Here is a 57,181-nt window from a genome sequence, read left to right as displayed (position 1 = left end):
TATGGAACCATAAACAAACCAACTACAAAATCTAAAATCTCCAAAATCCAGAAAAAGAAAGACCGTCCCAAATTTTGTTTTGAGACGGCCTCTTTGTGTTGTGAAGGGATTAGGCTTAATCGGCGCTTCTGAACATCCAGAACCAGGCAGTTCCCCACGAACCGGAACCCGGTTCGGGCCATGCCAGCGACATCTTGTCTTCGGTGAGTTTCAGAATGTCGTATTCATAAACCGGGGCATTGCCATGGTTGGGCTGCTTACCGGCCAGGACGGTCACATTTTTGGTGAAAAGCTTACCTTTAGCCCAAACAGCATCTCCAGCCATGGTTTTTTGTGTCATATCGAAGGTAAAGCTACCACTCATGGTGTTGCTGCCAGTTTCATTTGATTTGGTCAGCTTGGCACCTTTTACCGAGAACAACATGAAACCATTGGCACCATAATCCGGATCGTTTTCATCCATCGAGGCTTTGTCATTGGTCCACCAGCAGGGGGAATCACATCCCATATAACCGCCATTGCCCCAAACGGCATTGGCTGTTTCGTCCCATACCCATTTTTTCTCTCCGCTACCACACAGCAGTCCCCATTCTTCGGGAACATTAATCAGTGTGTCAACCTGCACGGTCAGCGTTTTGGTGATTGTTGTACCATCGCCGTTCAAGCCGGTGAAAATGATTTCATTGGCGCCTTTCAGTACCAGTTGAACGGTGGATTTGGTCTTGGTTGTAATCCCGTTTCCATAATCCCAAGAGGTAAGACAGCCTACGCCATCACTATTCAGTTCAACGTAGTTCGAATTTTTTCCTTCTACTAATTGTGGTGTTGCAGAGATATCCAGGTCGGCAGCTGTGATCGCGCCCGACATGACATCCCGATCCTCAGCCGGATCACAAGCAACCAAAATTGTTGCTGCAACCAACATTGAGTATATTAACTTTTTATTCATAATTTTTAAGTTAAAATTTAGATTAAAATTCTTCCTATTCATTCCAGCTTACAAATACGGCTGAAGCATCCCATCCCGGGTTTTGTGATAAAACGCCATTCGATAAATCGATTTCGGATTGGGGGATAGGCATGAAACCTTTTGTGGCTTGGTAGCGAGCGGCATAGCCGGCTCCCTGGTCTTTCATGGTGGTTGCTACACCTCGGTTATAAATATCAGAGCCAAGTTGTTGCGATAAGGCATCGCCAGCAATTCCCCAACGACGGATATCGCTCCATCGGGTGCCTTCGAAAGCTAATTCCCAACGCCGTTCGTTGCGAAGGGCTGTTTCGGAGTAGCTTACATCAGGTAGCCCCACACGTGCCCGTACTTCATTCATCCGGGTTGCTGTGCCTGTAAGTTCGGAGTGCATCAGCAACACATCTGAATAACGTATGACGTTCAGGTCGATTTCGTGGGACAACTGGAAGTCGTCACTTTCACCGTCGCCATAGTAATCTTGAGATGAAGTAAAACTGTTGTACAGCGATTTGATGGAGCCATCCGAATTGTATTCTTTCGCAGCAGTTGTGGCAATAATTTTCTTTTGCCAGAAACCGGATTCTTCCATTTGTTTGTCGGCGCCATACACATAGTCTTGGGTTGCCGATCCATCCAAAATTGAGGCTTCACGTCGCGGGTCGGTTGGTTCGGCCGTTTCCCATTCGTTCCAAAGTTTTGGGCTTACCGGTCCGGCACCCCAGCCCTGACCAAACGGGAAAAGGTTTTTATACTGATCAGAACCACCATGGCTTCGGATAGCAAAGTGAAGCATGTATTGGTTTGAGTAACCGATCGTAGTCCCCCAGCTAGCCATATGCGAGCATTTAACCACGAAAACCTGTTCCGGATTTTCGCCGTCTTTAACCCAATCGGGAGCGTCCTGGACGTAGGGATAATCCTTTTTTGAAAGTTTGTTGGAGTATGGCCATAAACTGCGGAAGTCGTCAACCAATTCGTGTCCGCTATTGGCGATACAGTCTTCCAGGGCAGTAATTACTTCATCTTTTGTTACGGAACCGGAAATAGCGCCTTCTTCATCCATCAGGGGAAGAGCTTCTTTGTTGTAGAATCCGGTGTAAAACAGGAATACACGGGCAAGAAGCGCTTCGGCTGCCCACTTGGTTGCATGCCCTTCACCGGAAACGGTTTGGTTCCAGGCTCTGGCAGGCATGATTTCGATTGCTTTTTTCAGGTCAGCAGCAATAAAGGCATAAACCTCTTCGGGAGAAGCCTGTGCCGGATAGAGCTGTGCTTCTGCTACATTTTGGGGAACGCCTGTGATCAGTGGAATATTGCCGAACAACTCAACCAGTTCGTTGTAGAAGAAGGCGCGAAGAAATAATGCTTCTCCCATTAATTGATTTCGCAGGTCCTCATCTTCCACCTTATCCAGGTTGGCAACGGCCATGTTGGCCCGGCTGATGCCAGAATAACGGTCCGACCAGAAGGATTTAAAACGGTCCATGTTGGTGTATAGCAAGTGGTCGAGTACCTGCATGTCTTTATCGTTTTCCCCTCCTCCGCCGAAGCGGTCGTCTGAGGCTAATTCGGCAGCATAAAAGTAAGTGTTCTGAACATTGGCGATCGGTTTGTTCAATGTTGCGTAAACACCGGTAACCAGTTGGATGGCATCGTCAGCTGTAGCCGGATAGTTTCCTTCGTTTTTCTTAACGTAGCTCTCTGAATCGAGGTAGCTTTCGCAACCTGTAAAAAGAAGAGCAGCTGTGGCAATATATAATATGTTTTTCATATGCATACTATCGTTTAAAATTTAAGATTTACACCTACCAAATAAGTTCTTGGGCTTGGATAATAACCTAAGTCAATTCCGGAAACCCAACTTTGATCATATCCGTAGCCGACTTCCGGATCCATTCCTGAGTACCCGGTAAACGTGTAAAGATTTTGAGCAGTTACATACAAGCGGGCTTGACCGAGTGGAATATTTCTGAACAATTTTTTGAAATCGTAGCCTAAGGTTACGTTTTGGATTTTCAGATAATCGCCGTCTTCAATGTAGATGTCCGAAATGTTTTGCCAGTTGGTGTGGCTTCCCGATGTCAAGCGAGGTAGCTTGTTGGAAGTTCCTTCGCCAGTCCAACGGCCAAAAATATCGGTTGTATAATTTTGAAGTGGTGAATCGGCAAATGAACGGTAAGATTTGGCAATTTGCTGTCCAAAAGCACCTGTCCCGGTCAGATTGAAGTCAAACCCTTTATACGAGAAATTGAGGTTGATACCTACGATAAAATCCGGATTCGGATTACCGATCATGGTGCGGTCCTCTTCTGTGATTTTTTCATCGCCGTTTGTGTCAACAAAAATCAGGTCACCAGGCTGTGCTCCGGCATATTTGGCGGTAGTGCTGTTTACCTGTTCCCAGTTTTGGAATACACCAGCCGTTTTATACCCATAGAAATAGCCAATCGGATAGCCAACTTGCGCGCGGTACATTTCAGTTGTTCCCTGGCTTAAAACGTTTCCGTCGCCATGGATAATACCTTCGGCATTCGCGATTCGGGTAACTTCATTCGTGTTGTGCGACAAGTTTAAGGTTGCTCCATAATGAAAATCACCGGCTCTGTCGTTCCAGTTCAAGGCCAACTCGATACCTTTGTTTTCCACATCTCCACCATTAATTGCCGGAGCGTTCAACCCCCAAACAGCTGGAATTGGTGCAGTTACCAGCCAGTCCTTGGTTGTTTTCTTATAAACGTCTAAGGTTACACCCAACCTGGAATTCAGGAAACGAGAGTCTAATCCGATGTTTAGCTGTTCTGAGGTTTCCCAGGTAACATCCGGGTTTGCCAGGATGTCGGCATATCCGCCAACAGTCTGTGTTTTTTTGTCGGATGCGAAGTAGTAACCGTTGCTGGTATCAAAAGCAAACGTTGAAAGGTATTGGAAAGCACTGATTGAAGCATTACCGTTTTGGCCCCAGCTGGCGCGTAATTTCAGGAAGTCCATCCAGTTTTTTGTGCCCTCTAAAAAAGACTCGTTAGTCATTACCCAGCCAGCAGATACCGAAGGGAAATATCCCCAGCGTTTTCCGCGGGCAAAGTTTGTCGAACCATCAGCACGCATAATGATCGAAGCCATGTATGTTTCATCCAGGTTGTAGTTGACACGGCCAAAGAAGGAGGCCAGTGCGCCTTCGCCCCAAGGAGAACCACCGGCACCGCGCTGCGATAATTCGGTTGGTTTGGTATTGTCAACCCAGGCATTGCTGAATGAACCGGGAAAAATGGAGTTTTTACCGCTCGCACTGATATTTGAGCCCATTCCCCATTTTTCAACTGATTGACCGATAACAGCGTCAAAGTTGTGTTGGTTGGCTACCGAAAACCGGTAGGACAGCGTATTGTCAAGGGTTTTGCTGTACCCGGAGCTGGCACTTTGGCTGACTTCATCAATCGTTACATTGGCGTTGTTCGAAAGATGGCGGATACCATCGTATGAACGATAGGCACTTGCATTGAACTTGTAACCAAATTGTGATCTGAATATCAGGTTTTTAATCGGTTGAATTTCAAGATAGGCACTCGTTTGGAGGGCATAGTTTTGCGAAAGGTTTAGCCCCATGCTTGACAAGGCCATGCCTGCAATGGGGTTTCCGGTATTTCCGTCAAAATCCCATCCATTTTCAATTTTATCGTCGTAGTCATAGAAATTTCCCTCGGCATCGTAGTTGGGAAGCAGGGGATTTGCAACTAACAAGTTGTGTACCGAGTTCCAATAGATGTTACCGATGGCAATACCTGATTTGGTGTTCGTGCTGTAGTTCAAGGTTTGGCCAATTTTTATAATGTCCATGCCATTTTCTTTCAACACAACATGGTCGGAGTTAATGCGGGCAGTGTAACGTTCGTAATCGGATTGAACGGGTTTCCCTAAAATACCTTCCTGTGACGCATATGAGAACCCTAATGAAAAGCTGGACTGGTTATTACCCCCTATTAGATTGAAAGCATGGTTTTGCGTGGGAGCCGCCTCGTTGTATGATTCATTCAGCCAGTTAGTTCCTTGCCACGAACCATCCATAATGGAATTGTACAATTCTTCAGGGAGCAGGTTTGCCCAATCATACGCAGGGTTCCCTTCATTAAACCGAACTTCATCCTGAATGGCCATATATTCACGGGCATTCAGAAGTGGCGGTACTTTTGCTAAATATTGCGAGCCATAAAAACCATCATAAGTCAGCTGGAGTTTTCCGGCTTTCCCTCGTTTGGTGGTTACCAGCACTACGCCATTGGCAGCACGGGCACCGTAGATGGCAGCCGAAGCTGCATCCTTCAGTACATCCACGGATTCGATGTCGGATGGGTTTAGTGCATTGATATCGCCACCGGCAACTCCATCAATTACATACAGCGGAGATGCGTTACCGGTAGTCCCCAGACCGCGGATGGTAACTTTAAATCCTTCACCAGGCTGGCCAGAACTTTGGGTGATGTTTACCCCCGGGGTCTGGCTTTGCAGGGCACCCAGTGCACTTACGGTGCTTAATTTCTGAAGAGCTTCGCCGCCTACCTGGACGGTAGCACCGGTTGTTAGTTTCTTTTTCTGCACGCCGTATCCGATGGCCACTACTTCTTCCAAGCCAATGGTTTCGTCTTCCAGTTTCGCATTGATGACGCTTTGGTTGGCCACGGGTACTTCAATGGTTTTCATTCCAACAAACGAAATGACCAGCACCGCGTCGCCCGGCACATTGGGCAGGTTGTAGTTTCCGTCGAAATCGGTAATTGTGCCTGTGGTAGTGCCTTTTACCACTACTGTAGCCCCGGGGACAGGTTCACCGTTTGCCCCGGTAATTTTCCCGGTAACGTTGCGCGGTTGTTGCAGGTTGACACTGGCCATTCCTTCGGTCAGGGCAATTTGCCGTTCATCAATTTTATACCGGATTCCCGTTCCGTTGAAAAGTTGATCCAGCACATCGGAGATTAATTTGTCATTCATGTTGATGGTGACGTTTCTTTCCACGTTGACAAACTGCCCATTGTACATGAAATAGAAATCGGTTTTGTCTTCAATATCCTGAAGTACCTTTCGAATCGTGGTATTCGAGTGGTTAACCGATAAGCGAGTGTTCTGAGAGTAGGTGTTGACGGCAAAAACCTGGGACACCCATAACAGACAGATAGCTAGTGTTATCCTCATAGTTCTCATTAGTTTTAACTTCCATATCTTATTCCATATGGAAATCGTCATTAAATAGTTTTTTTTCATAATTTCGTAAAAATTTGAATGTAACGTTCAAGTTAATTGCGGTCCGTTGCACACTGCTAATGTTCGGGCCGGTAACGAAAAGGAGGTGTTGGCGCATCTCCTTTTTTACTGAAATAGGTTTAATTCATGGGCATTTTGTTTTGTTAGTTAGTTTTTTGATTTGATTAAGATGGTGGGTTTATGGGCCTGAGGGCCAGTTGTTGTAATCTGTTCGCAAGATAGTTGAGAGGTGAATTCAAGCAATTGCAGAATTTGCCCGAGGCTCTCGTTTTTTATGGTGGCTGTATAGGTATAGTTGTTTATTTTGGGATCGTCCACAACGATTTTTACATCGTACCATCTTTCCAGTTTTCGGAAAACGTTTGACATTAACTCATCGCGAAAGATGAGTACGCCATCCATCCAGGAAGTATATTGGTTTATATCTACAGAGGTGATGTTAAATCCTTTGCGCCCTTTGTTGTAAGTGCCCATTTGCCCGGGGTTGAGAGGGATAAATTGTGTAGCATTTTCGTGCATCCCTTCAAAAAGTTTCACCTGTCCTTCTTCCAAAACTACTTCAATAATCGTGTCGTCTTTGTAATTGGAGGCGTTGAAACTGGTGCCGGTAACGCGCAAGCCAATGTCGCCCAGTTGTAAGATGAATGGTTTGCCTGGATTTTTGGCCACTTTAAAATAGGCTTGTCCCCAAAGCCTGACGTCGCGTATTTCGTCTTTGGTCATGTTTTCCGAAAAGGTAACAGACGAGCCGGGATTGAGCCATACCAAAGTCCCGTCGGGGAGTTCCAGTCGTTTGATTTTTCCTTGTGGTGCTGTTACTTCCTGGAGATAGGCAAAGTCTGTGTTTTTTAGCCGAATGTCGAAAAAGAAACCGGCAGAAATCAGCAGGGTAATAATAACCGCAGCCGCTGCACCGGCCAACCAGGGGCTCAAGGTTTTGATAATTCCGGAATCTTTCCGGCCTGGTTTGGTCATCCTTGCTATATTGGTTTGTATTTTTTTCGAATCAATTTCTAAGGAGGGGGCGACAGAAGATTTTTCCCATTTTTGATCCAGCAAATCGCTAACCTCAGCCTGCCCGTCCGCGCTATTGTATTGTTTGAACAAGTTTCTTATATCGTCCGGTTCAAGTTCTTTTCCCTGAAGTAAGTTTTGCAATGGGATAAAGGGGTCGTTGTTTTGGTTCATACTCAAGTTTTATAGAAGCAATACACTTCAACTAAAAAAAACTATGAGCCTGATTGTCGAAAAATTTTAATTTTTTTCGTCCAGGCTTAAAACAACTAAATGTTCACAAACAGTATAAACGTAACCAACACCCCGGATTTCTTCAAGCCGGCGATGAACTGCTGGTTTGCCTTCATCAGATGACTGTCAATCGTTACCAGTGAAATGCTTAGTTTTTGACTGATTTCTTTTCTTGACAAGCCTTCCAGTTTTTGCAGCCTGAATATTTCTTTTCGTTTTGGCGGCATAGTATTGATGATAGCTTCGACAATCAGTTGAGTTTCTTTGAACAGGATTTGCCCGTCGGCACTGTTACTGGTCATTTCTGTAAATATTTCGAAGTTTTTCTCAAAGATGCGCCGGTTGATTTGTTTCCGGTTGTGATTGATAAAAGCATTTTTAGCTATCTTAAACAGGTAGGCTTCAAATGGATAAACTTCGTTGTAGTGGTTGCGGTTTTCCCATACTTTGACAAAAGCCTCCTGCACAATTTCTTCACTGTCGGGTTTTGATTTGGTCAGTCCAAAAATGAACCCGTAAAGACGTTTGTGGTAGATTTCAAAAAGTTTCTCGAATGCCCCGGCATTTCCGCTTTTAAAATCTCTGATTAATTCAATATCATGCTTTTTGGGTGTCAAAAGAAATTTGCTGTCATATTAATTGTAATAAGAACATTAAGACAAATATAACCATTCTGTGATGATTCGAAAATGAGTTTCAATTGATTAGAACGATGCAGGTTATTTAACCTGAATGTTCTTTGTCATTCAGTGAGACCAAATCATTCGTGAATATTTTCAATACGATATTGTTCATTTCATCAAACTGATCTTCCATGCTTTGCAGTAACCGGAACTGTGCATGTGTGCGTACCAAATTGTGGTCCGGGTATTTGATCTTGTAATAGCGGTCACCATCCAGATAGTCCATCAAGAAACGCAGAACTTGTTCGAAGGTGATAAAACGGGCCGAGAAAGCCAGGTAATTAGCTTCGGTTTGAGTTAGGAACGGACTGGCTTCCTCGAGATATCCCCTGGTAAATTCACGGTACAATTGTAAGTCAAGAGAAACGAGATCCAGCCTGGGTTCATCTTCCGCAGCAGTATTGGCATACGAGCGAATGGCATCCCCAAAATCGTTTAGTACCGGACTCTGCAAAACGGTGTCCAGGTCGATCATACACAGTACTTCCCCCTGCTGGTCGAACAGGATGTTACTGATTTTAGTGTCGTTGTGGGTTACCCGTTTGGGGATGGTTCCATTCTCTACCAATGTCCAAAACACCATCATTTCCTCCCTGCGACCCTCAATCCAGTCGATTTCTTCTAAAACCAGGTGCTTTCGCCCAGCGGGGTCGTTTTTCAATACCTCATCCCATTGCCCGAATCGGTGCCGCATGTTATGGAAACCCGGTAAGGTATCGGCCAGTTTTTCGTGGAAATCGGACAGCATGGCCTGAAAACGTCCGATCCCTTTCCCTCCGGAATAGGCAATTCGGGGAGAGTCAACCTTATCGTAAACCAGATGGTCCTCAATAAACAAACAGGCGGTCCAGAAATCCTGGTTCTCATCCAGATAATAATATTGTCCATCGCTGGCGGCAATTAGGGTCATGCTTTCGCGTTGCGGGTCTCCACCCTTCGCTCTAATTTTTTGCTTTAAATGATTGGTTATTTTTAAAATATTGTCCATCATAGCCGGGATGTCCGGAAAGATGGCTTTATTTTTTCGTTGCAATAAATATTTAGCGTGAGTTGGGTTTATCGGATGAACGAGAAACGTATCGTTTATAAAACCTTCGCCCAGCGGGACGACCTGCCCGATTTCATTTTGGGGCATGAATTGGCTGGCTACCTTAAAAAGTTGGTCATTTGTCATATTCAAGAACTTTAGTGTGATTGGTTCTCCCAATCTTTCGGGATAAATTCATTGACTTCATAATTACTCATTCCCACAAAAAAATGCAAACAGAACCTACATGCTTAATAACCCAAAATAGTTGGTTTGCCTATAAAATCAGCTATATTGTTGTGAATGTATTTATTATCAGCGAATAAGTATCGGGGATGCTACTTTTATCCTGGCATACTTCCGGCAGGGAGAATATTTTTGGATTGTGGTTATTGCTATGTTGAGATTTTTTATAGTTTTGCAAACGCAAATGAAATTGCCCAGGTGGTGAAATTGGTAGACACGCCAGCTTGAGGGGCTGGTGCCGGTTTCGGCGTGCAGGTTCGAGTCCCGTCCTGGGCACAACAGCTCATATCAAAAACAATAAAAAGCACTTAAATTCAATGATTTAAGTGCTTTTTGTTTTTGGGGAAATACCCAAAATTTCCATCCAAAACGCTACAAAAAGGGGCAAAATCGAGGCCACAACTTTGACGGACTTTTATGGTCGCGGCAATCCTTGTAATTTATTGACTGTAAACATTTTATTTGATTCACTTTGACCTGTTTTGGGCTTTCTGAAAAGCCCCCAAACGAGTAATTTTAAAGCCGTTCGCGCGACCATTAAGGGATTATTGTAAAGTTATGAGCTATGAGAATTATTATTTCTTTTTTATTGCGAAAAAACAGGGAAACAACAGAAGGGACACTTCCTGTTTATATCCGGTTTACCTACAAGGGAAAACGTGTCGAATTATCTACCGGAATATTTATTCCGCAGGATTACTGGGATGAAAACAAGCAAAGGATAAGAGACAAGGTGCCGGGTTCGAAGGTTTCAAATGAGCGTTTGGACAGAATGAAAACCGAAATTCAGGATATTTTCAATCTTTTACGGTCGACAGGAGAGGATTTTGATGTTAATGATATCAAGTGCAAAATGTTGAATAGGGAAGATTCCAAAGGAGTTCTTTCTGTTTTTGACTATTATTTGGATGCCATTCAGAAGAAACTGAACAGGGGGTATTCCATGGAAACTTACAAGCATTATAAGTCTTCCAGAAAGCGATTGGCTGAGTTTATCAACAAGCGTTTAAAGAAATCGGATATACCTGTCGGGACAATCGATTATAAATTTTTGGATGGTTTTGATGTGTTCATCAAAAAAAGTTTCCAAAACCACCAAAATACAGCCTGGAACTACCACAAGCATCTTCGCCGTGTATTGAATCTGGCGGTTTCAATGGATTATTTGGATAAGAATCCATACGCAAGATTTAAAGTTGGTTTAGAAGAAACACATCGTGAGATACTTACGATGGAAGAGCTCCGGCGAATTGAAAACAAGGAAATTCAGATAGAGCGACTGGGGGCAGTTCGGGATATTTTCGTGTTTGCTTGTTATACCGGATTATCATTTTCAGATATTGCCAAGTTAAAGCACACGCACCTTCGTAAGGGAGATGAAGGTAAAGAGTGGATTATCATTGACCGTTCAAAGACCAATAATCGATGCCGCATCCCTGTTTTACCAAAAGCGAAGGAGATTCTGAATAAGTATGAGTCGTACCCGAAAATACAAAGTAAGGAAGTTCTGTTGCCTGTTTTGACCAATCAAAAGATGAACAGTTATTTGAAGGAGCTTGCTGACATTTGTGGTATTAATAAAAGTATCACGATGCATATTTCTCGCCACACTTTTGCCACTACCGTTACTCTTGGGAACGGTGTTCCAATCGAAACAGTGTCAAAGTTACTTGGACATTCATCATTGAAGACCACTCAGATTTATGCCAGAATTTTGGACAAAAAAATCGCAGAAGATATGGATAAGCTGGAGGAAAAGCTGAAAGATGTTTTGTGATTTCAATAATGGGATACCAAGATTTGAATTATGTGAATCAAGGGGTAAGTTGCTAATTAGATTGCAATAGAGACAGAAGTAAACGTGTTCATCGATATTTTGATGGAAGCACTCCAAATTCTTGTTTAAAATTTTTTCTGAAATGCGGGAGGCTTTGAAAACCCACGTCAGAACAAACTTCCTCAATCGTTTTGCTATTTTCCCTTAACAGAGTTGCCGCTTTTTGCATTCGGAATTTTCGAATAAATTCTCCCGGTCCTTCACCGCTAATTTTTTTAATTTTCCGGTAAAAAGTCACACGACTCATACCCATTTCGCTACTTAAATTATCGATGGAAAAATCCTGATCAGAATAGTGAAGTTCCAAAATATCCAAAACTTTTTCCAGAAAAATTTTATCTGTTTTTTGTAGTGGACGCTTATCCTGCGGAATTAGGATTAAGTTGTCTATGTTTTTTCTGATTTCCTGACGTTTGTTTAGCACGCTGCTTATTCTGGTCAGTAGAAGACTTGGATGAAATGGTTTTTCGATGTAATCATCAATGTTGATCTGGTAACCTTCCATTTTTGAAGATACATCGGTTTTGGCACTAAGGATGATGATGGGAACGAATCTCGTTTCCAACCGTTCCCTGACAGCCTTACAAAATTCAATGCCATCCATCCGTGGCATCATCAAATCAGTAATAATTAAATCCGGAGTGTTATTAGCAATTTTCATTAGTGCATCTTTCCCATTTGCTGCGGTTTTAATATTATAGTATTTCCCGAGCAGTGTTGAGAGAAAGTCAAGTAATTCCGGGTTATCTTCAACCAGTAAGATTTCTTCTCCTAAAAGATTAGTGGATATAATTTCATGTATTGGTAAAGTTTCTGTTTCATGAAGAAAAGGGATCTCTTCATTTTCAGCAATATCTTCTTCATTAAAATGCAGGTTCCCCCATTTAAAGAGTATATGAAAGGAAGTTCCTGATCCGATCTTACTTGTACAGCCGATTTCGGCCTTTTGGATATCAACTAGGGCTTTTACCAAAGAAAGTCCGATTCCGTGGCCGTCGGTTAAATATGAAGTCTCTTTCCCGCGAAAAAAGCCATTGAAAATATTCAATTGATCCTCTTCGGAAATTCCGCGACCTGTATCGGTAATGCGTAGCTCAAGACCCTTTTCCTTTTGAAAAAAGCTCACATGGACAGATCCTTCACTGTCGGTGTATTTGATTGCGTTCGATAATAGGTTGTACAGTATTTTATCCGTTTTGTCTTGATCCAGCCATAGGAAGATTTTTTCTTCACTTTTCTCCAAGCTTAAATGGATGTTTTGGCGGTTAGCCAGTTCCTGAAAGGATTCCAAAATATCACGGGTGAATGAGACAATATCAAGCCGACTGATTGCCAGTTTTAATTCTCCTTTGTCGTATTTCCTGAGATCAATGAATTGGTTTACAAGCCGAAATAACCGTTCGGTACTTCGTTTTACATTTCTGAGTAATAATTGACTTACTCCCTGGTCTTTCAGGGTTTCAAGATTGCCCATGATAATGGTCAAGGGTGTGCGAAACTCATGGGAAACATTGGTGTAAAAATTTAGTTTTGCTTGGTCTGCTTCATGTAGCCTGTTGCTTAGCTCAACCATTTTTTCCTTTTGTGCGATAATCTTATTTTTTTTGTTTTTCAATGGATTGTGTTTGTTCAGCTACCTTGCTCTTCAACTGGTTGTTCCAGCGTTTTATGGCATAAACACGCATCTGAAAAAGTGCAATTCCTAATATCAGCAAGGTCACCACAAGCATTATTTCAAACCATGGCTCTTGCCAGAAAGGAGGAATGATCTCTACGCTAAGGGTTGTCGGCTTGCTCCAGTTTTTACCGTTCAGGCTTGCCTCAACTTCGAAGTCGTAATTGCCTGGGTCTAAGTTGGCAAAAACAGCCCTGTTTTCGTTGTTCGCAGCATACATCCATTCTGGCGATAACCCGTTCAGTCGATATCGGAAATATGTCCTGTCCGGATAATTGAAAGGAAAGGCGTCAAAGGCCAGGGCGAAAGAATTTGGTCCGTAATCCATTTGAAGCAAATTCATTTTTTGAAGTGAAACCGGGAGAATTGTCTTGTCGTTAACTTGATCACCCACACTTATCCGTTGATTATTGAGTGATAGTTGGGTGAGTATGGGCTTTGGTGTAATTTGCTCCCGCTGGAATGTTTGTGGATTGAAATCGATGTAACCATCGTAACCTCCAAAGTAAATAACTCCTTTGTTGTCCTTGTAATAAGCGTCATCCATGAATAAATCATCGGGTAAAAAGCTTTCAAAATGTTTATTGGTAAGAATCATTCTACTGAGTCCTCTATTTGTGCTAAGCCACAAATAATTGGCATCAGCAATGATCCCGTAAACAAGATTGTTTGACAAACCGTCACTTTCGTGGTAGGTCGAAACGACTTTTTCTGTATTCAGATCAAAAGCCAATAATCCTGAGCTACTTGCGATCCATAAAATATCAGCTGTAATTTCAAGTGTGTATAGTTTGCTGTTTGTTAGATAGTTTGGCTCACTATTGAAATTTGTGATTTTATAGTCCGGGCTTAGCTTAAACAAGCCTATATTGTCCAGAATTATCCAATAGTTATTGTTCTTATCCCTAACCATGCTTCGAATCGGAGACAATTGGTTATCTGGAAATGGTAATTCACGAAGCGTCTTTTTTTGAAGATCAACAATTCCAATTCCTTGATTATTGGTAATTGTCAATTTACCGGAATCAAATTCTTTCATAAAATAACACACAGATGGCCATTCCCAACCAAAGGCTAAGGAAACAGCTTCCACGACGTTGTGATCCGAATTATAAATGCAAAGTCCCTGGTTTGTTCCAATCCATAAATTTCCTCTGGAGTCTTCATGTAAAGAGCGGACTCGCGCGATGGGGCTTGTTTTTCCGTTGGGAAAATGAATGTCATTGTACAATATCTGTTGGTTATCTGGAGAGGTACGTACCAGTCCAGAACGGTCGAATCCCACCCATACAGAACCATCTCTGGTTTTACATAGGGATCTGACCGGATCTATTTCCTGGTCTGCTTTCGACAAAACAGATATTTGATGGTGCTTAAATAGATTTTTCTCCCTGCCATAGAGACTTATTCCATATTTTGAAGTTCCAATCCATAAGTTTCCAGCCCGGTCAAAGGCAAGGCTTTTGGCATCTTTCCCATGAAACGAATGATTATTGTATGGATCGTAAGTGAATTTGGAGACATCCTGCACGCCATTTTGATAATGTATCAGAACCAAACCGTCAGACAGTCCCAGCCAGATTTCATCCTTATAGCCAGCAGCAGATATAATTCGTGTATTTTTCAGGGCCTCTTTTAGCCGGTTATTCGTTGTCAATACATCGTTCTTTTTTTGCTTGAGATTAAAAATCAAAACGGAATCAGAACAAACGATCAACAACGAATCATTAAATACCCGGGAGATCGTTTGTACCGGATTACTATAAAGCTGTTGCAGATTTCTGCCTTCTGACAGGGCAGGTGCTAATTGAAAAATTCCTCCTTGTCCCCAATATAAGAGATCATCTTTCCCAAATGTTTGAATAAACCCACCAGAAAAAGGTACATTGTATTTGGTTGTTTTAAGATTAGGTAAATTAAACCGGTAAAGTCCCTTATTGTCCGTAAACCAAAGGCTTGAATTGGATGCAGATACCATGCTTGTGATTAAATTGGTTCTGGCTGGGGAAAAGCATGAGTCCGGGAAAAAAATAAACTTTTCGGTAGAGGCGTCATACAATCTCATCTCTCCTTGTCTGGTAAGGATCCAAATATTACCATTGGGACATGCTGATATCTCATCGATATGACTTTCTTGGAGACTATTGGTGTTTACAGGTGAGGAATGTACGATTTTAAATTCTTTCCCATCAAAGCGGGTAAGCCCTTCCAGCGTACCAACCCAAATGTAGCCCGTTGAGTCAACTATGAGGCTATATACATTATTTTGGGAAAGTCCTTTTCTGGTGTCGAAATGATCAAACCTGGAATTTTGAGCAAGCGAATTCGATATACATGCAATTAATGTCCAAACAAGAACAAATGTGATTTGAGACACCTTCATATCCTCACAATTTATGACAGATCTGAATTTAATGATGTGAAGATAATTGATTGAAACGAAAAAGACCAATATTGAAATAAGAACGACCCTGTTTCGGCTAATTCGCTTTTATTTTTGGGTCGATATCAAGTTAATCATACAAAATTGCCAAGTTGAGAACCCAAAATTTGATAGAGCCCTGGATGATGCATTTTTATCGGATAACCGTTAAGATTTGGAGGTATTTTTTTCGGTTTGGTTTAAATGACTGTGAGAACCATTTTATATATTCACACCTAGTTCAGAAACTAATTCCGATCGATAGATTTGTTACAAATGAACAGGCATATAGACAAAAAATAGTTCGTACAATTTGCTTCGAAATTAAAAAATAATCTGATTGAACGAAAAGCATTTAAATATTGAGCTAATAAACAGGTTAAGGCAGGGAAAGGAAAAAGCATTCCGCTCGGTCTTTAATACTTACTTCGAGTCTTTGGAGGTTTTTGCTAAAGCTTACGTGGGTGATGATGAGATTGCAAAAGATATGGTGCAGGATGTATTTACTAACTTATGGGGCAAAAGAACTACCCTTCCAGATAAAATATATCTCAAAGCATATTTATATCAGGCAACAAGAAACACGTGCCTTAATTACTTAAAGAGGTTAAAGGTACAAGCGAAGTTTGAAAAGCGGACAGTCGACAATTATAATGATTTGCTCCTTAACTATGAAGCACTTTCTCAACTTAATCTTGATACATTGTCTTACGACGAATTATTGGAAACACTGAACAAAGCAATAAACCAGTTACCTGAAAAGTGCAGGGAAGTTTTTGAGCTTAGTCGTTATGAAGGAATGAAAAATCGCGAAATCGCAGAAATGTTAAATATTTCAGTTAAAGCAGTTGAAGGGCATATCTCCAAAGCCTTAAGGCAATTAAAAGACCAACTGAAAACACATTACTCTTCAGGGATAATACTTTTTTTATTAGCAAGGGAAAGATATTTATAGTATGCATTTCTAACCACCAGTCTTATCTGTTTTTTCATTTCGTGAACTAGGGTAAAAACAAGTTTTGTTGTTTTAGCAGTAGTAAGATAAAAATGAACAAAGGTAGGATTATGGTATATGTTACAGGTAACTTAACCAATCACGAGGGTTACTCTGGCATGTAAAAAATAATAGCTATTAAATAAGTACGATTAAATCAAACGGCAATGGTTGGCATTTATCCATGGCTGGTTATCAAATCTTAATTATTATGAAGAGTAAAAATTTCATCTATCCTATTGTTTTAATTTTAGCAGCATTAGGAAATTGGCAATGTCATTTTGATAAAAATGATCAAAAAACAGAACCAGATAAATCAGATTGGGTATGGTTATTTCACGGCACCTCAACAGATGCCTGGCAGGACACTCAATCGGGAATGTTTCCGGCTGAGGGATGGAAAGTCAGTGACAATGAACTGACGGTTTTGGCTGAAACGGATTCCACTCCAGCCGGGCATGACATAATTTCCAGAGAGAAATACTCCAATTTCGAATTGGAACTGGAAATTAAATTAACAGAAGGCGCAAACAGTGGCATCAAATATTTTGTATCCGATCAATATCCGGATTCAAAGGGGAAATACCTGGGGCTTGAGTATCAATTGATAGATGATGAGAGGCATGATGATGCCAAATTAGGGCAGGAGGGAAACCGGACCATGGCATCTCTGTACGATTTAATTCCGGCTTCAAAGAGCAAAGAAGTTAATTCTCCCGGAACATGGAATAAAGTCCGGATTGTGGTCGACGGTGCGAAGGTTGAACATTGGTTGAATGGTCAAAAAGTATTGGAGTTCGATAGGTTTAGCGATTCTTACAGGCAATTGGTTGCGTTAAGTAAATATAAAAATTATAAGAATTTCGGTGAATTGAATGAAGGACATATCCTTCTCCAGGGGCATAAAGATGAGGTATCTTTTCGCTCAATTAGAATCAGAACAAGGTAAATTAACCTTTAAACGAAATAATTATGAGTAACAATCGTAGAGACTTTATGAAAAAAATGGCAATAGGGACAACCGGAGTAATCGTAGGATCTCCTCTGATTTCAACAGGCAATATAATCGGTGCGAATGAGCGGGTACGAGTTGCTGTTATGGGGGTGAGGAGTAGGGGGAAGTCCCTGGCGAGAACTTTGTCAGGCTTGAAAAATGCCGAAATTGTTTATATGTGTGATGTTGAGCAAAATGCCTTGAAAGATGGCATCAACACCGTTCAAAAAATTACAGGAAAGGCACCAGTTGGGGTGGAAGATTTTAGGAAAGTGCTTGATGATAAAACGATTGATGCCCTGGTGATCGCAGCACCTGACCATTGGCATGCACCGGCGACCATATTGGCATGTAATGCAGGTAAGCATGTCTATGTTGAGAAACCCTGCAGCCATAACCCAAGGGAAGGTGAACTGATGATCCAGGTTGCAAAAAAGTACAACCGCCTTGTTCAGATGGGTACGCAAAGGCGTTCTTGGCGTGTAATCCGGGAGGCGATGGATATGTTGCACAGTGGACGTATTGGGAAGGTATATTTTGCCAAAGCCTGGTATGCCAACGATCGTGAACCTATTGGAATTGGAAAGGTGATCCCTGTGCCGGACAGCCTGAACTATGAATTATGGCAGGGGCCTGCACCACGAGTCCCATACAAGGACAATCTTATTCCTTACAATTGGCATTGGCACTGGCATTGGGGAACGGGTGAGGCGCTGAATAACGGGACTCATGAGTTGGATTTGGTCCGTTGGGGCTTTAATGCCGACTATGCTACCAAAGTAAGTTCTACTGGGGGACGGTACCATTATAATGACGACTGGGAAACGCCGGATACCCAAATTATCAATTTTGAATTTGGAGATGATAAATCGGCCATGTGGGAAGGCCGCAGTTGTAATGGTCGACCTGTTGAGGGAAGCGGAAGAGGCGTAGTGTTTTATGGAACAGATGGATCCATGTTTACAGATGGAGGCAATAAATTCCAGATTTTCGATAAAAACCATAAGCTGGTTGACGAAATTAAAGAAGGTGAAGACATTAATGTGTTAGATACGACCAGCCCTTCGGGAAATTTGGATGAAGGGCATTTATACAACTTTCTTGATGCTATACGTACAGGTGCCAGGCTAAATGCTGAGATTGAAACCGGACATAAGAGTGTTCTTCTTTGCCAGTTGGGCAATATCGCGCAACGAACAGGGCGGATATTAAATATTGATCAAAACAATGGTCATATACTCAATGATGCTCAGGCAATGGAATACTGGTCAAGAACATACGAACCTGGATGGGAACCAAAAATATAATAGAGAATACAACAAATCCGGGTTCGTCGAAACCGGATTTGTTGTATTATGACACTTTTAGTGATAATTTATGATTTGGAAATTCTTTTTTTTTAAAATTTGAACTAGGGTAAAAACAAGTTTCGTTGTTTTAGTTTTAGGAAGTAAAAAATATGGAAAAGGATAAAATAATATCATACATTACTGGCCAAATCACCGATCAGAAAGAAAAAGCGGAGGTTCGCCGTTGGATAAATGAGAGCAATGCCAATAAGCAGATGTTTATCCAGTTAAAGAATGCGTACGCTTTAACCAGGAAAAGCAGCGGAATAACCGATGTCGAAGAGGAGTATTTGAAGTTACAGAGCAAAGTTCCTTTCCGCACCAGACGGCTGATCACTGAAATCTTCAAATATGCCGCTGTTATAATTTTAACTTTTGGTATTACCTGGAGCATTCAGAAGAATTATTTTAATGGTCAGCATGCTGAATCAATGCAGATGAATGAAGTGATCTGTCCCGCAGGACAGATTACCGAACTCGTTCTGTCCGATGGTTCCAAAGTATGGTTAAATGCTGAATCCCGGATTTCTTACCCATCCCATTTTAACACGAAACAACGCTCGGTTCAATTGACTGGGGAAGCTTTTTTTGAGGTAAAGAAAGATGCAGAAAGGCCGTTTCTTGTAAAAACACGATCGATAAATATCAAGGTATTGGGTACCAGCTTTAATGTTGATGCTTATGAAAAAGATCAAATTGAAAAAATCACATTGGTAGAAGGAAAAGTAGAATTGCAAAATAAATCAGGGACAAGGATTACTGAGATGTTTCCCGGGCAATTAGCAAGGTACGATCGAAATAATAAGAAAATTCATTTCTCTGAAGTGGATACCCGTTTTTTCTCCTCCTGGAAAGAAGGAAAGATGACATTCTTCAATGAGCCTTTGGTGATGATAGCGATGAAATTAGAACGGTGGTACAATGTGAAAATTACATTTGCCAGTGAAGAAATAAAATCGTACCGTTTTTCCGGCACAATCCTTAAATATAAGCCAATAGATCAAATATTACAGGTTGTTAAACTCTCTTCTCTAATTGACTATAAGATTAATGTGAATCCGGAAGATAGAAATGAAATTATATTAACCAAAATTGACTAGCTAAACAAAACCTAATTGCTTATGGAAAGACTGACTCCCAAAAAAGACCGGCATTAGCACCAACTAATACCGGTTGATTTTGTCCCCATGATAAAGCGCTAACCCAACATGGGAAATTTGATAACAACCTGGTAATCCCAGGTCATTATTAACATCTAAATTTCAAATTTATGAAAAAAAACCTAACGAAATGCATCCCTGATTTTGGATGCAGAAAACTAATTCGAATTATGAAACTGACAATTATTTTCTTAATGATTGGAATAGTGGCATTTAGCTCTGAAAGCTATTCGCAGTCTCAGCGCCTTAATTTGGATATGAAAAATGCGCAAATAGTTGATGTCTTAAATGCGATTGAACAGCAAAGCGAATTCTATTTTTTCTTCAAAAACGATGAAATTAGTGGTGTTCAGAAGGTTAATGCTCAATTTCAGAACGAAACGATTGATAAAATTCTGTCCCAAATATTGAATAATACAGGTCTGAGTTATAAAATTGTGGATAGGTATATTGTCATTAGCCCAAGTACTGATTCAACCGGAAGTCAACAGATAGATATCCAAAAGGTCCTGGGAAAAGTCACTGACACTTCCGGAGCTCCTATACCTGGTGTCGCTGTATTAGTTAAAGGTACAACCCAGGGAACCATTACTGACGCTGATGGGAATTATACTCTTTCAAATGTTCGTGGTGACGCTTCATTGGTTTTTTCATTTGTTGGAATGAAAGCCCAGGAAATTCCTGTTGCAGGAAAAAACACGCTCAATGTTATATTGGAGGCAGAAACCATTGGAATTGAGGAGGTGGTTGCTATAGGCTATGGGACGATGAGAAAAAGTGATTTAACAGGTTCGGTTTCACAGATTGGGGAATCATCTGTTATACAGCGTTCAACAACCTCGCTTACAGATGCATTGCAAGGCGCGTCGGCTGGATTGAATGTTGGTCAGGTAAATACAGTTGGAGGGCAACCGTCAATCACCATCCGGGGGAGAACTTCCATTTCAGGTGTGCAAAATCCATTAATTGTATTAGATGGCGTTATCTTCCGGGGCAGATTAATAGACATCAATCCGAATGATATCAGTACAATTGATGTTTTAAAGGATGCAAGCTCGACTGCTATTTACGGTTCGCAGGCTACAAATGGCGTTATTATTGTTACTACGAAGACAGCAAAAGCAAGTAAAAAGCCAATAATAAACTATACTTGTAGTTATTCTTTTCAGGAACCCAGCAAAAATTTTGAAACGGAAAGCCCCGAAGAATTCCTTCAACGGGTTGAAGCTGCATATTTTTTTGATAGTCGGACAGAGGAATCGGGCTATCTTGAACCGAATGGAACCTGGGACATAACTACTATTTTCCCGACACCGGAACAGCTTGATGCTTATTCAAACAATAAGCCGACAGATTGGTACAATCTCCTCACTAATGATAATATGTTCGCATTTACGCATAATTTATCGATGGCAAACCGAAATGAAACAAGCGGATATTTTATTTCAATGGGATATACCGAGCAGCAGGGCTACATGGTAAACGACGATTATAACAGATGGAATGCAAGGATTAATATTGATAATTCATTGACTGATTGGATGAAAATTGGTGTCCAGTCTTTTTTCACTTCGAGCGATTATTCTGGTTTAAACATTGCTCCTTCCCAGATTTATAATCATGCTCCTTTTGCTCCTGCATACAATGAGGACGGCTCTTATGTCACATCACCCAATAGTACAACGATAAATCCATTGTATGTAATGGAAGCTGACAATCTAGATAAAAATATTAATCTTTTTGGAAATATCTATGCGGACATTAACATCCCATTTATCAAGGGACTATCTTTTAGAACAAACTTTGGAACAAATTATTATACGACAAGTGATTATACTTTTCAAACTTATGCGGATAGCTTTATTGGGCGTGGAGCCAAGAGTGAGGGAAGACGTACAGAATGGTCAAATGATAATATTCTTACCTATAAAAGAAGTTTCAATGAAAAACATGACGTGAATATAATGGCGGGGTATGGTCGTGAAAAAAGGGAATACACATCAACTACAGCTACAGCAACAGGTTTTAATTCACATGTTCTAGGGTATAATAATTTACAGGCAGGAACTGCTGAGTTACAAACAGCAGCTTCAGATGCATGGTTGGAATCATCTCTTTATTATATGGGGAGAATTCATTACAGATATGATGATAAATACCTATTCACCGGCACTATTCGGAGAGATGGTTTTTCAGGTTTTAGCGAAAAGCATAAATATGGAGTATTTCCCTCCGTTGCTTTAGCTTGGGATGCTTCAAAAGAAACATTTTTAAAAGATAATTTGCTCCGAGAATTTGATCAGTTTAAAATTAGAGTATCATACGGAGCAAATGGAAACCGGACTATTGGACGTTATCAAACCCTAGCAAAAGTGGGAGACGGTTACAGGTATGTAGATGCTGATGGTGTCTCGCTTTATGCAAAGGATATTGCTACCCTGGCAAGTCCAAATCTAAAATGGGAAACTACTACGGGGATTAATTTCGGACTAGATTATTCCGTATTGAACAGCCGTTTGAGCGGCTCAATAGAATATTATAGTAATAATACCACGGATCTCCTATATAATGTTGATATTCCCGGAATTTCAAGATTTCAAACTTTCCCGGACAATTTGGGTAAACTGCACAACAATGGTATCGAACTTGCAGTTTCGTCGGTAAATATCAATAAGTCGGATTTTAAATGGACATCCCAATTTAATTTTTCAAGAGTTCGCGATGAACTAAAAGAACTCCTTGGTTTTGATAACGATGGCGACGGGAAAGAAGATGATTTGGTTTCCGAGGGCCTGTTCATCGGAGAATCTTTAGGGACCATTTACACTTACTATACGAATGGGGATATTTGGCAATTTGGTGATGAAATTCCTGCTACCGCAGATGTTGGTAGTTATAAAATTGAGGATTTTAAAGAGGATGGGGTGATAGACCCTGATGACAGAAAGATCATTGGTTATAATGAACCATCATATCGATTTAGTATTGGGAATGATTTTACCTATAAAAACTGGGAGCTCTCCATTTTTATCAATTCTGTTCAGGGAAGTGATAAATATTATTTAGGTCAGGATGAGTTTGATTTTATTTATCCAAATTCAACCGCTTGGAATCGGGACCTCTTTCCCCGGAATATGGATTTTTGGCTGCCGGAAAATCCGGATGCAAGGTATGAACGATTGGGGGTTGAAATAGCAGGAGGCATAAAAGCCTGGCACTATATTCCAAGGAGTTTTATCCGGCTCCAGGATGTAAATTTAGCATACGACTTTAAATCCAATTTTTTAAATAAATACCATATTCAGAGCCTACGCTTGTATTTTCATGGAAAAAATCTTTATACCTGGACAAAGTGGCCCGGGTGGGATCCTGAAACAGGAGAAGGTATAACACGGTCCGGAAGACCAGTTACGAGAAGTTTTACATTTGGTATTGATGTTAAATTTTAAATCTTACTAAAATGAAAAATATTAAAATTCTATTTATATTAGCTATTACTGTTCTTTTTTCATGCGATGATAAAGAATTCTTAGAAGAAGTTCCATTAAGTATTTATACGCCTGAAAATTCTTTTATTACACCTTCGGATTTTGAAGCGGGAATTAATAATTTATACCATTCATTTCGTCTTGGTCTTTATACTACAGATAACGATTTCGCAACTCCTCCCCGTTCAAAAGTAGAAGGTACGGATTTAACGGGATGGTCGCAAAATGCAGGCAATTACCCGGATCAATTAACGCCTACAAGTGGATTTGTTTATAGTTCTTACTGGCAACCTGCTTATAAAATTATATATCAAGCCAATGTAATTGTTGGATATTCCGATTCTGAAGAAGCAGAATTAACTGAACAGGAAAAACTGGAGATTCAGGCTGAAGCAAGATTCTTTCGGGGGTATATGTTTAAACTATTAGCAAATTTTTATGGTGGTGTACCCATTGTTCTGGAAGAAACAAAAGAACCCAAAAGGGACTATGTCAGGGCATCCCGGGCAGAAGTTTATGAGCAGAGTGTTGCTGATTTAAAGTTTGCGGCTGAAAATTTGCCTGGAATAAGTGAGGTTGCCAGTTATCGCATAAGTAACCTGGTAGCTTATCATGCCCTGGCAGAAGCATATATCTGTCTGAAACAATGGGATAATGCTATCCAGGCTGCAAGTGTAGTTATTGATGATCCAAACACTTCATTAATGACCGAAAGATTTGGAGCTCGTATGGATGACGAGTTTATACCTGAGATACCATGGGCAAATGGAGGAGACGTTTATTGGGATTTATTCCGGGATGGAAACTTCAACCGATCGGCTGGTAACACAGAGGCCCTCTGGGTAGTTCAGTTCGATTATTATGCTCAGGGAGGAAGTAATGGCGGTACCAGGTGGGAAACCTGGGCAAATCCACAGTTATATAATCTACAAGTGCTTAATAATAATGGTAAAGCGATAAAATTAATTCCAAGTGTAAATACCTATTATGGAGGAAGAGGAAACGGACACATCAATTGTAGTGAGTATTTCTTAACACAAATTTGGAATGATAGTGGTTTTGATCAGGATATCAGAAATTCAGATCATAACATTATCCGCGATTTTAAGGTGAATAATCCAGCCTCAGATCATCATGGGAAATGGATATATGCAGACAACCTAAATCTTAAAATCAATAATCAAAATCGAGTGGTTTTCCCGCTAATTGCCAAAGTAAGTAGCATGGGAGACCATCCCAAGGATTTATGGCTTGAGGATCAGACAGTTGTGGGGAGTATGATATCACAGGGACCGTTGGCAAATACGACATATCATGATGAGTATCAAATAAGATTAGCTGAAACTTACCTTGTAAGGGCAGAAGCTTATTTGGGCAAAAACGATCTGGTAAAAGCAGCAGCTGACATAAATGTCATACGTAGCCGGGCACAAGCTCCGGCGATTGAAGCTTCGGACGTTGACCTGGACTATATTCTGGACGAAAGGGCCAGGGAACTATATGGTGAGGAAAACCGCATGGAAACCTTGTTAAGATTAGGCTTACTTGTCGAAAGAAACAACAAATATAATCCTCAATTCGATTTTTACGATCATCAGAATCTTTGGCCAATTCCATTTGGTGAAATTGAAAAGAATACGGAAGCTGTTCTGGAACAAAATCCTGGTTACTAAAGATCACCATTCTAAGTAGTAAATTTTTATTGTCAGTAATTGCCCCGGCCCTTTAGTTGTAATTTTCTTTGCACAGTTAATAAGGCCGGGGTATCTGACAACAGAATTGAAATAATCTCATCCCATAAATTATGTTAATAAAAAATGACATTGCTATAAAATTTGTACAGAATCTTTGCTATTATCTCAATTCACTACTATATTCATTTGTGACAAATAGCAGATATGGTAGCGTTGGTATTTTGTTCTTTGTGTTTTTTAATCATTGTTATACTGTAAATGCCCAGGGAAATGGTAGTTTAAGCGGATTACAGGAATTACAAATATTTCAGGATAACCAAAATCCAAAGGCTATTTTTTTTCGTGAGCCTGAACAAAATGGGCGAAAAGAAACTACAGATTGGAACGAATGGTATCCTGCATATTGCAGTTTAATGGGATTTGTTGGTAAAGCGGTGAAGGAAGAGGTAACTGTGGATAATTTTGAACAGGTGCGCAATTACTTCAACGAATTAAAAGCATTACATCCCGAACAGGCTGTAATAGTCCATATATGTGGAAGAGGGAGGGATCCTCATTTCGCGAGGCAACCTTTTTTTGCAGGTCATTGGGTTTATTATAACGGAGCAATAATAGAAGAGAGTGTACCGGCCGAGGAGGGAGAAACGGTAATAAAAGTTTCAAACCCAAATCTTTTCAAGAAAAATGTTGGGCTAACTGATCATAAAATAAATGAAGACATTGGACTTTGTAAACTTGCACCGGACGGAAAACCTGATTGGAGTTATAGTGAACAGGTAAAACTTATTGACATTGATTATCAAAATAAAACGATTACTGTCGAGAGGGGAGCTTATGAAACTAATCCGTTGGAATTTAACGGTGGAGAAGCTTATGCTGCAGCCCACGTTTCTGAAGGGCCTGAAGGCTCAGATTCATATAATTGGAGATGGTACTATAATCATTCAACCTTGAGTCCTAAAGATAAAAACGGAAAGCAGGCAGGAGATATTTATGCTGAACAATTAGCCGGCTGGTTTAAGAAAGATAGTCTTTTTGAAAATTTTGATGGGGTCGAATTTGATGTTCTCCATCATGTTCCTATGATTTCAGGCCTGTCGGCTGCACGCGGAATGGACTTTGATGCAGACGGAATTGCCGACGGAGGATTAATTGATGGTTACCCAACATATGGAGTTGGAGCAATAAAATTTCTAAAAAAACTTCGAGAGTTGATGGGAAACGAAAAGCTGATTATGGCCGATTATGACCGGTGGTTTCATCAGCGTTCTGTCGGTATACTCAATGGAACCGAACATGAAAATTTCCCGACAGGTGATGATGATGATGATTTTAATGATTGGGGAGGTGGGATTAACCGGCTTTTGTTTGCCGCAGAAAACTCACAATCACCCCAGTTCAATTATATCAAATCAAAAAAAGACGACGACCGGATTGCTGATATCAGGCTTGCTTTTGCGGCCGCTGTAATTTGCGATGCGACCATTGCAGAGACCATTCCGAGTGGACGGACAGAACTGAGTGAAAATGTTTTTGTTTGGGATGAACTAAAAAAAGGGACAGAAAATGAACTTGGATGGCTAGGCCATCCGGTTGATACTGTTATAAGGCTCGCTACTCAAAGTACAAATGTTCTTGATGGTGTTGATATAAATGAAAAAATAGTATCATCAAACTGTCAGATAAACGATGAAGGCGGAGAACTGATATTGACAAAAAATTATGATGCTCAAGAATTTTTACAGTTTCAGCTCGGTAATTTAAATTGTCCGGGGCAGGATCTGTTTATTCGGGCCACAGTCAAAGCTGACCCCATGGCCAATTATCCAAGTGAAACCGCCAGAATAATGCAGGTCGCTGTTGCCGGGGGAGTGTACGGATCTAATGATGGAAATTTCATGAATAATGTAAATCTGGTGCTTGACGATTCTTTTGAAAGAGTAATTGATAATACCTCTATGATGCATGAAAACGCTTTTAATGCAGGGTTTTATTTTCGTCAGTTCAATAATCCCGCTACCCTGACATTTAATTTTGAAGGAAACGAGCCGGTCACTATCTCCGATATCGAAATATATGCAGCTCCTGATGTCTTGGTTCGTAAGTTTGAAGGAGGTCTTGTCATTGCCAATCCTTCTAAACACGAGGTGGAAATTGATCTTGACGAAATATGGCCAGGTGAAAGGTTCACGCGATTAAAAGGCTCCGGGGATCAAGATCCTTTTGTTAATGATGGACAAGAAGTCAGTGGTAAAGTAAAAATAGATAAACTTGACGGACTGTTCCTTGTGCGCGAAACAAATACTACAGGCATAGTGGAACCTAAAAAAGAGGAGAGCGGTTTTTGGGTTTACCCTAATCCAGCAAAAGATTTTATTTCCATAGAGCTCCAATCGTTATTTAAACAGCTATACTTATTCGATTATTCGGGAAGGACAGTCATGGAAATTACTCCTTTGGAACAAGAGCATATCCGCATTAGTACAGAAGCCATGACTCCCGGAATTTATCTCATCAAAGCTTTAAGGAGAGACGGGACAAGTACTTCTCAACAGTTAGTTATAGGGAAGTAATACTTATGTAAAAAAATACTAAACTTATTAAATTATAAAAGTATGATTTTAAATTATTTAAAAGAGGAGTGTAAACATCTGTTACAGAATGAATTCAGAGGTTTATCCTGTGGCTGCAGAAAATATCGCATCATATCTTTTCTAGCTCTTTTCTTTTTTCATCTTTTTGTTAGTGCGCAGGTGAATAAAAGTTCCCAGTTGAGCCAATTGCGTATCCTCAGGAATGATCAAAATCCTATCGTATATTTTTTTCGAGATTCTGAGCAAATAGGAAGACAATCTTCTACAACCTGGGAAGAATGGTATCCGGCTTACAGCAGTCTTATGGGAGTCGAAGGCAAAGCGCTTCCCGAGGAAGTCACAACGGGTGATTTCGGGCAGGTGCGCAAATATTTTAATAGTTTAAAAGGCTTACATCCGGAACAAGCTGTAATTCTTCACATTTGCGGGAGGGCCAGAGATCCACAATTTGAGACTGATCCTTTTTTTGCGGGCCATTGGCTTTACTATGAAGGTGCAGTTATTGAGAAGGATTTACCAGCGGAAGAGGGCATAACAGAAATCAGGGTAAGTGATATAAGTCTGTTTAAAAACTATATTGGAAATAAGAAAGAAAAAAGGATTGAAGACATTGGTCTTTGCCGGTTTGATGCAAACGGAAAGCCAGACTGGAATTATAGCGAACAGATCAGGCTTATTGAGGTAGATTACCTAAAGGGTACTATCAAAGTGGAACGAGGTTGTTACGGGACCAGTCCAAAAGCCTTCAAAGCAGGAAGTTCATACGCTGCCTCCCATGTGTATGAAGGGCCGGGAGGAGCTGTGTCAAATAACCTTAGATGGTATTATAACCATGCAACCGTAAGCCCACGTGACAAAAATGGGAAACAGGCGAGTGATGTTTTTGCTGAGCAATTAGCAGGGTGGTTCACAAAGGGCGGATTGCTTGAAAAATTCGATGGGCTAGAATTTGACGTGCTCCATCATGTACCTGTTCCAAATGTTTCGGATGGTCGAGGACTAGACTATGATGCAGATGGTCACCCTGACGGAGGTTTATTGAACGGTTATCCAAGCTATGGGATTGGCGCAATCAATTTTTTGAGAAAACTGCGAAAACTGATGGGAGATGATAAGTTGATCATGGCAGACAATGACCGCTGGTTTCATCAACGATCGGTTGGAATTCTCAACGGAATCGAACATGAAAAATTTCCAACGGGGGGTGATGATGCAGCATTTGAAGATTGGGGCGGCGGTATAAACAGGCTCATGTTCTGGAATGTCAATTCGAGAAAACCCGTTTTCAATTATATTAAATCCAAACCAAGTGACGAACGCATCGCTGATATCAGACTGGCATTTGCTGCAGCAGTAATTTGCGATGCAGGGATTTCCATGACCATACCCAGTGGAAGAAAAGAACTTGGAAATGAAATTTTTATTTGGGATGAACTCCGTAAGGGCCAGGAAAATAAACTTGGATGGTTGGGGAAAGGACTGGGGCCTGCAAAAAGACTCGCTACTGAATCAATAAACCTACTGGAAGGAGTAGATTTAAAGGAAAAAATAAAATCAGCCAACTGCTTAATAGACTTTGATGGGGGAACAATGAAATTAAATAGGAAATCAAGCGACCTCGGGTTTATGTATTTTCGGATTGGTGATTTTGGTTGTAAAGGGAAAGATTTGTTTGTCTCAGCTACGGTAAAAGCAGATCCCATGATTAATTATCCTATGGAATTTGCAAGAGTAATGTATGTTGATGCTGCCGGTGGGCCCAGAACTTCATATGACGGCGAGGTAATTACAAATTACTCACTTGTTCAAGATAAAACTTTCGAGCGGGTTTTGAAGAACATGTCTCAGATGAATGAAAAACCGTTTACTGCAGGGTTCTATTTTCGTGAGTTTAAGAATCCGGCTGAGTTGACGTTCAATTTTGAGGGGAATGAGTCGGTGACAATATCCGATATCGCTATTTATGCCGCGCCAGACGTGATTGTCCGGCAATTTGAGGGAGGGCTTGTTATCGCTAATCCATCCGAGCATGAAGTAACTGTTGATCTTGAAAAAATATGGCCAGGAGAAAAGTTTCGCAGGTTGAAAGGTTCCCCCGACCAGGATCCTGTTACAAATAACGGGCAGGAGGAAAATGGGAAAGTCACTTTGGGAAAACTTGATGGATTATTCCTGGTTCGACAGAGTGATAGATAATGGTAAGTTATTTTATGACAGGTTTATGTAGATCTATTGATTAGCCTGACATCTATGTTAATAATTTATTTTGCACATTAGTTAATATAAAGAAAATGAAACTATTTAGTAAGTATATAAGCAAAACCATACCTCTTTTTGCTCTTGCTTTATATTCTTGTTCGAATGATAAAGCAGAACAGAGAAAACAAAGAGAAGGCTTAGATGACAGAAAACAACCCAATATTTTATTTGCCATATCAGATGACCAATCATTTGGGCATACCAGTTTTGGTGGATCTGAATATATAAAAACCCCTGCATTTGACAGAGTTGCCCGGGAAGGAATTTATTTCAGTAATTGCATTGCCGGTTCGCCAGGGTGCGCACCATCGCGGAGTACTATCGTTACCGGTCGTTATCACTGGCAAAATGAGCAATCGGGGCAACATGCTTCTTCCTGGATGAAAAAACATATTCCTTTCATTGATTTGCTGGATGCCAATGGTTACGTAACAGGTCGTACCGGAAAAGGAGTTGCTCCATTTCAGTATGCCCGGAATGAGCAGGATTCTTTGTGGCGTGCTACTGATGCGGGGGGCATAACATACAGCAATATAAGTTATGAGAAAGGATCACCGGGAGATGAGAGGACAGCAGGAGGGATTAGTACAATAAACTATTTTGAGAATTTCAAATATTTCATGGAGAATGTGCGTGGAGAAAAACCTTTTTTCTTTTGGTTTGGTGCACACGAACCTCACCGCTCATATGAACAGGACTCCTGGAAGCGAAATGATAAGAAAACGGAAAATGTGAAAGTACCGGGATTTTTCCCCGATCGTGAAATTGTAAGAGGCGATTTGCTTGACTATGCAGTAGAAATTGAGTGGTTCGACCTTCATTTACAGCGTATGTTAACCTATTTGGAAGAGATAGGTGAATTGGAAAATACCATTGTTATTGTAACTGCTGATAATGGCATGCCCTTCCCAAGGGCAAAGGCTAATGCGTATGAGTATGGGATTCATGTTCCATTTGCGGTCCGCTATCCAAAGTCATTTCCAGGAGGCAGGATTGTGGATGATATGATAAGTTTTGCCGATTTAGCACCAACGATACTCGAAGTGACCGGCACAAGCCCTGAGGGAATGCTTCCTGTTTCCGGCGAAAGTATCCTTCATATTCTAAAATCAAAAGAAACTGGAATTGTTGATCCATCCAAAAAGTATGTGTTTACTGGACGTGAAAGGCACTCTTCATCCAGGTATTTGAACTGGGGATATCCGCAACGTGCAATCCGGTCCCAGGATTTTCTGCTAATCTGGAATTTGAAACCGGAACGCTGGCCAGCCGGTGCTCCTCAGCGTATTGTGAAAGGGACAACAGACCAACTCTGGCCTATGTATGGCCTCGATGACATGGGGATCCATCATTCGGACTGGGCCTTTACTGATATTGATGCAGCCCCGACAAAGTCATATATTATTGAAAACTGGCAGGATGAGGAAATTAATCCATTCTTTGAATTGGCACATGGTAAGCGTCCTGAGTTTGAACTCTTCAATGTTCAAAATGATCCTTTTTGCCTGACTAATCTTACGGGAAAGCCTGATTACGAGGAAACAGAAGAAGAGATGAAAAGGGCCCTAATGAAAGAATTAACAAGATCAGGAGACCCAAGGATAGTTGGACCAGACAAGGAAATTTTTGATTCTTATAAAAGATATAGTCCTATTCGGGATTTCCCAAATCCTGCTGAATAATACTGTTTTCGATGAATTGAACCAATAGACTAAAATCAAGTAAAGCAATTGATTATGAAAAACTCTGATAGACTCGAAAAAGTGGAAACAGGTTCTTCTTCCAACAGAAGAGACTTTTTGAAATCCACCGGGATGTTGACCGGTGGAAGCATGCTGGGGAGTTTAATCGCATCCCCGCTTCTTGCAAATATAAATTCTTCCGGGACCAAGGATGGCCGACAGGATATTTTTTACTGTGATATGATCGGCGAAGAGGTTAAAAGTGAACTGTCGTACTGGGAATCCTTGTTGTTCAGATGTTACCAAGGGATCGTTAACCGGCATTCGGCAAAGGTCTATTTCAATACGTATGAAAGGGGTATTTTCCTGGATTGGTATAAAAAATATGGCCATCTGAATTTTAAGAAATTTGGCGATCCCTATGCATTATTGAACGAACTTGGCTGGGAGGGTGTGAACGGTTACGTTGTCGTTGATCCGCTGGCGCCCGAGTCAATTAATATTGCTGCGAATTATGCCAGTCTAGAAAACCTTTTGCCGGTGACTGAAGAATTGCTGAAGGGCAAAAAACTACCCGGTTTAGCAGTCAGGCGTGATTTGAGAGAAGCGGTCAATGGGATAAAATTCAGGAACTTGAACAGATTGGAAACCTACCAATGGGTTTATGAAAATCAATGGCCGGACGCAAGTCGTGATCTGGTAACCATACTGAGTGGTGCTGAATACAAAAACGGGAAGCTGGAAACCAATTTTTATACGTCAAACAATTCACGCGACTATCCGGTAGCTGAACGGGCGCTGTTTTTTGATCTTTCCAGCAATCCTACCCATAAAGAAGAGTATGCGCTGAAAGACAAGATTCTTTCGGAACTGAATCCTCATGCCACTGTTTGGGGCTGGCATGGCGCGAGAGATTCAGAACACCAGCACATTAGTCAAATGTCAAAGCATGGCAAAATTGCTGTTGGAGGTGCAAATGTCGTCCCGAACTTTTCTTTTCACAGCCGGGTAAAGGTTGAGAATGGCGTGAAGAACTTCAAAAAAAGGAATATTGAAAAAAAGATAGACAAATCGCTGAAAGATAAAATCTACCTGGCATTTATTTTATCAGATGGCGACTCGTTGAACCATCTGCTGCGCAATGCACATGGTGGACAATGGCTCAGCAAGGAACGGGGAAAAATTCCTTTCAACTGGGAAATGCAAACGAAACTCGCCGACATAGGTCCCGGAATCCTTGATTACTTTCAGGCTACGGCAACCGAAAATGATCATTTCGTAGCATCCGCATCGGGAATGGGATACACCTTTCCCGGTTTCATGCCAGCAGATAAACTTAAATCACATCTTTATGCCACCAAGCCTTATCTGCAAAAGACCGGTCTGAGTTCGTTGGTCGTACTGAACAGTTATCGTTCTCTTACGGAAGAAAAAATGGCAATCTACAACGAAGCTTTGGGGCCGGATATTACCGGGATTGTGCAGGGGTACACGCGTGCGCCGGGAATGGAGCGTATGTATGGAAGCTCCAAAGAGGATGGCAAAATTTCCGATTACATGGTATGGTTGTCCAACGCCTTGCCGATTGCTCATACGGATACGGTAGAAGACATGGAAGAATATTTGAACCTGCTGGCAAAAAGGCGGACGCAGCGGCCGTTGTTCGTTCCCATTCACATCCCACGAAGTTATTTCAAATATCCGGATATGGTCAAACTGATGGGCCGCCTGGATGAAAATACCTTTGAAGCGACAGATTGCAACAGCTTCTTTGCCCGGTTCGCCGCGGCACGTACCAACCAGATTGGCCTGAATCTTCCCGAATATTTTATGCCGGAGTCTGTTGTGCTTCGCAACGGTCGGTTCAATAAAATCTTCGTTCGGTTGCAAAATTTTGGCGATGAAAAAGTGGAAGCTCGCGTACATCTAAAGTTAACCTGCGAGGCTTGGACGGATCCTTCCACATCGTCGCAAACGCTGGAAATTGAAGGTAAAGATCAGGCAGAAATTGGCTTAACGGTCAATTTGCGAAACAAAGAAGGCAGAGGCAAGGGGGAACTGGAATATCTGGTAAATAATAATTCCGTAATTAAGATCCCAGTAAGTTTTATATAATAATATTAAAAAAGCAGAGTTATGAAAAATAGTTTTTTCCTAAAATCAGAAGTGTTGTACAGTTCGATTATGTTAATTTTTTTGTTGGCTTCTTGCAATAAGAATGACGACGATAGTAGTGATGATGCACCAGCAAATATTGAAATTACCAGCATAGAGCCTGCCTCTGCTCAAGTTGGGGAAAACGTAGTTGTCAAAGGAGTAAATATGCTTTCAGTAATTTCTATAAAGGTTGGAGACCTTGATGCTGCTTTTAATGCGACGTCAGATTCAATAATTGAAATTACCATACCACAACAAGCCCAACTCGGATTGAATACATTAACTTGTGTGAACGACATCGAAACTTATACAACATCTGATGAAACTTTAAAATTCTATGTTATTGAATCGAATAATGAGCTCATCATGACGTTTGATGGGAACGATGCAGGCATTTACAATGGATTAGCAGATAAAGAAGAATCAACGGCATATGGAACGTCAGATGACCAGGATGTAATCGCTAATGCTGTTGGTTTGCCTAACTCGATTGATGGCAATTTTTTCCATTTTGAAGGATATTGTAGTGCAGATCTTTCAGGAACTTATGCTGCTACAACATGGAACAGCGACCTAATGTCACCGGGGACATATGCCGATTTTTTCTCAGATGTTTCACTTCAGGATGTCTATTTCAATATTCAGGTGAATATTGGAGATTTACCTCAGGGATATGATGGTAAGTTGTTTGGTTTAAAAGTGAGATTTGATGGAGATGATTACAAATTTATTCCAACTGTATCTGATTTAGCTAAATTGGGGGGCACTCCAAACGAAGACGGGTGGTATAATTTGAACATTCCTATGACTTCTTTCATTGACGACGCTGAGATTGGTACTTTCGAAATGAGCCAAATGCAACGGTTTGGTGTTGAGGTTCAAAGAAGTTATGGAACGGGAGGCACAAATGGTGTTCCATTGACAGAAGCTGATGGTGGTGTTTTTTACTCTTTGAGTTTTGACAATGCCAGATTATCAATTGGAGGGCCTTATCTCTTCAATTAGAAATATTGATGATCTAAAATTATTAGTTGCCTTAAGTTAAATAAGGAACTGAAAGAACAATTTATATCCTTGGCAATAAGCGTTTAACTGTAAATAAGCCTTCATAACCATGAGGTTCACATTCCGATGTTGTAAAAGGAGGAAAGCTCATGTTGCTAATGGGGCCGAGACCGAATAAAAACTGGGGAAGCGATCCAACTGCCGCACCTCCATCAACGCCGCCTTCAATGCAAGGTTTTGAGTAATTCACCGCAAAAATACAGTTTATGAAAACGAAAAACTCATGGCAAAAGGTTTTATTGACAGTCTGGATCTTAAAGATTTCCATCTTGGGCTACGCACAACTGGACACTGTAGATATCTATCCAGCAAAGAAAGAAGCGCTGAAGTACCTTAGCCGAGGTGAAACTGTCGAAAAGTTCGGGAAAATTTCCGATGCAATCTGGTCTTATGCAGAATTAGGGTTGCAAGAGTACAAATCCTCCCGACTTCTGGAAGAGACGCTGAAAAAGGAAGGTTTTACGGTGGAAACGGGTTTGGCAGGCATGCCTACCTGCTTTGTGGCATCCTATGGGTCCGGTAAGCCGGTAATCGGGATATTGGCTGAATTTGACGCGCTGCCAGCGCTTTCACAAAAAGGCCGCGTTGCCAGTCGGGAGGCTTTGATTGAAGGCGCGCCGGGACATGGTTGCGGACACAACACGATGGGGACAGCAGTAACGGCAGCAGCTATCGCCATTAAAAAGTCAATGGACAAGTATGATATCCGGGGAACGATTAAAGTTTTCGGATCTCCCGGCGAGGAGAACCTCATTAGTAGACCTTATATGATCTGCGCCGGATTGTTTGACGGCGTGGACGCAGTTATTGATAATCACAGCGATTACAAATTTGGAACGGGATATGGTGTGAAAGGAAGCGCGATGTATTCTGTCATTTTTTCATTCCATGGAAAAACAGCACATGCAGCATCTGCCTGGAAGGGAAGAAGTGCGTTGGATGCCGTTGAATTGATGAATGTTGCCACGAACTACTTGCGGGAGCATTTGCACTTTGGGCACAGAATGCATTACGTCATAACGGAAGGTGGGGAGTTTCCCAATGTGATCCCTAACGTAGCCCGGGTGTGGTATTATCTCAGAAACAGCGATGAACGAATCGGGGAAATGTACAGGCGAGTGGTCAATTGCGCGAAGGCCGCAGCTCTGGCAACCGACACGGAGATGGAGATCAGGTGCCTGACCGCTATCCATCAGCTACATGCCAACAAGGCTGCCGCAGAATTATATCAAAAAAATATAGAATTAGTTGGTATGCCTAAATGGACGGAAGATGAAGAGGAATTTGCCCGACAGCTTCAGGAAAATCTCGGAGCAGAAATGAAAGGAATGCCTGAAAACGTTGATCCGATCAAATCATTTTCAGGGCCTTTTACTGGCGGAGGTTCAACCGATGTCGGCGATGTATCGCTGATTGCACCGACAGCGACAATCGTTTTTCCCGGCGGAGTTCCCGGAAAAATTCCGCATCACTGGTCTTCTGTGGCATGCAATTATGGCTCCACGGCCTGGAAAGGACTCAATGCAGGCGCCAAAGCAATGGCCGCTTCTGCTATTGATCTTCTGACAAAGCCAGATGAGCTGAAAAAAATACGAATTGAATTTGAGGCATATTCTAAAGAGCATCCATATAAAACATTTCTTCCGGAAGATGCTAAAATTCCGCTGGATATTAACAGTGCTTTAATGCAAAAATGGAGGGGGAAAATGGAGGATTTATACTTGAATTATAAATAAAAATTATTGATATGAAAATTGAATCACTATTACTATCTGTTTTGTTAATGCCTTTGAGCGTATTTGCCCAACCGCTTGAAATGCAACAAAAATTTGATCTAAAGAAAGACCGGGTATTATATACAATCGGTTACAGTCATCTGGATACAGAATGGAGATGGGATTATACGGCATCAATCGATGAATACATCAAAAACACGATGGACGAGAATTTTCTCCTGTTTGAAAAGTATCCTGAATACGTTTTCAACTTTACGGGGTCGCGCCGTTACAAAATGATGAAGGAATATTATCCTGAAAAGTATCAGAAAGTCAAAGAATATATTGAAAAAGGAAGATGGCATATTTCCGGTTCTTCAGTGGAAGAAGGGGAGGTAAATGCATCGTCATCAGAGTCAATTATTCGCCAGGTTTTGTATGGCAATGATTTTTTTCGAAAAGAATTCGGAAAGGAAAGCTACGATTATATGCTGCCTGATTGTTTTGGTTTCATCGGCAGCGTTCCTTCTGCATGGCATCACTGTGGACTATTGGGATTTTCAACTCAAAAATTGAAATCAGGCGCTGCAATCGATCTTCCCTTTAATGTTGGAGTATGGAACGGACCGGATGGGAAAGGAATAATAGCATCATTAATCGGAACGAGTTATACCCGGGGGGTTGAAGAAGATTTAAATAAAAGCGATTTATTTAATGAACGGATTGAATCGAATTTAAAGAAATCGGGGTACGCTTTTGATTACGTTTATTACGGTATTGGAGATAAAGGTGGCGCCCCCCGCGAAAATGATGTGCGAAATGCTGTTCGAAATGCGAATAGTTCAGATGGAAAATTTAAGGTTGTTCTGACTTCAACTGACCAAATGTTCAAGGATATTTCACCGGAAATTCGAGAAAGTTTACCTGAATATTCCGGCGATCTGTTACTGACTCAACATAGTGCCGGTTCCCTCACTTCACAAGCGTTTTTAAAGCGAATGAACAGGAAAAACGAGAATTTGGCTCAATCGGCAGAACAAATGGCGTCGGTTGCTTCTTCTCTTATGAAAACAGAATATCCCCAGTCAAAACTTAACTGTTCCTGGGAATTGGTTTTGGGAAGCCAAATGCATGATATTTTGCCAGGAACAGCGATCCCTTCCGCCAATGAACTTGCTTATAATGACGAATTTATTGCAGAAAATGGATTCTCCGAGACCCTTAAAAATGCATTAAGTACAATTTCTTCACAACTCAACACCCAAGTGGAAGGGAGAGCAGTCATCGTTTACAACCCGGTTGCAGCTGACAGGGATGATATCGTAACGGCAGAGTTGGAATATTCGACTCTGCCCCACAATATTAAAGTCTTTGATACCAACGGGGAAGAAGTGCCTTCACAGGTTCTGTCTAAAAACGGGAATAAACTGAAATTTATCTTCCTGGCAGAAGTTCCGTCAATGGGTTTGGCCGTATTTGATGTTCAGGAAGCAAATGCAATACGGGAAGAAAACACCAAACTGACGGTAACTTCTAACTCAGTCGAAAATGAATACTATAATATTAAAGTTAATGAAAATGGTGATATTGCGAGTATTTATGATAAAAAACTAAAAAAAGAATTATTATTGAGACCGGCTCGTTTGGAATTTCTTTATGAAAAACCCAATAGTGCCCCGGCCTGGAATATGACATGGGAAAATCGCCAAAATCCTCCGATTGATTATTTTGATGAAGTTGCTGAAATAAAAGTATTAGAAAACGGCCCCGTCAGGGTAGCTTTAAAAGTAATTCGGAATAAAAGAAACACAGAAATTGCTCAAATTATAAGTTTGGGTACAGGGAGTGCAGGAAAAAGAGTTGAGATAAATAACCAAATCGATTGGCAATCAACGTCAGTAAGTTTAAAAGCCTCCTTCCCTTTGGTGGCAGAAAATGAAAATGCTACTTACAATATGGGAGTTGGAACAATTCAGCGTAATACCAATCATTCAAGGAAGTTTGAAGTTCCTACAAGGCAATGGTTTGATTTGACAGATAAGACAGGTGATTTTGGAATATCGATTTTAGAAGATTGTAAATATGGTTCCGATAAACCAGATAAAAATACTTTACGACTCACATTACTTTACACGCCTGGGATCAACGATATCAGATATTTTCATCAGGGTACTCAGGATTTTGGAATTCATGATATTAAATACGGAATATATAGCCACAAGGGGAATTGGAATGAATCTGAAACTCCGAAGCAAGCTGAATTTTTTAATAAGCCTTTAGTTGCCTTTGAAGCTCCAAAGCATCAGGGAAAACTTGGAAAATCTGTCTCATTTCTGGAATTTAATGATTCAAGTGTTGGGATGATGGCATTCAAAAAGGCCGAAAACAGTGATTATTATATTCTTCGTGTAAATGAATTGTTCGGAAAGGATCAAAAAAATATTGAGGCTTTATTTCAGGCAAATATAGTTGATGCCTATGAAGTTAACGGACAGGAACAACGGATCGGAGATGTTCATTTTAGTGAAAACAGGATAAGATTCGACCTTTCCCATTACACGATTGGAAGTTATGCTATAAAATTTGCTCCAGGTTCAAGTTTTAAAGATGTACAGTCAGTAGTTCAGTTGCCATATAATGAAGATGTTATGAGTTTTGATCGTAACAGGTTCGATGGTGTGATGAGTGAAGTCAGAGGTGAAGTCGAATTTGACAGGGTGTCGAATGTGAAAAAAAGTTATCCGGCAGAATTGGTTCCTGATGCGATTCTTAGCGAAGGCATTCGTTTTAGGATGGGTAGCAAAGAAGATATGCAAAACAATGTGGTAAGCTGTAAGGGACAGATCATTGAATTACCGGCTGGTAGCTATAATAAATTATACATTTTAGCAGCTGCGACTGGAGATGTTACAGATTATTTTTCTATTGGAGAAAAAAAGGTCGCTTTAAATATCCAGAATTGGTTAGGTTTCATTGGTCAACCCTATACGAGGATACTTAGCGCTGACGAAAAAGAAGTCCTTGCGGTAAATGATCCGTTTGTGAAAAACAGCAATATTGCGTGGTTTGCATCGCATCATCACAATCACTATCCATCAAAAAATGTAGCTTATCAATATTCGCACATATACAAATATGAAATCGATTTACCTGAAGGTTCTACAGAACTTACCCTGCCAGAAAACGAGAAGATTAAGGTTTTTGCAGTAACTGTTGCACAAAAAGAGGCCGATGACATTAAGTTGCTGCATTCGCTGACGGATAATTTTAAAGATAATAAGAAGTTTGTTCTGAGATAATAAGGTTTTTTGTCTTAAATAATTCACATCTGGCATGTTGAATAACGAACAAATTGAACTTTATAATGGTATTTGGCAAAGATTCATGGATGGTGATGAAGAGGCTCTTTCATCTATATATTTTGAATTTTACGACGTGCTTTTCAATTTTGGGATGAAATATTCATCCGATCGTTTTCTTGTTGAGGATTGTATTCAGAATTTGTTTGTCGATCTTCTGAGAAACAGGCACAAACAAAAACCGGTAACGAATATCAAATTTTACCTGCTGAAGTCGCTGCGGAACCAAATGGCTTCCGAAAGAAGGAAAACAAAAAAATTGTTGCCGGTCGGCGAACCAGGGGAAGCAGAATTCAGGATAAGCTATTCGGCTGAAAGTTCCCTGATTGCGATCGAAACAGATGAACTCCGGTCAATGTTTCTGAAAATGGTCACAGAAAAACTCACTATCCGGCAAAAAGAAGCGCTATACCTAAAATTCAATTGCGGATTTGATTATGTTCAGATTGCCGTAATGATGCAGATCAGTGTCGAATCGGCACGCACGATGATTTACCGGACCCTTAAATCGATCAAGGAGACATTTGGGTTAGAATGTTATTCAGACCTGATTTTATTCAGTTTGTTTCGGTCATTTTTTCAAAAAGCCAACTGATTGGTTTAAGCCTTTTTGTTGCATTTCTTCTGTATTTTCTTGAAAAACCTTGTCTATAAATTTCACTTTACCGCTACTTAGAAATGTAACACTTTAATAATGGGCGAAGAATTTCAAAAATACACTCTAGAAGATTTTTTGGATGATGCCAATTTTTGTAGTTGGGCAAGATATGAAAGATCGGAAATGGATGGCTTCTATAGTAAACAGTTAGTCAAATATCCTGAACAAAAGGAGGTCTTTGAGCTGGCAGGTGAATTAGTCAGGCTCTTTGATGATGAAAAGCTTATAACCCATCCGGATCGCAAATTGCAAATCTGGAGAAAGATAAACAGGGTATATCATCAAGATAACAAAATTACCAAAAACTATAAATTGATTTTTCGTTATGCCGCGGCTATTGTCTTGCTGTTTTCGTTCGCATCCTTGACCTGGTATTTCGTTTCATTAACCGACGAAGATGATTTTTTTTCATCCTATAGGCCACAAGAACTAACTGAAATGAGGCTTTTACTTGATAATGGTGATACAATAAATATCCAGGAAGAGCAGGCTGAAATTATATATGACCATGGTGGTAAGCAATTAATAATAAATGATGAGCTCGTACAGAAAAAGAAAAATACAACCAACCCGGTGTTGAACGAATTGACTGTTCCATTTGGCAAGCAGTCAAAAGTTGTGTTGTCTGACCTTACTGAAGTCTGGCTTAACGCAGGTTCCCGCCTGATATATCCTGCCTCATTCGAGGGGAAGAACCGGAAAGTAAAGTTGCAGGGAGAAGCATACTTCAAGGTTTATAAAGACAAATCGAAGCCATTTATTGTTGAGACAAATAATTCGAGCATAGAAGTGTTGGGTACGAGTTTCAATGTGAGAGCCTATCCCGGCGAAATGGCTGAAGAAACAGTTTTGGCAGAAGGCTCCATAAGGTTCAATCCGGGTAAAACAATCTTTGGGAAAAAACTCATAATGGAACCTGGACAGCTCGTAACAGTACCAAATGGGGATCATTCATATACCGTTTCAAAAGTTGATGTACGTGATTACACTTCATGGATTGATGGGGTGTTTGTATTCCATGAGGAATCTCTGGCTTCTCTATTAAAGAGGGTGTCGCAGTTTTACAACATCGAAATTGTGTGGATGAATGATGCAGAAAACAGGAAAATTTCAGGAAAACTTGATCTGAAAGATAATTATTTGCAGGTGTTAAATGCTCTGTCATTGATATCAAATGGAGTTTATTCAAAAGAAAACGGGAAAATATATTTTAGATTGAAGTAAGCATTATGAGATGAAACAAAACATAAAGGAAAGAGCTGATTAAAAGTGCCAACCATAACCAGCTCTTTAAGTTAACAAACCCATTTAACGGGTCATTATAATTTACTAACGGTTCAAATTTATGAAGAAAAAACGGAAAAATGATCTCTCCTGTTTAATGCGGGGTATCCAGAGGTTTTTGTTAATTTTTAGATTAGCCACTTTGCTAATCTTGCTAGCACTGACTGTCTCTGCAGGAACTTATTCTGAGAATACGAAGTTGAATTTTTCACTTGAAAATGTCACAATTGAGCAAGTGCTGCTGGAAATAGAAAACAACAGTAGGTTCATATTCATTTATGAGAGTGGTACTATTGATAAGTCCCTGAAAAAGACCATATCTGTAAAAGACCAAACCATCGATGAAATTTTAACAATTTTATTGGAAGGTACGGATGTAGCTTACAGTATTGATGACCGTCAGGTTTTGTTATACAGAAAGGATAGTGATTTAAGTGCAATCCCTTTGTATGATGTACCTTCAATTCAGATCCAACAGCCCCATTCCTTTTTCGGGAAAGTCATCGACTCCTCCGGTATTCCGCTACCTGGCGTCACTGTTGTGATTAAGGGCTCCACTAAAGGAACAGTTACCAATGCTGACGGGAATTATTCACTTTCAAATATTTCAAGTGATGTCGTTTTGGTTTTCTCCTTTGTAGGCATGAAAACCCAAGAAATTCCTGTTGGCGGTAAAACTTCATTAAATGTTGTTATGGAGGCAGATGCCATCGGGATTGAGGAAGTGGTTGCAGTCGCCTATGGCACACAAACAAAAACGACTATTACTGGGGCAATCAGTTCTGTGAAGAGCGATGAAATTACTAAAGCGCCCACAGCCACAGTGGGAAATGCTTTGACTGGCAAAATTCCAGGATTACAGACAATACAGCGTTCCGGTCAACCGGGCGGGGATGCTCCAGAGATTTATCTTAGAGGGGTGGCTTCTTTGTCCTTAGGCCGATCAAGCCCAATATTTGTGTTAGATGGGATAATCCAAAGTGGATCTGGCTCCATTATGCAACTTGATCCCAATACTATTGAAAGTATTAGTGTTTTGAAAGATGCATCGGCCACTGCTGTATATGGGGTACAAGGGGCCAATGGTGCAATTGTTGTTGAGACAAAACGCGGGAAAAAAGGACCCGCAAAGATATCCCTCAATGCTTCAGCAGGATTACAGGTGCCAACATATATTCCGGAATTTTGTAATAGTTATGAAACAGCGCTTGCATATAATGAGGCTCAGTTGAATGATGGAGTGAGCCCGGATCGCTTGCGGTTTTCAGATGAAGCTATTGAGGCATTCCGAACAGGCTCCGACCCGCTTATCTATCCCGATATGGATTGGGTCGATTACATGACTAAGCCATCAGCTTTTCAAAGCAGATCGAATATTAATATCTCCGGCGGGACAGAAGATGTTCGCTATTTCATAGCCGGGGGATACCTAAAACAAGATGGCTTTTTTAAAACCTTTGAAACAGATTATGATTTTAATCCTACTTATGATCGGTATAATTTTCGCTCGAATATTGATATAGATATTACATCAAAAACAACAGTTTCATTAACGGCTGGTGGAAGACTTGACTATAAGACCACAATCCGGAATCCAAATTTATGGTACCAGATATATAGATCCCCTCCTTACGGCGGTGCTGGCTTGGTGGATGGTAAGGTAATTGATAGCGGTAAAGGAACAAATGGTTCAAATAAATACATTCCTGGTTTTACCGAAGATATCTTTCAAACTGTTTATGGCAGTGGGTATAATAATAACAGCCACAATGACCTCAATCTTGATCTCTCAGTAAAGCAAAAGCTTGATGTAATTGCAAAAGGATTGGAAATACAGGTCAAAGGGGCCTATAATATCTATAGTACAAGGAATAGAGAGAGAAGTTCATCAGTGGCTATCTACCAACCATATTACAGAACCGACCTTGATCCTGCTGCTCCGGGAGATTCTACCATAGTATTTCAAAAAGTAGGGTCAGATGACATCCTGAATTATTCAGAAAGCTATGACCGGGATCGGGACTGGTACATGGAGGCGCGCCTAAATTATAGTCGGGATTTTGGTTCGCACAAGGTAAAAGGGCTTTTGATGTACAACCAAAGCAAAAATTATTACCCGGGTGAACTCCCTGGAATCCCACGTGGCTTAGTAAGTACATTAGGTCGTGTTAATTACAATTATGGTGGTAAATATTTGCTTGAATTCAGCATGGGGTATAATGGGTCTGAGAATTTTGCCCGAGAAAGGCGCTTTGGCTTTTTCCCAGCTGTTTCCGGTGGATGGATACTTACCCGGGAAAAATTCATGCCTGATCTTTCCTTTTTGGATTTTTTGAAAATCCGGGCTTCCTATGGTATCGTCGGTAATGATTCAGGGATTGGCAGGTTTCTTTATTTGCCTGATCAATACGATGCATCTTCCGGTGGATATAACTTTGGAATTGAGGTGCCGCAAGACAAGCCGGGGGCTTCAGAGGGGAGAGTCGGGAATTCACAGGTTACCTGGGAGAAATCTGAAAAGCAAAATTACGGTATTGATATTAGGCTATTCAAGGATAAATTGGATATGGCATTTGATTATTTTCATGAATATCGCAGTAATATTCTTACCACATTAAATACAATTCCTGCTTATATAACTGTTAATTTGCCTGCTGTAAATATCGGGGAGGTTAAAAATAGTGGTTATGAAGTACAGGTTAATTGGAGACAACAAACAGGCGATTTGTTCTATTCACTTGGCGGAAATATGGCGTTTGCCCGCAATAAAATCCTATTTATGGATGAGGTTTTACAGCCGGAACCCTATATGCAAAGAACTGGACATCCCGTTAGTCAGGCATTTGGCTATGTTTTTGAAGGGTACTATACGGAAGATGATCTTGCGCCGGATTCAGATATTCCAACGCCTCCATATGCTGCTAAACCTGGCGATTTAAAGTACAAGGATTTAAACGGGGATAGAGTCGTAAATTCAAATGATCAACGAGCAATTGGATTTCCGGAATATCCGGAATATACGTTTGGTGTAAACTTCGGAATTCGGTATAAATCTTTTGATTTATCGATGCAATGGGCGGGTGCCACCAATGTTTCCCGTGTATTGGAAGCCGCCCCCTTTAGAGTTCCTTTTGGCGGTAATGGCCAGCTAAATATTATAAAATATCAGTGGGAGGAACGTTGGACACCTGAAAAAGGTCAAGATGCTGGTTATCCTCGTTTATCACTCGCAGCGAGAGGGCGCAGGCAGTCATATACTTCTGATTACTGGATGAGGGATGCTTCTTACCTAAGATTAAAAAATGCGGAGATTGGCTATAGCTTTAACAGTCGTCTTTTAAAAAATATTGGTTTAAGCCGGATGCGAATATATCTCAGTGGTTATAATTTACTGACTTTTTCAAGTTTAGATATTATTGACCCGGAACAATCAGGGAAGTCAAGTCAATCTGAATATCCTTTAATGAGAGTATATAATCTTGGTGTGAACGTGGATTTTTAAAAAATTTAAAATCAAATATTTCTGAACTATGAAAAAAAATCATATTGAATGGAGCATAAAATTCTATCTCTTGATGGTATTTGTTCTATTCGGGGTAATGCAAGCCTGTACAGAATTCCCGTCAGTTGGCAACGATTTTCTCGAAAAGCCCCCGAGCCAGGATGTGACAATAGATACAATTTTTAATCACGCTGATTTTGCCGAACGTTTTTTGTGGAATACCTATCGCTCTTTACCATATGGGCCTGGAAGTGTTGATGGACCTTATGACTCAGACAAACTGGGTATGGCCATGCTTGCTTGTTTGACAGATATCAATCAATCCTATATATCAACTTCTGCAGCTAATAAGTTTTATTACACAGGGACATACGGGGCAGATATTGAGGAAAAGAACTCCGGTTCTGTAAAATATAATTTTAAAAATTCCGGAGCCTGGGCAGGTATCCGTAATGCTTATATTTTTATCAATAATGTTGACCGTGTGCCGGACATGACAACTGAAGACAAAAAACGTTTAAAGGCTGAAGCAAGGATGATTATCGCCGTTCATTATGTCGATTTGTTCAGGAATTATGGTGGGATGATTTGGGTAAATCATGCCTATGATCCGAATGAAGATTTTCACTTGTCGAGATTAACAGCTAAAGCTACACTCGATTCAACAGTTGCTGTAATTGATAAGGCAATACCTGACCTCCCTTTTAGTCTGGAAAATCCTGAGACAGAAGCTGGCCGGTTTACACAGGCAGCAGCAATGGGACTCAAAGCCCGGCTCTTGCTGTTTGCCGCCAGCCCGTTATTCAATGCCTCGCAACCATATCTGGAGGGAGAAGCTGCAGATACTAAATTAGTCTGGTATGGAGGTTATGACCCAGGCCTATGGCAACAAGCAGCCGATGCAGCCAAAGCCTTGATCGATAAGGTTGAACAGTCGGGAAGTTATTATTTATTGAATACCGGTAATCCTCGCCAGGACTTTCAGGATGCTTATTATGACAGGAATAGCCCGGAAGTTCTGATATCGACCAGGGTTAGATATAAAACCAGTGGTGATGGTTATTATTTTTATGATTTGGAAGAACGTGGAGCAGGTCCGGTTACCGATAATTATGTGCGTATGTTCCCTATGGAAAACGGGAAGCCAATAACCGATCCAACTTCCGGTTACGATCCTCAGAATCCTTATCAGAACCGTGATCCCCGGTTATATGAGACCGTTTTGGTCAATGGTGATATATATCAAAGCCGTACTGCTGAAACATGGATAGGAGGTCGTGAACGTCCCTCAAAAAGTTCTCAGGGCATAGCTACAGGATATCGCATTAGGAAATTTGTTTTAGATGGAATTGAATCCAGGGGAACCACGGCCCATTGGCCCATGTTGAGGTTGCCGGAGATCTATCTTTCCTATGCCGAAGCCTTGAACGAAATCAATGGAGGCCCAACTGCTCAAGCTTACGATTATGTGAATAAAGTACGTAACAGGGTCAACTTAGGCAACCTGCCAGGTGGTCTTTCTCAGGAAGAATTTAGAGAGGCTGTGCTTAGGGAACGTGTTTTGGAACTCGGTTTCGAAGAAGTTAGATGGTATGACCTAATCCGGTGGAAAAAAGAAGAAGATTTTCAGAAGAAGCTTTATGGAATGGATATATCTAAAAATGGCGAAGGCTTGTTTGCGTATGAGCAATTTGAACTTCCTGCCCGCAATTGGCAAGATAGCTGGTCTCCCAAGTGGTATTTGAGTGCACTTCCTCTTGATGAGATATTAAAAGATTATGGCCTAGTTCAGAATCCAGGTTGGGAAATGTGATTTTTTGACAAATATTTTAACTAAATATTTTATTATGAAGTTTAGAGTAAAAAACATACTCCCGATAGGGATAATAATATGTACACTTAATTCTTTCAACGTAACAGGTCAGAAAACTAAAATTTCAGAATTTGTTGATTCCTGTGGTGGGTCTTCTGACATCATCTTAGCAGAAATTGTTGAGAATCAATATAAGCGTACAGACAACCATAAAAACGAAAGGTCCGAAATTGAAGGTGATGATTTTCAGTATTTTCAGCGAATTAATGGGGAAAGGACCAGTACAATATCCCAGGAGAAAAATAGTGATCAGAAGAGCTTATTCAAAGCTGATAGTATTGATATTAACATTGGTTACGGATTAAAAAGAAGCAAGAATGAAATAACTGCTGCCGTTAGTGTGATAAATGCTTCGGATTTTCCTAAAAGTAAAACCATAATCGATCCTGCAAATGCTCTGTATGGATTAGCTGCTGGATTACAGGTTTTACAGAATGCCGGCGAACCTCCTGTCTCACCCACTTTTTTTGTTCGGGGAAGGGGGACTTTTAGAGATAGTTCGCCTCTAATCTTGGTAGATGGTTTTGAACAGCCATTTAGTGCATTGTCTATTGAAGAAATAGACAACATCGTTGTTTTAAAGGATGCTGCTTCCCTGGCAATGTATGGACAGAAAGGAGCTAACGGGGCCATATTGATAACTACGAAAAGAGGAACAAAGAAATCGCTCGAAGTAAAAGCCTCTTTTGAACAAAGTTTAACGCAACCTATTGTAAAACCAGGATTTTTGAAATCACCGAACTATGCAAAGGCCGTGAATGAAGCGCTTACAAATGACGGTTTGTCCCCAAGATATACCTCTGCTGATATTGAAGCTTATGAAACAGGAAATTCTCCTTACTTATTCCCAAACGTAAATTGGGCCGATGAAGCATTGCGCGATTTTGGAACACGATCAAACCTAAACCTCACTTTCGAAGGTGGCGGAAACGTTGCGCGTTATTATACGTTGGTCAATTATGTACGTGATGTTGGTATTTATGCAAACACGAATCCCACGGAAGATTACGATGCGCAAAAAAAGTATGGCAGATTCAACTTTAGAAGTAACCTCGACATTGATATAACCTCGAAGTTATTGCTTAAAATAGATGCAGCAGGAAATTTAGTTGAGAATAATGTACCTAATCGGGGGGTAAGTTCAAATAAAATTTTTGATGCCATTTATTCAATTCCATCGGCCTCATTTCCCGTGAAGACGCCTGATGGAAGTTGGGGCGGAACGCCAATTTATGACAACAATCCTTTGGCTATTCTTTCCTCAACGGGTGTAAGTAATCCCAATGAGCGTGAAATATCAGTTGGAGGAACATTACAACAGGATCTTGATCAGTTAATAGCGGGAATGAGTGTTGATGCCACAGTTCGGTATAATACCTATAATCGATTTGATGAGGGGCAATCAAAAAATTACAGTTACCAATATCTGGTTCCTGTTCGGGATAACAATGGTAGCATTATAGATACTTTGGTTACTGAATATGGGCAGGATACAGATTTGAATTTTTTTGGAAACGTTAACTCGGAGCGAACCCAATCGGATGTATTGGTAAAATTTAATTATCAAAGGGATTTTGGAAATAATACATTCAAGGGGACTGTTTTTTTTCATCAGAATTCAAAAAGCCTGAAGGGTAAGAACAACACTTTTCACGGACAAAATTTTGCGACAAATCTTCATTACGGAATGGCTCAGAAATACTTTGTAGATCTTATAGCTTCCTATAACGGTTATAGTGTACTTCCCCCTGAAAATCGTTTTGGCTTATTCCCGGCGGCATCAGTTGCCTGGGTGATTTCAAATGAAGAATTTATGAGCAGGATTCACTTTGTCGATTGGTTAAAGTTCAGGGCTTCTTGGGGAATGAACGGAGATGGAGCAGACCAATTACCCAATACGAATATCTATGAGTCTTCTTACAGCGGAGGATCAGGCTATTGGTTCCAAAGCGGCAATAATTACCAAAGTGGATTTGAAGAGGATCGACTTGCATCACCGGATTTCATTTATGCTACCGCTTACACTTCCAATCTGGGAATTGATGCCAAACTCTTCAGAAAACTGGATTTGTCAACTGATCTTTTTTATTCGCGACGTGAGAATATCTTAACAGATACAGGAGGCGGGTACTCACAAGTACTCGGCATTTCTCCCCCTATGACTTCCAATGGCATTGTTGAAAACAAAGGAGTGGAAGCAACTTTGTGTTGGTCAGATTTTATAGGGGATGTAGGATACAGCATAGCAGGGAATTTTTCTTTCACCCGTAACAAAATTATTGAAATTAACGAACAATACCGGCCATTTGATTATTTACAGCGTACAGGAAGAAGTGTTGGTCAAACTTTTGGGTTGGAAGCTATCGGTTTTTTTGAAGACCCGACTGATATTAGTAACAGTCCTTTTCAATCTTTTGGGGACGTAGTACCTGGTGATATCAAGTACAAAGATCAAAACGGTGATAATATAATCAATGAGTATGATGAGATTCCTTTGGGCTATGCTCAAGGGTACCCTGAAATCTACTATTCCATTTCACTCGGGTTTAGCTACAAAGGATTCAAGCTATCCGCACTTTTCCAGGGGACAGGAAATCAGAGCGCTTTCTTAAATACTCCGAGCGTTTATTGGCCCCTAAGGAACAACACCAATATTTCTCAATATTATTATGATCGGCGGTGGACTGCGCAGACATCTGGGGAGGCTATTTACCCACGTTTGACGACAGTTAACAATAACAATAATTTTCAAACAAACAGCTTATGGCTTAAAAGCCGTTCATATGCCAAATTGCGTAATCTGGAGGTTTCGTATAATTTCCCTCCCAAGTTGATCAATTCCTTGAATATGGAAAGTTTGTGTGTGTATTTAAGCGGCAGAAATTTACTATCTATTGACAATATCCCTGTCATGGACCCTGAGCAGCTTGATGTCTCATACCCTCTTTTACGTTCTTATCAGATAGGTCTGGAATTAAAATTTTAATCTATGAAAATTATGAATATGTATTTATCTAAACTATATGTAATTATTAGTTTAATTATATTGTTAGCCGGATGTGATTATTTGGATTATAACGACAATGACTATTATACACAAGAAGATACTTTTAATGATTTTCAGCGCACTAAAAATTTTCTTACTGGTATCTATAGTTTGCTTCCGGAAGGTTTTAATAGCGTGGGAGGGGCAATGCGCGCTTCAGCTTCTGACGATGCTGAAGAAATTTTCACCGGATCGGCTGTTCAACAATTCAATGATGGTAGTTGGAGTTCTATAAATTCGATCGATGCCAGGTGGGGAGCATCTTATGAAGGGATAAGGGCGGCAAACATTTTCCTTGAGCATTTCAATTTGGAAAACTATGAGGATCTCCGATTTAACGACGATTATGAGAACTTGATGAAAGAAGCAGGGTTGTTCCCCTTGCAGGCACGTTTTTTACGCGCATTCTTTTACTATGATTTGTTAAGACGTTATGGAGATGTTCCTTTGATCACAAATGTTTTAACACTTGATCAAACCAATTTAGTTGAACAGACTCCTTTTCAGGGAATTGTTGATTTTATAGTCAATGAATGTGATGCAATTATTCCTGAATTACCAGAGTCTTACGACTCCGTTCCAAATAAGGAAAGGGGCAGGACAACTCGTGGAGCTGCTATGGCCCTTAAATCCCGCGTTCTTTTGCTTGCCGCCAGTCCATTGCATAATCCAGACGGCATCATAGAACCATGGATAAAAGCAGCAAGGGCAGCAAAGGATGTAATTGATTTGGGGGTTTACAAAGTCATTTCGAAATATAGTAATATAGCAAACAACCGAAATAGTCTCGAAGTAATCTTTGAAAGGAGATTAGACGCTTCAAATCTCTTTGAACGTTCCAATTTCCCAATTGGATTTGAAGGTGCCAATCCGGGCACGGCGCCGACTCAAAATCTCATTGATGCCTTTGAAATGGAAGCAACCGGATTAGGTATTGAGGACCCTGATTCCGGATATGACCCTTTCAATCCATATGAAGGCCGCGATCCAAGATTGTATGAAACGGTTATTATTAATAATTCGATGTGGAAAGGACGTCCGGTGGAAATCTGGAAGGACGGGCGTGATGGTCCACCTCAGGAACGGGCGACTGTAACAGGTTACTATTTAAAAAAACAGGTTATTGAAAACGTAAGTTTAGATCCTAACAATACAACTCAAGCTATTCATACCTGGATTTTTTTTCGTTATGGTGGTATTTTACTTGATTATGCCGAGGCAATGAATGAGGCCTATGGTCCATATAACCCGGCAGATTTGGGATTGACGGCATCACAGGCTGTGAATCAACTTCGGAGTAGGGTAGACATGCCTGATTTTCCTACAGATATGACAAAGGAGAGCTTCCGTCAAAAATTACGAAATGAGCGTCGGGTGGAATTGGCTTTTGAAGATCATCGTTTCTGGGATATTCGGCGTTGGAAAATCGGGCCATCAACTACAGATATTTACGGGATGGAGATCACAAAAAATGAAAATGGAACTTTCAATTACACGCGGAAATTAGTCGAAAAACGGATTTGGGACGATCGGATGTACTTTTACCCAATTCCTCAAAACGAAGTGTTTGTAAATGAAAATCTGGAGCAATCCTCAGGGTGGTAACACTGAGAAAAGGTTTGCTTGTTAATATTTAATAATTAGTGATGTTTGGGTTAATCCGGTTATAAACTTGGAGGTTATTATGAACAAGGAATTTTCTAAACAATCAAAGAAGAAGCAATCTATAGAAAGACATGAACGAAGAGACTTTCTAAAAAAGATAGGATTGATGTCTGGTGGAACTGCCATGGGGTTGCTGGGTCTATTCCCGTTACATGCATGTGGAAATCTGGGAAAAGGGCAGAATCGGATATTGGTCCCCAATATGCATGGAATGACCTATTGGGAAATGTTGATGTTCAGTTGTCTGCAAGGACTTATGAACCGGACACAAGCCAATGTATTTTTATATTACCCAGAGAAAAGCAGGGAGAGTTGGTATTCCAGGTATCCGGTTGATGATGAACGTGTTTTTTATAATTGGTATAAAAAATATGACCATTTACAATTTGAGGAGATTGATAATCCGTATGGGATTTTCGAGAAAATTCATTCCAACAAATCTTTTCAGCTTAATGGTTGTGTAATTGTGGATACGGAAGTTCCTGCAACGGCCAATATTGGGGCAAATTATGCCAGCATTGAAAACCTGCTGCCCGTCACCGAAACAATATTGAAAAACAATAAAGAGTATTTAACAAATTTACCTGTAAAAAGGGACCTTCGCGGTCAGTTTCAGGGGATGAGCAAGCTTGAAATATATGAATGGGCCTTCGAACAGCAGTGGCCGCAGGCCAATCACTCCCGGGTGGCCAATCTGGGAACCCCTCAGGCTGGTCCTGCGGAACAAATGCCGACCAATTCCTTTCACACGTCAAATCGGGCACGTGATTTTACCGTGGCCGAAAAGGGGTTCTTTTTTGATTTGGCAAGCGGGGGAGGTGAATATGAGCTTAAAGATCGGATTTTTCAGGCGATGGATCCCCAGGGATATGTATTTGGCTGGCATCAGGGCGCTGGTGAAACAAATCATATTCGGCATCTTTCAAAACATGGGCAACTGGCGCTTGGCAGTTCAACTTATGCCGCCAACTTTTCTTTTCACAGCCGGGTTGAAGTTCCCGGGGCTGTAGAAAGGTTCAGGGAAAAGGTGGTCGCAGGTTTGAGGAAAGAGGAGGTGCTGGAAGAAAAAATATATTTAACTTTTATTCTTTCTGATGGCAATTCCCTGAATTTTATTACGCGAAGAGGATTAGGAGGTCAGTGGCAATTGCCCGAAAGAGGGAAAATCCCCTTTGGCTGGGAAATCTTACCCCTGTTGGCAAAAGAAGGACCTGGAATCCTGGACTATTTTCAGGCCACAGCCACTGAAAATGATTTTTTTGTGGCAAGTGTTTCCGGGATAGCTGACTTTTATCCCCGTGCTGTGCCAAAGGATAAACTTCGGGGTATCTTGCAGGAGACTGGAGTATACCTGGAAAAGACGGGACTGTCTTCCGGAGTTGTTATGGGGCCTAAGGGACCTACCGATGATGGAAGGGTTGAACTATACCATGAAATCCTGGGCGATAAAATCAACGGTATTATTGAAGGTTATGATAGGCGTTCCGCGAAGGATCAACGATTATTTTATAAAGAAAAGGAATCTCAGCATGATATGGTCTGGTTGCCAACTTCCAACCCGAGGGGAGGGAAAGCCTTGGATCATTGGATTCAGGAAATAAAAGAATTATCTCAATCCCGGACACGGCGGCCACTTTTTGTCCCGCTGCATATACCTGCACATAAACTTACAATAACCGATATGGTTAAGTTGCTGGAAGAGTTGGGGGACGATTTTAAGGCCGTGTCTCCCGATATGTTTTATAGGTTGTTTGTAAGCGCTCACAGAAATTCTGTTGTCGTTAATCCTCCCGAGAGTTTTCCGCCGGAGGAAATGATTTTAAAGGCAGGAAATACAAACATCTTAACCCCGGAACTACAGAACTTTAGCAGAAATCCCAAAAATGTGAACTTAGGCGTAACCGTCACTGTAATTGATTCAACCCTGGAGATCCAAATTGAAGAGTTAGTCCGGTTAGAGAAGGAAGAGAAGACTGAATTGGAATTAAAAGTAGAAATTCCGGGAAAATTTAAAGATAAAGCAGGGCAACTCGAATATTTCATGAATGGAAGGTCCTCAATGAGAATACCGGTGAAATTCATTTAATCGGTATTCAAATATTCACCTATAAAAGACATAAAATGTCCGGATTTAAAGAAGCACATACGAGAAGCAACTCTTCCAGGAATGATGAACTGGAACGAAGAGACTTTCTAAAAAAGGTTGGATTGTTAACTGGTGGAACTGCGATGGGGCTGCTGGGCACGTTCCGCTTGCAGGCATGTGGAAATCCGGCAAGAAGCCGGAATCAGATACTGGTTCCCAATATGCATGGAATGACCTATTGGGAAATGTTGATGTTCAGTTGTCTTCAGGGACTTATGAACAGGACAGAGGCCAATGTATTTTTTTATTATCCGGAGAAGAGCAGGGAGGGGTGGTATTCCAAATATCCAGTTGAGGATGAACGTGTTTTTTATAATTGGTATAAAAAATATGAGCATTTAAAATTTGAGGAGATTGATAATCCGTATACGATTTTCGATAAAATTCATTCCAACAAATCTTTTCAGCTTAATGGATGTGTAATCGTGGATACAGAAGTGCCTGCAACGGCCAATATTGGAGCAAATTATGCCAGCATTGAAAACCTGCTGCCCGTCACCGAAACAATATTAAAAAGCAATAAGGGCTATTTGCAGAACTTAACTGTAAAAAGAGATCTTCGCGGGCAGTTTCAGGGAATGAGCAAGCTTGAAATATATGAATGGGCCTTTGAACAGCAGTGGCCGCAGGCCAACCATGCCAGGGTTGCAAACTTGGGAACACCCACACCCATGACGAATGGGAATATACCAACCAATTCTTTTCATACGTCAAATCGGGCACGTGATTTTACGGTAGCTGAGCAAGGTTTCTTTTTTGAACTGGCAAGTAAGGGTAATGAATATACGCTCAAAGATCGGATTCTTCAGGCGATGGAGCCCCGAGGATATGTGTTTGGCTGGCATCAGGGGGCTGGTGAGGAAAATCATATTCGTCATCTATCAAAACATGGCCAATTGGCATTAGGAACTTCGACTTATGCTGCAAACTTTTCTTTTCATAGTCGGGTTAGAATCCCAGGTGCAGTCGAAAGGTTCAGGCAAAAAGCAATAAAAACAAGTACTAAGCCGCTGGAAAATAAAATTTACTTGACGTTTGTGCTGTCTGATGGAGATTCGTTAAACTTTCTGATGCGAAGGGGGCAAGGAGGTCAGTGGCAATTGCCGGAAAGGGGCAAGATTCCTTTTGGTTGGGAAATCCAACCACTATTGGCTGATGTAGCGCCAGGAATACTTGATTATTTTCAGGCAACAGCCACTGAGAATGATTTTTTTGTTAATGGTGTTTCCGGTATTGGTTATTTCTACCCGGAAGAAATGCCAAAGGATAAGCTGCGTGGTGTACTCAATGAAACTGGAAGATATATAAAAATGACTGGTTTATCTGAACTCACGGTTATGAGTCCTTCCGGGGCTGTAACTGATGAAACATCAAATGTTTATCGTGAAGTTTTAGGAGGTCAGCTCAATGGAGTGATGGAAGGCTACGAAAGAAGAAAAGCAAAAGCTGTAAGATTATTTGATTGCGAAGGAGGGAAATCGACTGTGTGGTTGCCAACATCAAATCCCAAAGGAGAAAAATCTGTTGAAAATTGGGTAGCAGGTTTGAAGGAAATTGCCAAATGTAGAATGCAGAGGCCACTTTTTGTTCCATTACATGTCCCGGCCCATAAGCTAACGATAACAGATATGGTAAAAGTGGTAGGAAATCTTGGCGAAGAGTTTGAAGTGGTTGCTCCACGGACCTTCTATAAACTTTTTGCAGAAGCAAATTCTAATTCGATTTTGATTGAACCACCGGAGAGTTTCCCAATGGAAAAAGTAGAGCTAATAGCAGGAAGCAAGAATACTTTAACACCAACATTGCAGAATTTAAGTCAGGAATCAAAAACGATAGAATTTCAGTTGACAATAATCTCAGAGGACTTAGATAAAAATCTCAGGTTTAGTAAATCTGTTGGTTTAGAATCGAGGCAAACATCTCAAGTCAAGTTTGAGGTTGATATACCAAAACAATTTTGTAATACAAACGGACAACTTGAATATGGAATCTCTACTGGGCAAAGAGTATTAGTACCTGTGCGATTCTTATAGTGAGTTTAAATGAGTATTTGGATGTTGTCAACTAGTTGGTCCGGTATTGCCTGTATTTTAAATGTGGTGTAAACCTCAATATTGGAGCAAAAGGTATCAGGGATTTTAATGTCCGTGGCATTGTTCTTTTCTGGTCTTTATTTGCCAATCCTTCAATTTTTCACATTTTTTTATTCAAACTAGGGTAAAAACAAGTTTTGTTGTTTTAGGTAGAGCAAGAATGCAATATATATGGATTAAGATAAAATTATTACTATGAAGATCAAATCAATTTTAATGCTGGCGTTTCTGTTGCCGGTTTATTTAATGGCCCAGCCGCTTGAAAAGCAAAAGGAATTTGACCTAACCAGGGACAGGGTCTTGTACACGGTTGGTTACAGTCACCTGGATACGGAATGGAGATGGGATTATACCGCTTCAATCGATGAATACATTAAAAATACCATGGAGGAGAACTTTTTGTTGTTCGAAAAGTACCCTGATTATGTCATTAATTTTACGGGTTCCCGCCGGTATAAAATGATGAAAGAATATTACCCGGCAGAATACCGGAAAGTAAAGGAGTATGTAAAACAGGGTAGGTGGCATGTCTCGGGTTCTTCTGTTGATGAAGGAGAGGTTAATGCGTCTTCCTCTGAATCACTTATTCGTCAGGTTTTGTATGGGAATGATTATTTCCGGAAGGAATTCGGGAAAGAAAGCTTTGATTATATGTTGCCCGATTGTTTTGGTTTTCTGGCCAATGTCCCTTCTGTTTGGCATCATTGTGGATTATTGGGGTTTTCTACCCAAAAATTAACTTGGGGATCAGCTGTTGGCATCCCGTTTAATGTAGGCGTTTGGAATGGACCTGACGGGAAGGGAGTTATTGCTGCATTAAACGCAACAAGATATACCGGTGATATTGACAAGAGATTGGATAAAAGCGAAGTTTTTTCTGAACGACTAAATGATAATTTAGAACGATGTGGCTACGCCTTTGATTACCGTTATTATGGTGTTGGTGATAAAGGAGGCGCGCCGCGGGAAACGGATGTCCGTCATGCTGTAGAAAGTTTGGATAACCCGGATAGCAAATTCCAGGTTGTGTTATCCTCATCAGA

Annotated in this window: 31 protein-coding genes and 1 tRNA gene; 24 read left to right on the top strand and 8 right to left on the bottom strand. The window is 40.8% G+C overall.

Features of this window, described 5'->3' with window-relative positions:
- Window positions 1–115: 115 nt before the first annotated feature.
- The 6 genes from N2K84_RS14495 to N2K84_RS14470 all read right to left on the bottom strand — a co-directional run bounded on the left by N2K84_RS14495 (window position 116) and on the right by N2K84_RS14470 (window position 9,328).
- Window positions 116–949: a hypothetical protein gene (locus N2K84_RS14495; protein WP_282592541.1), complete on the bottom strand. Its 834-nt coding sequence runs from the start codon at window positions 947–949 to the stop codon at window positions 116–118.
- A 34-nt stretch (window positions 950–983) separates the two neighbouring features.
- Window positions 984–2,741, bottom strand: coding sequence for a RagB/SusD family nutrient uptake outer membrane protein (locus tag N2K84_RS14490; protein WP_282592540.1), 1,758 nt, complete (start codon window positions 2,739–2,741; stop codon window positions 984–986).
- Window positions 2,742–2,755: 14 nt separating this feature from the next.
- Window positions 2,756–6,154 (bottom strand): TonB-dependent receptor, encoded by a 3,399-nt coding sequence (locus tag N2K84_RS14485; protein ID WP_282592539.1) that lies wholly within the window; start codon window positions 6,152–6,154, stop codon window positions 2,756–2,758.
- 216 nt (window positions 6,155–6,370) lie between these two features.
- On the bottom strand, window positions 6,371–7,411 hold the full coding sequence (locus N2K84_RS14480; protein WP_282592538.1) for a FecR family protein: 1,041 nt from the start codon (window positions 7,409–7,411) through the stop codon (window positions 6,371–6,373).
- A gap of 95 nt (window positions 7,412–7,506) precedes the next feature.
- Window positions 7,507–8,088: an RNA polymerase sigma factor gene (locus tag N2K84_RS14475; protein ID WP_282592537.1), complete on the bottom strand. Its 582-nt coding sequence runs from the start codon at window positions 8,086–8,088 to the stop codon at window positions 7,507–7,509.
- Between the two features lie 106 nt (window positions 8,089–8,194).
- A complete protein-coding gene (locus tag N2K84_RS14470; protein ID WP_282592536.1) occupies window positions 8,195–9,328 on the bottom strand; it encodes a phosphotransferase enzyme family protein in 1,134 nt (377 codons plus the stop codon).
- A 291-nt stretch (window positions 9,329–9,619) separates the two neighbouring features.
- Here N2K84_RS14470 and N2K84_RS14465 point away from each other — a divergent pair.
- Both N2K84_RS14465 and N2K84_RS14460 read left to right on the top strand, forming a co-directional pair.
- Window positions 9,620–9,703: transfer RNA gene (locus N2K84_RS14465), tRNA-Leu, on the top strand.
- A 289-nt stretch (window positions 9,704–9,992) separates the two neighbouring features.
- Window positions 9,993–11,204, top strand: a complete 1,212-nt coding sequence (locus N2K84_RS14460; protein WP_282592535.1) for a site-specific integrase — start codon at window positions 9,993–9,995, stop codon at window positions 11,202–11,204.
- A gap of 88 nt (window positions 11,205–11,292) precedes the next feature.
- Here N2K84_RS14460 and N2K84_RS14455 read toward each other — a convergent pair whose 3' ends face one another.
- The gene (locus N2K84_RS14455; RefSeq protein WP_282592534.1) at window positions 11,293–12,879 is read right to left on the bottom strand and encodes a hybrid sensor histidine kinase/response regulator transcription factor; all 1,587 of its coding nucleotides are present in this window, start codon (window positions 12,877–12,879) and stop codon (window positions 11,293–11,295) included.
- Complete coding sequence (locus tag N2K84_RS14450) at window positions 12,860–15,322, bottom strand: ligand-binding sensor domain-containing protein (protein WP_282592533.1); 2,463 nt, start codon at window positions 15,320–15,322, stop codon at window positions 12,860–12,862. The genes N2K84_RS14455 and N2K84_RS14450 overlap by 20 nt, the downstream gene beginning before the upstream one ends.
- A 379-nt stretch (window positions 15,323–15,701) precedes the next feature.
- Between N2K84_RS14450 and N2K84_RS14445 the strand changes: the two genes are divergently transcribed.
- From N2K84_RS14445 to N2K84_RS14340, 22 genes are all read left to right on the top strand, one after another.
- Window positions 15,702–16,316: an RNA polymerase sigma-70 factor gene (locus N2K84_RS14445; protein ID WP_282592532.1), complete on the top strand. Its 615-nt coding sequence runs from the start codon at window positions 15,702–15,704 to the stop codon at window positions 16,314–16,316.
- Between the two features lie 250 nt (window positions 16,317–16,566).
- Window positions 16,567–17,304, top strand: a complete 738-nt coding sequence (locus N2K84_RS14440; RefSeq protein WP_282592531.1) for a 3-keto-disaccharide hydrolase — start codon at window positions 16,567–16,569, stop codon at window positions 17,302–17,304.
- 23 nt (window positions 17,305–17,327) lie between these two features.
- The gene (locus N2K84_RS14435) at window positions 17,328–18,656 is read left to right on the top strand and encodes a Gfo/Idh/MocA family protein (protein WP_282592530.1); all 1,329 of its coding nucleotides are present in this window, start codon (window positions 17,328–17,330) and stop codon (window positions 18,654–18,656) included.
- Window positions 18,657–18,808: 152 nt separating this feature from the next.
- Window positions 18,809–19,798, top strand: a complete 990-nt coding sequence (locus tag N2K84_RS14430; protein WP_282592529.1) for a FecR family protein — start codon at window positions 18,809–18,811, stop codon at window positions 19,796–19,798.
- A gap of 230 nt (window positions 19,799–20,028) precedes the next feature.
- Window positions 20,029–23,307: a TonB-dependent receptor gene (locus N2K84_RS14425; protein WP_282592528.1), complete on the top strand. Its 3,279-nt coding sequence runs from the start codon at window positions 20,029–20,031 to the stop codon at window positions 23,305–23,307.
- A gap of 11 nt (window positions 23,308–23,318) precedes the next feature.
- A complete protein-coding gene (locus tag N2K84_RS14420) occupies window positions 23,319–25,019 on the top strand; it encodes a RagB/SusD family nutrient uptake outer membrane protein (protein WP_282592527.1) in 1,701 nt (566 codons plus the stop codon).
- Window positions 25,020–25,150: 131 nt separating this feature from the next.
- Complete coding sequence (locus tag N2K84_RS14415; RefSeq protein ID WP_282592526.1) at window positions 25,151–27,613, top strand: T9SS type A sorting domain-containing protein; 2,463 nt, start codon at window positions 25,151–25,153, stop codon at window positions 27,611–27,613.
- A gap of 42 nt (window positions 27,614–27,655) precedes the next feature.
- Window positions 27,656–29,830: a hypothetical protein gene (locus N2K84_RS14410; protein ID WP_282592525.1), complete on the top strand. Its 2,175-nt coding sequence runs from the start codon at window positions 27,656–27,658 to the stop codon at window positions 29,828–29,830.
- 95 nt (window positions 29,831–29,925) lie between these two features.
- Window positions 29,926–31,575 (top strand): sulfatase family protein, encoded by a 1,650-nt coding sequence (locus N2K84_RS14405; RefSeq protein WP_282592524.1) that lies wholly within the window; start codon window positions 29,926–29,928, stop codon window positions 31,573–31,575.
- Window positions 31,576–31,629: 54 nt separating this feature from the next.
- A complete protein-coding gene (locus N2K84_RS14400; RefSeq protein WP_282592523.1) occupies window positions 31,630–33,690 on the top strand; it encodes a GxGYxYP domain-containing protein in 2,061 nt (686 codons plus the stop codon).
- 21 nt (window positions 33,691–33,711) lie between these two features.
- Entirely contained in the window at window positions 33,712–34,737 is a 1,026-nt protein-coding gene (locus N2K84_RS14395; RefSeq protein WP_282592522.1) for an IPT/TIG domain-containing protein, read from the top strand.
- Between the two features lie 266 nt (window positions 34,738–35,003).
- A complete protein-coding gene (locus N2K84_RS14390; protein ID WP_282592521.1) occupies window positions 35,004–36,533 on the top strand; it encodes an amidohydrolase in 1,530 nt (509 codons plus the stop codon).
- A gap of 11 nt (window positions 36,534–36,544) precedes the next feature.
- Window positions 36,545–39,811, top strand: coding sequence for an alpha-mannosidase (locus tag N2K84_RS14385; protein WP_282592520.1), 3,267 nt, complete (start codon window positions 36,545–36,547; stop codon window positions 39,809–39,811).
- Window positions 39,812–39,845: 34 nt separating this feature from the next.
- Entirely contained in the window at window positions 39,846–40,466 is a 621-nt protein-coding gene (locus N2K84_RS14380; RefSeq protein WP_282592519.1) for an RNA polymerase sigma factor, read from the top strand.
- 99 nt (window positions 40,467–40,565) lie between these two features.
- Window positions 40,566–41,753 carry a FecR family protein gene (locus N2K84_RS14375; RefSeq protein ID WP_282592518.1) on the top strand — a complete coding sequence of 396 codons (1,188 nt, stop codon included), beginning with the start codon at window positions 40,566–40,568 and terminating at the stop codon, window positions 41,751–41,753.
- 121 nt (window positions 41,754–41,874) lie between these two features.
- Complete coding sequence (locus tag N2K84_RS14370) at window positions 41,875–45,315, top strand: TonB-dependent receptor (protein WP_282592517.1); 3,441 nt, start codon at window positions 41,875–41,877, stop codon at window positions 45,313–45,315.
- A gap of 28 nt (window positions 45,316–45,343) precedes the next feature.
- Window positions 45,344–47,128, top strand: a complete 1,785-nt coding sequence (locus N2K84_RS14365; protein WP_282592516.1) for a RagB/SusD family nutrient uptake outer membrane protein — start codon at window positions 45,344–45,346, stop codon at window positions 47,126–47,128.
- Between the two features lie 34 nt (window positions 47,129–47,162).
- Window positions 47,163–50,174: a SusC/RagA family TonB-linked outer membrane protein gene (locus N2K84_RS14360; protein WP_282592515.1), complete on the top strand. Its 3,012-nt coding sequence runs from the start codon at window positions 47,163–47,165 to the stop codon at window positions 50,172–50,174.
- A 3-nt stretch (window positions 50,175–50,177) separates the two neighbouring features.
- Complete coding sequence (locus N2K84_RS14355) at window positions 50,178–51,839, top strand: RagB/SusD family nutrient uptake outer membrane protein (RefSeq protein ID WP_282592514.1); 1,662 nt, start codon at window positions 50,178–50,180, stop codon at window positions 51,837–51,839.
- 79 nt (window positions 51,840–51,918) lie between these two features.
- Complete coding sequence (locus tag N2K84_RS14350) at window positions 51,919–53,985, top strand: GxGYxYP domain-containing protein (RefSeq protein WP_282592513.1); 2,067 nt, start codon at window positions 51,919–51,921, stop codon at window positions 53,983–53,985.
- A 35-nt stretch (window positions 53,986–54,020) separates the two neighbouring features.
- The gene (locus N2K84_RS14345; RefSeq protein WP_282592512.1) at window positions 54,021–56,078 is read left to right on the top strand and encodes a GxGYxYP domain-containing protein; all 2,058 of its coding nucleotides are present in this window, start codon (window positions 54,021–54,023) and stop codon (window positions 56,076–56,078) included.
- A 255-nt stretch (window positions 56,079–56,333) separates the two neighbouring features.
- On the top strand, window positions 56,334–57,181 hold an 848-nt coding region (locus N2K84_RS14340; protein WP_486865339.1), incomplete at its 3' end, for a glycoside hydrolase family 38 N-terminal domain-containing protein.

It is taken from the genome of Gaoshiqia sediminis (genome assembly GCF_025907915.1).
In the GTDB taxonomy this organism is placed as follows: domain Bacteria; phylum Bacteroidota; class Bacteroidia; order Bacteroidales; family Prolixibacteraceae; genus Gaoshiqia; species Gaoshiqia sediminis.
Note: the sequence above shows the minus strand (reverse complement) of the source record. Positions and strands in the feature narration are given on the sequence as shown.

Bases quoted from the DNA above. Each gene is read 5' to 3' on its own strand.
- N2K84_RS14360 (WP_282592515.1), top strand. From the start codon at position 47,163: ATGAAGTTTAGAGTAAAAAACATACTCCCGATAGGGATAATAATATGT.
- N2K84_RS14460 (WP_282592535.1), top strand. From the start codon at position 9,993: ATGAGAATTATTATTTCTTTTTTATTGCGAAAAAACAGGGAAACAACA.
- N2K84_RS14385 (WP_282592520.1), top strand. From the start codon at position 36,545: ATGAAAATTGAATCACTATTACTATCTGTTTTGTTAATGCCTTTGAGC.
- N2K84_RS14400 (WP_282592523.1), top strand. From the start codon at position 31,630: ATGAAAAACTCTGATAGACTCGAAAAAGTGGAAACAGGTTCTTCTTCC.
- N2K84_RS14405 (WP_282592524.1), top strand. From the start codon at position 29,926: ATGAAACTATTTAGTAAGTATATAAGCAAAACCATACCTCTTTTTGCT.
- N2K84_RS14415 (WP_282592526.1), top strand. From the start codon at position 25,151: ATGTTAATAAAAAATGACATTGCTATAAAATTTGTACAGAATCTTTGC.
- N2K84_RS14370 (WP_282592517.1), top strand. From the start codon at position 41,875: ATGAAGAAAAAACGGAAAAATGATCTCTCCTGTTTAATGCGGGGTATC.
- N2K84_RS14375 (WP_282592518.1), top strand. From the start codon at position 40,566: ATGGGCGAAGAATTTCAAAAATACACTCTAGAAGATTTTTTGGATGAT.
- N2K84_RS14365 (WP_282592516.1), top strand. From the start codon at position 45,344: ATGAAAAAAAATCATATTGAATGGAGCATAAAATTCTATCTCTTGATG.
- N2K84_RS14430 (WP_282592529.1), top strand. From the start codon at position 18,809: ATGGAAAAGGATAAAATAATATCATACATTACTGGCCAAATCACCGAT.
- N2K84_RS14480 (WP_282592538.1), bottom strand. From the start codon at position 7,411: ATGAACCAAAACAACGACCCCTTTATCCCATTGCAAAACTTACTTCAG.
- N2K84_RS14495 (WP_282592541.1), bottom strand. From the start codon at position 949: ATGAATAAAAAGTTAATATACTCAATGTTGGTTGCAGCAACAATTTTG.
- N2K84_RS14425 (WP_282592528.1), top strand. From the start codon at position 20,029: ATGAAACTGACAATTATTTTCTTAATGATTGGAATAGTGGCATTTAGC.
- N2K84_RS14440 (WP_282592531.1), top strand. From the start codon at position 16,567: ATGAAGAGTAAAAATTTCATCTATCCTATTGTTTTAATTTTAGCAGCA.
- N2K84_RS14380 (WP_282592519.1), top strand. From the start codon at position 39,846: ATGTTGAATAACGAACAAATTGAACTTTATAATGGTATTTGGCAAAGA.
- N2K84_RS14390 (WP_282592521.1), top strand. From the start codon at position 35,004: ATGAAAACGAAAAACTCATGGCAAAAGGTTTTATTGACAGTCTGGATC.
- N2K84_RS14490 (WP_282592540.1), bottom strand. From the start codon at position 2,741: ATGAAAAACATATTATATATTGCCACAGCTGCTCTTCTTTTTACAGGT.
- N2K84_RS14395 (WP_282592522.1), top strand. From the start codon at position 33,712: ATGAAAAATAGTTTTTTCCTAAAATCAGAAGTGTTGTACAGTTCGATT.
- N2K84_RS14350 (WP_282592513.1), top strand. From the start codon at position 51,919: ATGAACAAGGAATTTTCTAAACAATCAAAGAAGAAGCAATCTATAGAA.
- N2K84_RS14435 (WP_282592530.1), top strand. From the start codon at position 17,328: ATGAGTAACAATCGTAGAGACTTTATGAAAAAAATGGCAATAGGGACA.
- N2K84_RS14485 (WP_282592539.1), bottom strand. From the start codon at position 6,154: ATGAGGATAACACTAGCTATCTGTCTGTTATGGGTGTCCCAGGTTTTT.
- N2K84_RS14470 (WP_282592536.1), bottom strand. From the start codon at position 9,328: ATGACAAATGACCAACTTTTTAAGGTAGCCAGCCAATTCATGCCCCAA.
- N2K84_RS14355 (WP_282592514.1), top strand. From the start codon at position 50,178: ATGAAAATTATGAATATGTATTTATCTAAACTATATGTAATTATTAGT.
- N2K84_RS14450 (WP_282592533.1), bottom strand. From the start codon at position 15,322: ATGAAGGTGTCTCAAATCACATTTGTTCTTGTTTGGACATTAATTGCA.
- N2K84_RS14410 (WP_282592525.1), top strand. From the start codon at position 27,656: ATGATTTTAAATTATTTAAAAGAGGAGTGTAAACATCTGTTACAGAAT.
- N2K84_RS14420 (WP_282592527.1), top strand. From the start codon at position 23,319: ATGAAAAATATTAAAATTCTATTTATATTAGCTATTACTGTTCTTTTT.
- N2K84_RS14345 (WP_282592512.1), top strand. From the start codon at position 54,021: ATGTCCGGATTTAAAGAAGCACATACGAGAAGCAACTCTTCCAGGAAT.